This is a genomic window from Amycolatopsis sp. NPDC059021 (assembly GCF_042739895.1).
In the GTDB taxonomy this organism is placed as follows: Bacteria; Actinomycetota; Actinomycetes; order Mycobacteriales; family Pseudonocardiaceae; genus Amycolatopsis.
Window position 1 is genome coordinate 10741 of the sequence record NZ_JBHYIQ010000026.1, and the last position, 51514, is coordinate 62254.

53 protein-coding genes, 2 tRNA genes and 2 pseudogenes are annotated in these 51514 nt (G+C 68.4%); 30 read left to right on the forward strand and 27 right to left on the reverse strand.

The genetic code is table 11. The features are described from left to right. Nucleotides 1–82 precede the first annotated feature (82 nt). From ACFWX1_RS17545 to ACFWX1_RS17555, 3 genes are all read left to right on the forward strand, one after another. Nucleotides 83–589, forward strand: a complete 507-nt coding sequence (locus ACFWX1_RS17545) for a DinB family protein (RefSeq protein ID WP_378388429.1) — start codon at nt 83–85, stop codon at nt 587–589. 78 nt (nt 590–667) lie between these two features. Beyond that, complete coding sequence (gene pcaB / locus ACFWX1_RS17550) at nt 668–2065, forward strand: 3-carboxy-cis,cis-muconate cycloisomerase (protein ID WP_378388431.1); 1398 nt, start codon at nt 668–670, stop codon at nt 2063–2065. A 164-nt stretch (nt 2066–2229) separates the two neighbouring features. Continuing rightward, complete coding sequence (locus ACFWX1_RS17555; protein WP_378388432.1) at nt 2230–3240, forward strand: hypothetical protein; 1011 nt, start codon at nt 2230–2232, stop codon at nt 3238–3240. A 105-nt stretch (nt 3241–3345) separates the two neighbouring features. On the opposite strand, the gene ACFWX1_RS17560 is transcribed toward ACFWX1_RS17555, so the two are convergent. Further along, nucleotides 3346–4554, reverse strand: a complete 1209-nt coding sequence (locus ACFWX1_RS17560) for an alpha/beta hydrolase (RefSeq protein WP_378388434.1) — start codon at nt 4552–4554, stop codon at nt 3346–3348. 194 nt (nt 4555–4748) lie between these two features. Between ACFWX1_RS17560 and ACFWX1_RS17565 the strand changes: the two genes are divergently transcribed. Together ACFWX1_RS17565 and ACFWX1_RS17570 are read left to right on the forward strand one after the other, a co-directional pair. Beyond that, entirely contained in the window at nt 4749–5597 is an 849-nt protein-coding gene (locus tag ACFWX1_RS17565; protein WP_378388436.1) for an SAM-dependent methyltransferase, read from the forward strand. Nucleotides 5598–5705: 108 nt separating this feature from the next. Continuing rightward, nucleotides 5706–6179, forward strand: a complete 474-nt coding sequence (locus tag ACFWX1_RS17570; protein ID WP_378388438.1) for a hypothetical protein — start codon at nt 5706–5708, stop codon at nt 6177–6179. Nucleotides 6180–6182: 3 nt separating this feature from the next. Here ACFWX1_RS17570 and ACFWX1_RS17575 read toward each other — a convergent pair whose 3' ends face one another. After that, nucleotides 6183–7112: a patatin family protein gene (locus tag ACFWX1_RS17575; protein WP_378388440.1), complete on the reverse strand. Its 930-nt coding sequence runs from the start codon at nt 7110–7112 to the stop codon at nt 6183–6185. Between the two features lie 126 nt (nt 7113–7238). Between ACFWX1_RS17575 and ACFWX1_RS17580 the strand changes: the two genes are divergently transcribed. The 3 genes from ACFWX1_RS17580 to ACFWX1_RS17590 all read left to right on the forward strand — a co-directional run bounded on the left by ACFWX1_RS17580 (nt 7239) and on the right by ACFWX1_RS17590 (nt 10855). Continuing rightward, nucleotides 7239–7799, forward strand: coding sequence for a PadR family transcriptional regulator (locus ACFWX1_RS17580; protein ID WP_378388442.1), 561 nt, complete (start codon nt 7239–7241; stop codon nt 7797–7799). Continuing rightward, nucleotides 7796–9814: an FAD-dependent oxidoreductase gene (locus tag ACFWX1_RS17585; protein ID WP_378388444.1), complete on the forward strand. Its 2019-nt coding sequence runs from the start codon at nt 7796–7798 to the stop codon at nt 9812–9814. Before ACFWX1_RS17580 ends, ACFWX1_RS17585 begins: the two co-directional genes overlap by 4 nt. Nucleotides 9815–9886: 72 nt before the next feature. Continuing rightward, nucleotides 9887–10855, forward strand: a complete 969-nt coding sequence (locus ACFWX1_RS17590) for a prephenate dehydrogenase (RefSeq protein ID WP_378388446.1) — start codon at nt 9887–9889, stop codon at nt 10853–10855. Between the two features lie 51 nt (nt 10856–10906). On the opposite strand, the gene ACFWX1_RS17595 is transcribed toward ACFWX1_RS17590, so the two are convergent. Both ACFWX1_RS17595 and ACFWX1_RS17600 read right to left on the reverse strand, forming a co-directional pair. Next, complete coding sequence (locus ACFWX1_RS17595; protein WP_378388447.1) at nt 10907–11143, reverse strand: antitoxin; 237 nt, start codon at nt 11141–11143, stop codon at nt 10907–10909. 70 nt (nt 11144–11213) lie between these two features. Then, a complete protein-coding gene (locus tag ACFWX1_RS17600) occupies nt 11214–13184 on the reverse strand; it encodes an FUSC family protein (protein ID WP_378388449.1) in 1971 nt (656 codons plus the stop codon). 76 nt (nt 13185–13260) lie between these two features. Between ACFWX1_RS17600 and ACFWX1_RS17605 the strand changes: the two genes are divergently transcribed. Together ACFWX1_RS17605 and ACFWX1_RS17610 are read left to right on the forward strand one after the other, a co-directional pair. After that, complete coding sequence (locus tag ACFWX1_RS17605; protein ID WP_378388451.1) at nt 13261–13713, forward strand: SRPBCC family protein; 453 nt, start codon at nt 13261–13263, stop codon at nt 13711–13713. Between the two features lie 119 nt (nt 13714–13832). Continuing rightward, a complete protein-coding gene (locus tag ACFWX1_RS17610) occupies nt 13833–14627 on the forward strand; it encodes a polysaccharide deacetylase family protein (protein WP_378388453.1) in 795 nt (264 codons plus the stop codon). Between the two features lie 9 nt (nt 14628–14636). On the opposite strand, the gene ACFWX1_RS17615 is transcribed toward ACFWX1_RS17610, so the two are convergent. From ACFWX1_RS17615 to ACFWX1_RS17640, 6 genes are all read right to left on the reverse strand, one after another. After that, a complete protein-coding gene (locus tag ACFWX1_RS17615) occupies nt 14637–17165 on the reverse strand; it encodes a CHAT domain-containing protein (RefSeq protein ID WP_378388455.1) in 2529 nt (842 codons plus the stop codon). Between the two features lie 116 nt (nt 17166–17281). Continuing rightward, entirely contained in the window at nt 17282–17761 is a 480-nt protein-coding gene (locus ACFWX1_RS17620; protein ID WP_378327415.1) for a carboxypeptidase regulatory-like domain-containing protein, read from the reverse strand. Beyond that, nucleotides 17758–18363 (reverse strand): RNA polymerase sigma factor, encoded by a 606-nt coding sequence (locus ACFWX1_RS17625; RefSeq protein ID WP_378327416.1) that lies wholly within the window; start codon nt 18361–18363, stop codon nt 17758–17760. Before ACFWX1_RS17625 ends, ACFWX1_RS17620 begins: the two co-directional genes overlap by 4 nt. Nucleotides 18364–18679: 316 nt before the next feature. Further along, nucleotides 18680–18820, reverse strand: a complete 141-nt coding sequence (locus tag ACFWX1_RS17630) for a hypothetical protein (protein ID WP_378327417.1) — start codon at nt 18818–18820, stop codon at nt 18680–18682. A gap of 112 nt (nt 18821–18932) precedes the next feature. Further along, entirely contained in the window at nt 18933–19670 is a 738-nt protein-coding gene (locus tag ACFWX1_RS17635) for an SGNH/GDSL hydrolase family protein (protein WP_378388457.1), read from the reverse strand. 80 nt (nt 19671–19750) lie between these two features. Continuing rightward, nucleotides 19751–20239: a GbsR/MarR family transcriptional regulator gene (locus tag ACFWX1_RS17640; protein WP_378388459.1), complete on the reverse strand. Its 489-nt coding sequence runs from the start codon at nt 20237–20239 to the stop codon at nt 19751–19753. A 93-nt stretch (nt 20240–20332) separates the two neighbouring features. Between ACFWX1_RS17640 and ACFWX1_RS17645 the strand changes: the two genes are divergently transcribed. From ACFWX1_RS17645 to ACFWX1_RS17655, 3 genes are all read left to right on the forward strand, one after another. Then, nucleotides 20333–21229, forward strand: a complete 897-nt coding sequence (locus tag ACFWX1_RS17645; protein ID WP_378388461.1) for an ATP-binding cassette domain-containing protein — start codon at nt 20333–20335, stop codon at nt 21227–21229. After that, on the forward strand, nt 21226–22866 hold the full coding sequence (locus ACFWX1_RS17650; protein WP_378388463.1) for an ABC transporter permease: 1641 nt from the start codon (nt 21226–21228) through the stop codon (nt 22864–22866). The genes ACFWX1_RS17645 and ACFWX1_RS17650 overlap by 4 nt, the downstream gene beginning before the upstream one ends. 244 nt (nt 22867–23110) lie before the next feature. Next, entirely contained in the window at nt 23111–24325 is a 1215-nt protein-coding gene (locus ACFWX1_RS17655; protein WP_378388465.1) for a DUF222 domain-containing protein, read from the forward strand. An 851-nt stretch (nt 24326–25176) separates the two neighbouring features. Here ACFWX1_RS17655 and ACFWX1_RS17660 read toward each other — a convergent pair. Both ACFWX1_RS17660 and ACFWX1_RS17665 read right to left on the reverse strand, forming a co-directional pair. After that, nucleotides 25177–25383 (reverse strand): annotated as a pseudogene (locus tag ACFWX1_RS17660) (TetR/AcrR family transcriptional regulator); the annotation flags it as partial. A gap of 203 nt (nt 25384–25586) precedes the next feature. Next, nucleotides 25587–25919: pseudogene (locus ACFWX1_RS17665) on the reverse strand (TetR/AcrR family transcriptional regulator); the annotation flags it as partial. A 147-nt stretch (nt 25920–26066) separates the two neighbouring features. Here ACFWX1_RS17665 and ACFWX1_RS17670 point away from each other — a divergent pair. Beyond that, nucleotides 26067–26867 (forward strand): nuclear transport factor 2 family protein, encoded by an 801-nt coding sequence (locus ACFWX1_RS17670; RefSeq protein WP_378388590.1) that lies wholly within the window; start codon nt 26067–26069, stop codon nt 26865–26867. On the opposite strand, the gene ACFWX1_RS17675 is transcribed toward ACFWX1_RS17670, so the two are convergent. From ACFWX1_RS17675 to ACFWX1_RS17685, 3 genes are all read right to left on the reverse strand, one after another. After that, nucleotides 26833–27618 (reverse strand): metal-dependent hydrolase, encoded by a 786-nt coding sequence (locus ACFWX1_RS17675; protein ID WP_378388592.1) that lies wholly within the window; start codon nt 27616–27618, stop codon nt 26833–26835. The genes ACFWX1_RS17670 and ACFWX1_RS17675 overlap by 35 nt on opposite strands. Nucleotides 27619–27676: 58 nt before the next feature. Further along, a complete protein-coding gene (locus ACFWX1_RS17680) occupies nt 27677–28030 on the reverse strand; it encodes an STAS domain-containing protein (RefSeq protein ID WP_378327425.1) in 354 nt (117 codons plus the stop codon). A 190-nt stretch (nt 28031–28220) separates the two neighbouring features. Then, nucleotides 28221–28529, reverse strand: a complete 309-nt coding sequence (locus tag ACFWX1_RS17685; RefSeq protein WP_378388467.1) for a WhiB family transcriptional regulator — start codon at nt 28527–28529, stop codon at nt 28221–28223. 160 nt (nt 28530–28689) lie between these two features. Here ACFWX1_RS17685 and ACFWX1_RS17690 point away from each other — a divergent pair, with 160 nt between their 5' ends. The 3 genes from ACFWX1_RS17690 to ACFWX1_RS17700 all read left to right on the forward strand — a co-directional run bounded on the left by ACFWX1_RS17690 (nt 28690) and on the right by ACFWX1_RS17700 (nt 30370). Then, nucleotides 28690–29109: an anti-sigma factor gene (locus tag ACFWX1_RS17690; protein ID WP_378388469.1), complete on the forward strand. Its 420-nt coding sequence runs from the start codon at nt 28690–28692 to the stop codon at nt 29107–29109. Then, nucleotides 29106–29879: a SigB/SigF/SigG family RNA polymerase sigma factor gene (locus ACFWX1_RS17695; RefSeq protein WP_378388471.1), complete on the forward strand. Its 774-nt coding sequence runs from the start codon at nt 29106–29108 to the stop codon at nt 29877–29879. The genes ACFWX1_RS17690 and ACFWX1_RS17695 overlap by 4 nt, the downstream gene beginning before the upstream one ends. 65 nt (nt 29880–29944) lie before the next feature. Then, nucleotides 29945–30370 (forward strand): ATP-binding protein, encoded by a 426-nt coding sequence (locus ACFWX1_RS17700; protein ID WP_378388473.1) that lies wholly within the window; start codon nt 29945–29947, stop codon nt 30368–30370. On the opposite strand, the gene ACFWX1_RS17705 is transcribed toward ACFWX1_RS17700, so the two are convergent. Continuing rightward, a complete protein-coding gene (locus tag ACFWX1_RS17705; protein ID WP_378388476.1) occupies nt 30358–30876 on the reverse strand; it encodes a MarR family winged helix-turn-helix transcriptional regulator in 519 nt (172 codons plus the stop codon). The genes ACFWX1_RS17700 and ACFWX1_RS17705 overlap by 13 nt on opposite strands. A 101-nt stretch (nt 30877–30977) precedes the next feature. On the opposite strand from ACFWX1_RS17705, the gene ACFWX1_RS17710 reads away from it, so the two are divergent. Beyond that, entirely contained in the window at nt 30978–31613 is a 636-nt protein-coding gene (locus ACFWX1_RS17710; RefSeq protein WP_378388478.1) for a nitroreductase family protein, read from the forward strand. Nucleotides 31614–31689: 76 nt separating this feature from the next. Here ACFWX1_RS17710 and ACFWX1_RS17715 read toward each other — a convergent pair whose 3' ends face one another. Together ACFWX1_RS17715 and ACFWX1_RS17720 are read right to left on the reverse strand one after the other, a co-directional pair. Further along, complete coding sequence (locus ACFWX1_RS17715; protein ID WP_378388480.1) at nt 31690–32334, reverse strand: alpha/beta fold hydrolase; 645 nt, start codon at nt 32332–32334, stop codon at nt 31690–31692. A gap of 55 nt (nt 32335–32389) precedes the next feature. Next, nucleotides 32390–33064 (reverse strand): HNH endonuclease family protein, encoded by a 675-nt coding sequence (locus ACFWX1_RS17720; RefSeq protein ID WP_378388482.1) that lies wholly within the window; start codon nt 33062–33064, stop codon nt 32390–32392. A gap of 170 nt (nt 33065–33234) precedes the next feature. Between ACFWX1_RS17720 and ACFWX1_RS17725 the strand changes: the two genes are divergently transcribed. The 5 genes from ACFWX1_RS17725 to ACFWX1_RS17745 all read left to right on the forward strand — a co-directional run bounded on the left by ACFWX1_RS17725 (nt 33235) and on the right by ACFWX1_RS17745 (nt 37030). Beyond that, a complete protein-coding gene (locus ACFWX1_RS17725) occupies nt 33235–34287 on the forward strand; it encodes a tetratricopeptide repeat protein (RefSeq protein ID WP_378388483.1) in 1053 nt (350 codons plus the stop codon). 113 nt (nt 34288–34400) lie between these two features. Next, complete coding sequence (locus ACFWX1_RS17730) at nt 34401–34904, forward strand: hydrogenase maturation protease (RefSeq protein ID WP_378388485.1); 504 nt, start codon at nt 34401–34403, stop codon at nt 34902–34904. A gap of 182 nt (nt 34905–35086) precedes the next feature. Continuing rightward, nucleotides 35087–35464 (forward strand): hypothetical protein, encoded by a 378-nt coding sequence (locus tag ACFWX1_RS17735; protein ID WP_378388487.1) that lies wholly within the window; start codon nt 35087–35089, stop codon nt 35462–35464. Nucleotides 35465–35475: 11 nt separating this feature from the next. Next, entirely contained in the window at nt 35476–36525 is a 1050-nt protein-coding gene (locus ACFWX1_RS17740) for a hypothetical protein (protein WP_378388489.1), read from the forward strand. Beyond that, nucleotides 36518–37030: a YbaB/EbfC family nucleoid-associated protein gene (locus ACFWX1_RS17745; protein ID WP_378388491.1), complete on the forward strand. Its 513-nt coding sequence runs from the start codon at nt 36518–36520 to the stop codon at nt 37028–37030. Before ACFWX1_RS17740 ends, ACFWX1_RS17745 begins: the two co-directional genes overlap by 8 nt. 196 nt (nt 37031–37226) lie before the next feature. Here the strand turns inward: ACFWX1_RS17745 and ACFWX1_RS17750 are convergent. From ACFWX1_RS17750 to ACFWX1_RS17770, 5 genes are all read right to left on the reverse strand, one after another. Continuing rightward, nucleotides 37227–37300 (reverse strand) — tRNA-Arg (locus ACFWX1_RS17750). 43 nt (nt 37301–37343) lie between these two features. Then, a tRNA-Ser gene (locus tag ACFWX1_RS17755) sits at nt 37344–37433 on the reverse strand. 65 nt (nt 37434–37498) lie between these two features. Continuing rightward, complete coding sequence (locus ACFWX1_RS17760; protein ID WP_378388493.1) at nt 37499–39214, reverse strand: phosphatidylglycerol lysyltransferase domain-containing protein; 1716 nt, start codon at nt 39212–39214, stop codon at nt 37499–37501. Between the two features lie 37 nt (nt 39215–39251). Then, entirely contained in the window at nt 39252–41231 is a 1980-nt protein-coding gene (locus tag ACFWX1_RS17765) for an acetoacetate--CoA ligase (protein ID WP_378388495.1), read from the reverse strand. 80 nt (nt 41232–41311) lie between these two features. Continuing rightward, a complete protein-coding gene (locus ACFWX1_RS17770) occupies nt 41312–41941 on the reverse strand; it encodes a dienelactone hydrolase family protein (RefSeq protein WP_378388497.1) in 630 nt (209 codons plus the stop codon). A gap of 146 nt (nt 41942–42087) precedes the next feature. Between ACFWX1_RS17770 and hisC the strand changes: the two genes are divergently transcribed. Further along, the gene (hisC, locus tag ACFWX1_RS17775) at nt 42088–43143 is read left to right on the forward strand and encodes a histidinol-phosphate transaminase (RefSeq protein WP_378388499.1); all 1056 of its coding nucleotides are present in this window, start codon (nt 42088–42090) and stop codon (nt 43141–43143) included. Nucleotides 43144–43191: 48 nt separating this feature from the next. Here hisC and ACFWX1_RS17780 read toward each other — a convergent pair whose 3' ends face one another. Beyond that, complete coding sequence (locus ACFWX1_RS17780) at nt 43192–43953, reverse strand: sulfite exporter TauE/SafE family protein (RefSeq protein WP_378388501.1); 762 nt, start codon at nt 43951–43953, stop codon at nt 43192–43194. A 70-nt stretch (nt 43954–44023) separates the two neighbouring features. Then, nucleotides 44024–44386 carry a VOC family protein gene (locus ACFWX1_RS17785; RefSeq protein WP_378388503.1) on the reverse strand — a complete coding sequence of 121 codons (363 nt, stop codon included), beginning with the start codon at nt 44384–44386 and terminating at the stop codon, nt 44024–44026. A gap of 111 nt (nt 44387–44497) precedes the next feature. On the opposite strand from ACFWX1_RS17785, the gene ACFWX1_RS17790 reads away from it, so the two are divergent. After that, nucleotides 44498–45262, forward strand: coding sequence for a FadR/GntR family transcriptional regulator (locus ACFWX1_RS17790; protein WP_378388505.1), 765 nt, complete (start codon nt 44498–44500; stop codon nt 45260–45262). Here ACFWX1_RS17790 and ACFWX1_RS17795 read toward each other — a convergent pair. Then, on the reverse strand, nt 45259–46020 hold the full coding sequence (locus ACFWX1_RS17795; protein WP_378388507.1) for an SDR family NAD(P)-dependent oxidoreductase: 762 nt from the start codon (nt 46018–46020) through the stop codon (nt 45259–45261). The two genes, ACFWX1_RS17790 and ACFWX1_RS17795, sit on opposite strands and share 4 nt — an antisense overlap. Nucleotides 46021–46095: 75 nt before the next feature. Between ACFWX1_RS17795 and ACFWX1_RS17800 the strand changes: the two genes are divergently transcribed. From ACFWX1_RS17800 to ACFWX1_RS17810, 3 genes are all read left to right on the forward strand, one after another. Beyond that, the gene (locus ACFWX1_RS17800) at nt 46096–46644 is read left to right on the forward strand and encodes a CGNR zinc finger domain-containing protein (protein WP_378388509.1); all 549 of its coding nucleotides are present in this window, start codon (nt 46096–46098) and stop codon (nt 46642–46644) included. Nucleotides 46645–46675: 31 nt separating this feature from the next. Then, complete coding sequence (locus ACFWX1_RS17805) at nt 46676–47488, forward strand: class I SAM-dependent methyltransferase (protein ID WP_378388511.1); 813 nt, start codon at nt 46676–46678, stop codon at nt 47486–47488. A gap of 130 nt (nt 47489–47618) precedes the next feature. After that, complete coding sequence (locus ACFWX1_RS17810; RefSeq protein ID WP_378388513.1) at nt 47619–49100, forward strand: adenylate/guanylate cyclase domain-containing protein; 1482 nt, start codon at nt 47619–47621, stop codon at nt 49098–49100. Between the two features lie 63 nt (nt 49101–49163). Here the strand turns inward: ACFWX1_RS17810 and ACFWX1_RS17815 are convergent, their stop codons facing one another. Beyond that, nucleotides 49164–50180 carry a beta-ketoacyl-ACP synthase III gene (locus ACFWX1_RS17815; protein WP_378388515.1) on the reverse strand — a complete coding sequence of 339 codons (1017 nt, stop codon included), beginning with the start codon at nt 50178–50180 and terminating at the stop codon, nt 49164–49166. Nucleotides 50181–50366: 186 nt separating this feature from the next. Between ACFWX1_RS17815 and ACFWX1_RS17820 the strand changes: the two genes are divergently transcribed. Further along, nucleotides 50367–50846, forward strand: coding sequence for an Lrp/AsnC family transcriptional regulator (locus ACFWX1_RS17820; protein ID WP_378388517.1), 480 nt, complete (start codon nt 50367–50369; stop codon nt 50844–50846). A gap of 195 nt (nt 50847–51041) precedes the next feature. Then, entirely contained in the window at nt 51042–51446 is a 405-nt protein-coding gene (locus ACFWX1_RS17825; RefSeq protein ID WP_378388519.1) for an SsgA family sporulation/cell division regulator, read from the forward strand. Nucleotides 51447–51514: the final 68 nt, after the last annotated feature.

Sequence of the window (51514 nt, forward strand, 5' to 3'; positions counted from 1 at the left end):
CGCGCCGTATTTGGTGGGGGGTGTTTGTGCCCCACCGGGATACCCCCCGGGCCGTTTCCCCGGGCCAAAACGACCCGCTCGGGTGGGGGGCGAGGGGGTCGATCCGTCCTGCGTGGCGGACGAACGGAGGTCATTGACGGAATATCTGGAATGGCACCGCCGGACCTTCGAGCTGAAATGCGCGGGGCTCGGCCAGGCACAGCTCTCCGAGCTGTCGGTGCCACCGTCGGGGATGTCGCTGCACGGGCTCCTGCGTCATCTCACCAGCGTCGAACGGTGGTGGTTCCAGCAGCAGTTCGCCGGTGAGGATCTGCCGATCCTCTACTACTCCGATGACGATCCGAACCAGGACTTCGAGAAGCTGGACGGCGATGTCGAGGAGGCTTTCGCGCTGTGGCGAGCGGAGTGTGAACGCTCGCGGGAGATCGTGAGGGCGGCGGAGTCCTTGGAGCAGAAGGGCACCCGGCTGGGCACCGGGGAACCGTTCACGCTGCGCTGGCTCATGCTGCGGATGATCGCGGAGTACGCACGGCACCTCGGGCACGCGGACCTGCTGCGCGAGCGGATCGACGGGGAGGTGGGCGAATGACCGTGTGACAACTTCATAGGCAAGCCGGCGGTGGGCGGAGGCGATCACGTCGTCCGGCGGGCGTGCGATGCTGGGCGCATGACCGCCGATCCCGATTCCGGGCTGCTTTCCCCGGTCCGCGCAGGCACCCCGGCCGAGTCGACGACAGGCGATCTGGCGTGGCTTCGCGCCATGCTCGACGCCGAAGCGGCACTCGCCAGGGCTCAAGCCAAGCTCGGCACGGTGCCGGCCGCGGCCGCCGAGGCGATCACCGAAGCCGCTAAGGCCGCGGAGATCGATGTTGTCGCGCTGGCCAGGGACGCGCGCGCGACGGCGAACCCGGTGGTCGGACTGGTGAAGGCATTGACCACGACGGTCACCGCGATCGCACCGGACGCGGCCGACTACGTGCACCGCGGCTCGACCAGCCAGGACATCTTCGACACGGCGATGATGCTGGTCGCCGAGCGCACGCTGCGGCCCCTCGCGACGGATCTCGACGCCACCGCCGAAGCACTCGGCGAGCTCGCCCGCACCCATCGGGACACCCCGATGGCGGGCCGGACGCTGACGGCACACGCCGTGCCCACGACCTTCGGGCTCAAGGCCGCGGGCTGGCGGCAGCTGATCCTGGACGCGGCGCGCCGGGTCCGCCTGGCCCTCGACGGCGGACTCCCGGTCTCGCTCGGCGGCGCGGCGGGCACGTTGGCGGCGTATCTGGAATACGCCCGTACCGACGGCGTCGACCTCGACGACTACGCCGAGCGGCTGACAGCGGCGTTCGCCGAGGAAACCGGCCTCGCGGCACCCGTCCTCCCCTGGCACGGACTGCGGACACCGGTCGCCGACATCGCCGGCGCGCTGGCGTTCACCGCGGCGGCACTGGGCAAGCTCGCGGTCGACGTCGAAACGTTGACCAGGACCGAGATCGGCGAGGTGACCGAGCCCGCCGCCACCGGCCGGGGTGGTTCGTCGGCGATGCCGCACAAGCGCAATCCGGTGCTGGCCACGCTGATCCGGTCGGCCGCGCTGCAGGTTCCGGTGCTGGCCGCCGGGGTGACGCAGTCGATGCCCGCCGAAGACGAGCGGTCCGCCGGGGTATGGCATGCCGAATGGCAGCTGCTGCGCGAATGCCTGCGGCTGACCGGGGGTGCCGCGCACACCGCGGCCGAACTGGCCAAGGGCCTGAGCGTGCACGCCGACCGGATGCGCGAGAACCTGGGCGCGACCCATGGACTGATCGTGTCCGAGCGGCTTTCGACGACGCTCGCCCCGCTGCTCGGCAAGGCAAGGGCCAAGGAGGTCCTCGGCGAAGCTTCCCGGCGAGCGGTGCTCGAGAACCGGCCGCTGGGTGACGTGCTCGCCGGGTTCCCGGAGATCACCTCGATTCTCGACTCCGCCACGATCGACGGCCTGCTCGATCCTGCCCGCTACACCGGCGCGGCCGGATCGCTGGTCGACCGCGCTCTTCGCGAGGACAGCGGCGAAAACACTTGAGACCGGCCTCGGCCCCGACGGTGAACGGGTCCTCGGCACGTTGTCACGCGCGGTTGGCGGCTCACCCGAAAATTCTTTGAACCGTCCCCGCGAAGCGTCCGTGTATCGGGTTACATGCAGCCGCGCCGAGCTGCGGAACCCCAACGGACACAAGGAGAATCTCCATGCTTCGCACGCGCATCGCCGTCGCCGCCGCTTCCGTGGCCGCGGGAATGGCCGTGCTCACCGCCTGTTCCGGCGCGACCGCACAGCCGGTCATCGCTCCGGCCGCCGGCACCGGTGGCGGCCAGGTGGGCAACGCCGCCGCCGGTTCGGGCCAGACCCAGCTGGTCGTCGCCACCGTGGCCAACCTCGGCCAGGTCATCACCGACAAAGACGGTTTCACCCTCTACCGCTATGAAAAAGACACCGCCAAGCCACCGAAGTCCAATTGCGACGGTGACTGTGCCAAGGCCTGGCCACCGGTGATGGCGCAGGGCGACGTGCAGGTCCAGGGCGTCGACAAGAGCATGGTAGGCACCGTGAAACGCAGTGACGGCACCGAGCAGATCACCGTCGGCGGCTGGCCGCTCTACCGCTACGCCAAGGACGCGAAGGCAGGCGAAGCCAAGGGCCAGGGCGTGGGCAACGTCTGGTTCGGGGTCAACCCGACCGGCGGCAAGGCAGGCCAGGCCACCGGCGCGGGCCAGCAGGGCACAGGCCAGCAACAGCAGGCCGCCGGCGTGAAGCTGAGCGCCGGCCAGGTTTCCGGGATCGGCCCGGCGATCGTGGACCAGGAAGGCTTCACCCTCTACCTGTTCACGAAGGACAGCAAGAAGCCCTCGAAGTCGAACTGCAACGGTGACTGCGCGAAGACCTGGCCTCCCGTGCTCTCCAACGGCGGCAAGGTGGAACTGCAGGGTATCGACGAGAAGCTGCTGGGTTCGGTGAAGCGCGCGGACGGCACCGAGCAGGTCACCGTCGGCGGCTGGCCGGTCTACCGGTTCGCGAAGGACGCGAAGGCGGGCGACGCGAACGGTCAGGGCGTGAACGGCAGCTGGTTCGTGATCGAGCCCAACGGCTGCAAGTCCGGTGGAACCGCCGCCAGCACCGGCGCCTCGGCCCCCAGCCAGCAGGCCCCCGCCAGTGAGCCGGCCCCTGCGAGCGGCAGCGGCTCCGGCAGCGTCGGCTACTGACCCACGCCCCTCACCCGAGGCCCGGTAGGCGCTTCCCGCAGCGCCTGCCGGGCCTCTTCTCCACGGCAGACACGACAGCGCCACGCGCCGAACCGATAACCAGCTCTACTCGGCCATGTCGACCAGCGCGCCTCGCGCGCCGGTGCGGGGTAGCGGCCACGGCTTGATTCCGCCGGAGCTGTCCGTATGACGCACCACCGCACTGGGTGCGACGGTCCGCGCACCGATCCACGCGAGCAGGTCGGGGATCTGCGATTTGAAGGTGTTCATGTTGTGCCCGGCGTCCGGGATCTTCCACCAGAAGAACCCGATGGGCGACTGTGCGGCGGCCTTGATCTGGTCGATGGCGAAGCTCTCGTAGCTCTCCTTCTCCCCCGCGATCGCCAGAAGCTCCACCGGCGAGGGATGCAGCCGGACATTGACCCGCACGTTGTTCGCGTCGTCGATGTCCTTGCGGCCCTTGAACAGGTTCTTCGTCTCGGCGTCCACCTGCGCCTTGTCGTAGCCGCTCACACTGGCCGCCTGCCCGTACCACTGCGGATGCCGCGTGACCAGGTTCATCGCGCAGTAACCACCGGAGGACCAGCCCGCGATCGACCACGCACGACGCTCGGGATTGAGCCCCAGCTTCTGAATCCCCCACTCCCGCAGATCCGCGGTGAGGAACGTGTCGTTCGCGGTCCCGTCGACCTCATCGACGCACTCGGTGTCCCGTCCGACCCTCGGCGTTCCCGAGGGATCCGGGATGATCACCACCGTCGGCGGCAACGCACGCTTCGCGATCGCGGCGTCGAGCTGATCAGGCAGCTGATACGGGCCCACCACTACTTCGGGCCCGGACGGGTAATTCGGGATCCACTCGATCGCGGGGAACTTCAACCCCTTGTAGTTCCCGTCGAAATACTGCGGCGGCAGATACACCGTCACATCGCGGGTGACCCCGGTACGCCGGCCGGTGACCTTCATGTGCACGACTGTGCCCTTGCCTTCGCGTGCACGCGTCGCGCCGGTGTCCCTCAGCTTCTCCAGGTCTTCACCGTTGTGCGCCGCCTCGGCGTTGGTCCCCTGCGCGGAGTAAGCGCCCGTGCCAGTCAGCGCACCGACCGTCGGGAAGAACCCGCCGATCATGTTTCCGCCCATGGCGGTACTCAGCACGACGAGGACCACCGCGAGCAGGATGGTCGCACTCCGGCCGAGCCGCTTGCGACGCCACCGGTCCCAGAACCACGGAACCGCGATGATCGCGAGCACCGTCAGGACGACCACCACGATCAGATTGACCGGTGAGTCCAGCCTGATGCTGCTCAAATGCATCGAACGCGTGTCCTTCCGGCGAGCCTCCTGCGCGCCTGGACGACACAGGCCACGCCTCTATATCACGCCCCAGTGACCATTTCCGTTGCGAAATCGTGTCCCGAGTCACACGGATGGCCTAGCGTGCGATCCGCCGACCCGTCGTATCGGTGGTCGCTAACATGGGTGAACACGCGGCGGCGAAGGGTTCATCCATGATCGATCACGACGACGCGCTCCGTGCCGTCGAGGGCAGTTTGGACCGGCCGTCCGCGGCCAGGGTGTACGACTACTTCATCGGCGGGGACACCCACTACGCGATCGACCGGGTCTTCGCCGAGAAGGTGCGGGAGCGCGTTCCCCTGATCGGTGACTATTGTCTCACCAGCCGCCAGTTCCTCGGCCGCGCGATCCGCGTCTGCGCCGAAGCGGGGATCCAGCAGTTCGTCGACATCGGCTCGGGCCTGCCGACGGCGGGCAACGTGCACGAAGTAGCCGACGAGGCTCGGCCCGAACGCGACACCCACGTGCTCTACATCGACAACGAGCCGATCGCGCTCGCCCACTCGACCCTGCTGCTGGCGGACACCGCCGACCCCGAGCGCCACCACGCGATCGCCGCGGACTTCTTCCAGCCGGAAGACCTGTGGGAGCGAGTCCACGCGTCCGACATCATCGATGTGCGCCGGCCGGTAGCGCTGGTGATCAACGCCGTCATGCACTTCGTCAAGGACGAGCAGGACCCCGATGCCCTGCTCGCGTTCTATCGCGACCAGCTGGCCCCCGGTTCGCTCCTGGTCCTCTCGCAGATGACCAACGAGAATCCGGCGAACGAAGACGAGCGGCAGGCGCTGATCGATCTGCTGGAGTACTACGAGACGACGACCAACCCCGGTTTCCTGCGCACGATGACCGAGTTCGAACGCTTCTTCGGCGGCTGGCCGATGCTGGATCCCGGCCTCGTCTACGCCCCGGCGTTCCACCCCGACAAGAAGACCGTGTTCGCGCACGCGCCGTCGGAGTCCCGGGTAATCGGCGGCATCGCGCGCAAACCCGCTCTCTGAGACCACCTCGCGGCCGGCACATCCACCCGGGCTCAATCCCGGGGTGGACGCCCTGGCCGCCGCGGACGGGCACCGTAGTGATCGACAGACGCTGCGAAGGGGAAGCCCGTGGACAACACGACCAACATCGTGATCGGCCTGGTCGTGCTGGCCTGGCTGCTGTCGCGCCAGGTGCAGAAGCGCCTGGTCCGCGAGGACCGCAAGCCGATCGTCCTGCTGATCCTGCTCGCGCTCGGCCTGGTCCAGCTGGGCGTGTTCCTCAAGGTCAGCGCGGCACCCTCGACCGGGATCGTGCTGCTGCTGGTGGTCAGCCTCCTGGTCGCGACGGCCTTCGGGGTGATCCGTGCCTACACCGTCCGGCTCTGGCGGAGCGAGGGCCAGCTGTGGCGGCAGGGCACCTGGCTGACGATGGGGCTCTGGCTCGCTGCGATCGGCGTCCACATCGGCCTGGACTTCCTCATCGACGGCGCGGCGACCGCGAAGGGCGTGGGCAGCGCGTCGCTGCTGCTGTACGTAGCGATGTCGCTCGGCGCGCAACGGCTGGTCGTGCAGTCACGTGCCAACCGCGTCGCCCACGCCTAAGCCTCACGACGCCTCGCGCAGCCCCTCCAACACCGTGTGCACCGCGTCCCGCCCCAACTCGACGGCGCGGCGCAGCACCGCCGGATCACGCTCCAGCGCGACCACGTCCGGAGCTCCGACCGGTGGCCGCACCGTGAGCAGGCGCTCGTCGGTAGCCAGCATCCGCTCGTCCTCCAGGTCCCGGCGGTACTGATCACGCCACGCGTCGATCGCTCCCGGCGCGTGGCGTCGCAAGAACCGCGGTACGACGACGTCCTGGACCCGTGGCGGCGGCAGCGGCGGCTCGTCGGCACGCCGTGTCCGCAGTACGAGGACGTCGGTCGCCCCCTGCGCGAGAGCTGTGCGAAAGGGCAGTGGCTCCGCCACGCCCGCATCGACGAACCTGCGCCCGCCCAGCGCGATGGGCGGGCCAGCCAGCACCGGCATCGCCGACGAAGCGGCCAGCGCGATTTTCACGGCGTCGACGTCGGTGAGGAACGGGTGCAGATCGGTGGACTCGCCGGTGTCCGCGTCGGTGGCGAGCGGGTGGAAGGTCACCGGGTTGGCCAGGATCGCCGGGAAGTCCATCGGCTCCAGCACCGAGTAGACCTGGTGCACCAGGTACTCGAGATCGATCACGGCCCGCCCGCGCAACGTGTGCAGCGGATTGATGATCCGGCGCATCACCTCGGGGTTCCACCAGGTCCGCACACCCGTCGCGGACCGGCCGCAGAGCAGCCAGGCCCCGTTGAGCGCGCCGGCCGAGGAGCCGTAGACGGCGTCGAACGCGGGCACCAGGCCCAGTTCGTCCAGTGCGAGCACCATCCCGCTCGAATAGGTACCCCGGCTGCTGCCGCCCTCGATCGCGACCGCGAGCCGCCGCGAATCCGCCCGTTTCCCCGGCACGCTACCCGTCGCCATCCGTTCGGCGATCAGCTCCAGTACAGGGTGCATCCCTCCATCCTGGCCGGTCGCCGCGTCCCGTCGACCCGTTTTGTCTTCGATCGCTCGACCAGGTCGACCGGGAACAGTGATGTGCGTCCCGTTGCACTGCACTCAGTTGCATATCATGCTGGGACAATGGCGCTGGAGCACGCGATCCTGGTCTCCCTGTCCGAGCGCTCGGGCTCGGGCTACGAGCTCGCGCGCCGCTTCGAGCGTTCGATCGGGTTGTTCTGGAGCGCCACCCACCAGCAGATCTACCGCGTGCTCAAACGCATGGAAGAAGCCGGCCGGGTCGCTGTCGACCTGGTCGAGCAATCCGGGCGGCCGGACAAGAAGGTGTACACGGTCAGCGCCGCCGGACACGCCGAACTGGCCCGCTGGCTGGCCGAGCCCGACCCGTCGGCCGGCACCCAGGAACTCGCGGTCAAGATCCGCGGCGCCTCGTTCGGCGACCTCGCCGCGGTCGCGGCCGAGCTGACCCGCCACCGCGACACCCACGCCGAGCGGCTCGACGTCTACCGCCAGATCGAGAAACGCGACTTCCCCGACCCCGCCGCGCTGCACGGCAGGTCCCTGCACCAGTACCTCGTACTGCGTGGCGGGATCCGTGTGGAAGAAGGCCAGGTCGAGTGGTTCACCGAGGTCCTCCAAGCCCTGCATCGCGACGCCGGCCACCACACGAAGGGCGCATCATGAGCCAGTACCCGAACCTGCTCGCCCCGCTCGATCTCGGCTTCACCACCCTGCGGAACCGGGTGATCATGGGGTCGATGCACACCGGCCTCGAAGACCGGGCCGCGCACTTCCCCCAGCTCGCCGAGTACTACGCCGAGCGGGCCCGCGGCGGCGTCGGCCTGATCGTGACCGGCGGCTTCGCGCCCAACCGCACCGGTTGGCTGCTGCCGTTCGCCTCGAAGCTGTCCACCCCGGCCGAAGCCAAGGCCCATCGGCAGCTGACCGCGCCGGTGCACGAGGCCGGCGGCAAGATCGCGCTGCAGATCCTGCACGCGGGTCGCTACTCCTACAACCCGTTGAGCGTGTCCGCGTCGAGCATCAAGGCACCGATCAACCCGTTCCGGCCCCGCGCCCTGACCGGGTACGGCGTGCTCCGCCAGATCCGCGCCTTCGCCGACTGCGCCGCCCTCGCCCGCGAAGCCGGGTACGACGGCGTCGAGATCATGGGCTCCGAGGGCTACCTGATCAACCAGTTCCTCGCCGAACGGACCAACAAGCGCACCGACAAGTGGGGCGGCAGCGCCGAGAACCGGCGTCGCTTCGCGGTCGAGATCGTGCGCCGCACCCGGGAAAAGGTCGGGCCGGACTTCGTCATCATCTACCGGCTCTCGATGCTCGACCTGGTCGAAGGCGGACAGCGCTGGGAAGACGTCGTCGCGCTCGCGAAGGAGGTCGAGGCCGCGGGCGCGACGATCATCAACACCGGCATCGGCTGGCACGAGGCCAGGGTGCCGACGATCGTGACCTCGGTGCCGCGCGCCGCGTTCACCTGGGTCAGCGGCAAACTGAAACCACACGTCGGCATCCCGGTCGTGACCTCGAACCGGATCAACATGCCCCAGGTCGCCGAGGAGGCGCTCGAGAACGGCGACGCCGACCTGGTGTCGATGGCCCGGCCGTTCCTCGCCGATCCCGAATGGATCCGCAAGGCCGAGAGCGGCCGCGAGGACGAGATCAACACCTGCATCGCCTGCAACCAGGCCTGTCTCGACCACGCCTTCAAGCGCAAGCTCGTGTCCTGCATGGTCAACCCACGTGCCGGACACGAAACGACGCTGAAGCTGCTGCCCGCCCGCACGACCAAGCACGTCGCGGTCGTCGGCGCCGGTCCCGCCGGGCTCGCCGCCGCGACCGCACTGGGCGAACGGGGACACGCGGTCGAGCTGTTCGAGGCCGACGACGCCATCGGCGGCCAGTTCGCGATCGCGCGGAAGATCCCCGGCAAGGAGGAGTTCGCCGAGACGATCCGGTACTACGCGCGGCGCCTGGAGGTCACCGGGGTGAAAGTGCACCTCGGCACCCGGGCCACCGCGGCGGACCTGCGGGACAGCGGATTCGACGAGGTGGTCCTGGCCACCGGCGTAGTTCCCCGGGTGCCGTCGCTCCCCGGCATCGATCACCCGAAAGTGTTGTCCTATGTGGACGTCGTCAAACACGGCAAGCCGGTCGGCGACCGGGTCGCCGTGATCGGGGCAGGCGGGATCGGCGTGGACGTCAGCGAGTTCCTCACCCACACGGACTCCCCGGCACTCGACCTCGACGCCTGGATGGCCGAATGGGGCGTCACGGATCCGGAACGCGCCGCGGGTGGCCTGGCCAAACCCCGGCCGGAGCCCGCACCGCGCCAGGTCTACCTACTGCAACGAAAACAGTCCGCGATCGGCGCGGGTCTCGGCAAGACGTCGGGCTGGGTGCACCGGGCCGCTTTGCGCGCGAAGCGCGTCGAGCAGGTCTCGGGAGTCACCTACGAGCGCATCGACGACGCCGGCCTGCACATCACGGTCGACGGGAAACCACGCACGCTGGAGGTCGACACCGTCGTGGTGTGCGCGGGCCAGGAGCCGGTGCGGGATCTGGCCGACGACCTCCGCGCGGCCGGCCTGGCGGTCCACCTGATCGGTGGCGCCGACGTCGCGGCGGAACTCGACGCGAAACGCGCGATCGACCAGGGCACCCGCCTCGCCGCGAAGCTCTAGTCGTGTACCACCGTCGTGACGTTGCGTTCATGTGCTGTCACGTGTGTTGCGTGCACTGGCAGGATTGAACGCGTGCGAGACGTATGCGTGATCGGACTCGGGCTGATCGGTGGGTCGCTGCTCCGCGCGGCGGCCAGGACCGGACGGACTTCGTGGGGAGCGGCGGTGTCCGAAGTGGACGCCGACGCCGCCAGCAGAGCCGGTTACGACGTCACGACCGACATCGAGGCAGCACTGCACCGAGCAGCGGAGCGAGACGCGCTGGTCGTGCTCGCCGTTCCGCTGACCGCGATCGAGGACACGCTCCGCCAGGTCGCCCAGCACGCCGCGCACTGCCTGCTCACCGACGTGGTCAGCGTCAAGGCGCCGGTCCTCGACGCCGTGCGTCGCCGGACGCCCTACACCCGCTACGTCGGGGGGCATCCGATGGCGGGCACGGCGGAGTCCGGCTGGCTGGCAGGCAACGCCACGCTGTTCGACGGCGCGGCGTGGGTGGTCGGTGTCGAAGAGGACACCGACCTGGACGCCTGGGCCGAGGTGGCGCAGCTGGTCCTGGACCTCGGCGCGCACGTGGTGCCACTGCACGCCGAGTCGCACGACGAGGCGGTCGCCCGGATCTCCCACCTGCCGCATCTGTTCGCCGCGATCCTGGCCACCATCGGCGCCCAGGGCGGCCCCTTGGCGATGTCGCTGGCCGCGGGTTCCTACACCGACGGCACCCGCGTCGCCGGGTCGAGCCCGGCCCTGGTCAAGGCGATGACCGAAGGGAACCGCGAAGCACTGCTCCCGATCGTCGACGAGGCGCTCGGCAGGCTCGGCGCCGCCCGTGGCTCGCTGGCCTCGACCGGCGGTCTCGCGGTCACGATCAATGCCGGGTACGAGGGGGCGCAAGCGCTTGCGGCCAGCCGCGAAGTCGAACGAGCCGGTGTCCGGATCAGCCTCACCGCCCCCGACGCCCGTGACGGCCTGGTGGCGCTCGGCGAGCGCGGCGGGCGCATCACCGGCATCGAAGACGGCGTCGCACTCGGCGAAGTGAGCTAGCGAGCGCTTCGCCGCCGAGCCTCTCCGGCGCGGAGGCGAAGCGCGAGAAAACTACTGGCCGGCAGGCGGCTGCTGCTGCCCGCCGGGCGGCTGCTCGTCGGGTTTGTCACCACCGAACTTGCCGAGGAAGTCCTTGGCTTTCTCGACCCCGCCGTCGATCTTGTCAGCCTGCCCGGAGAACTTGGACTTCGCGAACTCGCCCGCCTTGTCCAAGCCCTGTTCGATCTTGTCGCCGTGCTCCTTGAGCGCGTCCTGCGCCTTGTTCTTCAGTTCGTCGAAGTTGACCATCGAGGGCTCCCTTCCGATCCGTCTGTGACGGTCCGGGATTTCCAGGCACTTCCATCCAACAACACTTCGCTCAGGTCCGCCTGTGGTAAGGCAGGAACCTGCGGACCAGGCGCAGCGGCGTCCGCTCCACGAGATCCGGCCCGCGCACCGCGTCGAACGCCGAGCCGAGCTGATCCACGACCCCGGAGAGCTGGGTGCCCTCAGGCAGCGGCACCGACTCCGGCTCACGCTGTTCCCGCACCGCCGCCGCCAGCTCAGCGAGCGCGGCCGTGATCAGGTCGACATCGCTCTGATCAGGCTCCGGCGCGCCCCTCCCGATGGTCACCCCGACCTCGGTGACCGCGTCGGCGACCCGCTCGAGCGCCGCGATCACCGGCCACCACGCCAGCGCCTGCCGCCCGTTCGCCGACGGCTCCACGATGGTTTGCTGGAACGCCGTGCGCACGTCCGCCAGCGCCCGGTAGGCGCTGCGCCGGGCACGCGAACGAGCCAGCCGCGCTTCACCCGATGGGGTGAGCATCAACGCGGGCCCGACGTAGGTGGCCACCGTGTCGAGCGCGGCGGCGAGCCGTCCGCCGACCTGAGGCCGCCGGCTGCCCGGCCAGAGCAAGTAGCCGAAAACCAGCACGATGACGCATCCGAGCACGGTGTCCACGAGCCGGGTCAACGCCACCGACCAGTCGCCTTTGTTCGCCAAGTCCATCTGCAGAATGATCAGCGGGGTGACGAAGGCGCTCTGGATCCCGTAGTTGCGGACCTTGCCGACCGCGACCCCGCCCGCGAACACCGCGATCAGCGCCACCAGCACCCAGCCGTGCGCCCCCAGCGCCAGTACCACGGCTCCGATGCCGACACCGGCCACCGTGCCGATGCCACGCAGCACGGCACGGCCGAAGACAGAACCGAAGTCGGGCTTGAGCACGATCCCCACGGTCAGCGGGATCCAGTACGACCGCTCGAACGGGACGAGCAGCGCGACGACCTCGGCGATCGCGACGCACATGGTCAGCCGTAACGCCGCGATCCAGGTCAACGGCCCCGCCGTGAGCGAACCCACCCACTCCCGCACCCGCCGGTGCCATGGCACGGGTTCGCGCCGCGCCCGGTCGTCCCCCTTGCCGATGCGCTCCAGCCCGGCGTACAAGGCCCCGAGCACCGCGTCGACGTCCTCGGCTTCCGGTGGCACCGGCGGCGCGGGCAGCGGCTGCACAGTCAGCACGGAAGCCGCCGCGACGGTGAAATAGTCGATGACCTCCCTCGGCGCACGCTGCCCGGCGTTGACCATGGCGACCGATGCTTCTACCGCGGGTGTGCTCGCCGAGAGCAGATTGAGCAGTTTCCGGTAGGTGGCATCGCGACCGGACAACCAGGACCGCGCCGTGAGCAGCCGGTCGTAGGCGGTGCTCATCGCCGTGGTGAGCTGGTGCCGCGCCATCCTCGACGTCGCTTCGTCGGCAGCCGACAACATCGCGGCCAGTTCGATGTAGACCTGCGCGACGCCATTGCGTTCCGAGCTGGTCGCACGGAACGTCCAGCTGGCCAGCGCGACGACGAGGCTCCACGCCGCACCCGCGCAGAAGTAACCGAGGTCCAAGCCGATCTGCGCTCCGGTCGCCTGCTGGCCGGTGCCGAGCACGCAGAACACGAACATCATCAGGCCGGCGACGGAAGCGTTGCTCCCGGCCGCGCTGATCAGCGCGGAGAACGCCGCGACCAGCACCACCGCGGGAATCGCCAGCGCGGGGTTCGCGCCGGTCACCAGCCCGACCAGGTGCCCCGCGATCGCCGCCAGCGTCGCACCGCCGAGACGTCGCGCGCGGTACCGGTACGGACCGGCCGATTCGGACAACACCGCGGGCAACGCGCCGGACGAAAGGTAGGCACCGACGGCGATGTCACCCACCGCGTAGCCCACGCCGATCGGCACGGCCAGCGCGATCACGGCGCGGGCCACCATGTTCCACGGCACCGGGACACTCGAGCTGCGCAGAAGCTGAACCAGCCAGTGCGGTGCGGCGAAATCCCGGCGCGGTGTGGTCACGACCTCATCTTGACCTACTGGGCATCGGCCGGATCCCGTGTTGTGATGTCCGCGAAACCCACCGCGGGAGGTCGCCATGGCAGCTCGGACGTTTTCCTTCGAGGTCAACCGGACGAGCACCGCTCCGCCGTCCACATTGTTCAAGCTGGAAACCGACGGATCCCTGTGGTCGGAGTGGGCGCGGCCGCTCGTCCCCCAGTCCCGCTGGGCTCGTCGCGGGGATCCCGAGCCGGACGGGGTCGGCGCGGTCCGCGAACTCGGCTTGTGGCCGGTGCTGCTCCGGGAAGAGACGCTCGAGTACGAACCCGACCGCCGGCACGTCTACACCTTCGCCGGCATGGCGCCGGTCAAGGACTACCGCGCCGAGGTCTTCTTCACCCCGAGCGAAGACGGCGGCACGCATCTGCGCTGGACGGGCTCCTTCACCGAGCCACTCCCCGGCACGGGTCCGGCGCTGTTGACCGCGGTACGCGGCGCGATCCGGTTCCTTTCCGCCCAACTGGTCAAGGCGGCCGAAAACCGTCCCTGACCTGGGTGCCGCCCGACACACTCGCTGACCAACTGCAACGTTTGCCCCCTCAGTGGCGTCCTCCTTCCGGGGGACGGATCGCAGATCCGGGAGATGTACCGGAAGAATGGGGACAGACAGTGAGTTTTGGGGCACGTTTGGGGGCGCACTGGCGAGTGGCGGCCGCGCTGGCCACCGTCGTGCTGGCTCTGACCGCTTGTTCGACCCCACCGCCAGCTCCGGCGCCCACGCCTCAACCGAGCGAGCACAACCAGGCTCCCGCCGCCGCACCCGCTCCCGCGTTCACCGCGCCTTACCCGTTCGGCACCGTTCAGCAGAAGGCCCCGCCGGTGACCAACGGCGCCGTCCCGGTAGTTCGCCGGATCACCACCGACAAGCCCTACGTGTTCATCACCATGGACGACGGTGCGGTCAAGGATCCCGACGCGCAGCGGCTGATCCAGAGTTCGGGCACCCACCCGGTGCTGTTCCTGAACCAGAAGTACGTCAAGGGACATGAGGCGTATTTCAAGGGCATCCTCGACGCCTCGGGCGCGAATCTCGGCGATCACACGGTCGACCACCCGAACCTGCGTGGCAAGCCGTTCGAGTTCCAGCGCAAGGAGATCTGCGACAACGCCGACGACTTCCAGAAGGGCCTCGGCGTTCGGCCGTCGCTGTTCCGGCCGCCGTTCGGGAACTATGACGACAACACGTTGCGCGCGGCGGCGACCTGCGGCATGCGGGTCGCGGTCCTGTGGTCGGCGTCGGTCAACGACGGACACGTCCAGTTCCAGGCGGGCACCCAGCTCAAGCCCGGCGACATCGTGCTGATGCACTTCCGCAAAACGTTCAAAGAGGACTACAACGCCTTCCTCGAACAGGCCAAAAAGGACGGTCTCACGCCCGTCCCGCTCGCCGACTTCCTCGGCTGAGCTCTTCGCTCAGCCCGCGCCGAGGCACAGGAACGGGCGGCGCAGCGGGTCCACCGCCGTGGCCTCGGCGAGCGCCAGGGCGGGAGAGGTGCCGGAGGCCAGCCGCCGGTGCAGGTCGGCCATCGCGTCGGCGGCCGCGCGGTCACCGACCCTCGCGACCGCGCCGATCACCGTACGGCTGCCGCTGGCCAAGAGCGTCCCCGCGAACCCCAGCGCCTCCTCACCAGGCCGGATATGGCTCATCGCGAGTTCACACGCCGCGAGCACGACGCGTTCCGGCGGGCGCGCCAGCCGGGTCGTCTCGTGGGCGAAGAGCGGACCGTCGACGAGTTCGAGCCTGGAGAACAACGCGTTCGCCGGCTCGTGGGCGCCATGCGCGACCAGATGAGCCATCCCTGTTCCCTCGAGCGCCGCGAGCACGGTCTCGCTGGTCGCGTTCGCCCCGTCGACCAACCGCGCGGCCGGATAGACGTCCCGGAGTTTGCGCACTTCACCCACCGAACCCGGCACCCCGGGACCGCCGGCCAGCAGCACGGGCCCCTGGGTCGACCGCTTGCTCGCGCTCACCCACGCCGTGGCCGAGGGAGCGATCGTGACGGGATGCCCGCGCAGCGACGGCAAAGCGCCCCACGGCAATGCGTACAGCTGTCCGATCGGGACGATCACCAGCTCACGATCACCCAGCGTCTTCGCGAGTGACGCGGAGATCAAGCCATCCAGCTTGTCAGCGCGGCGCCGTGCTGACGCCGCGACGGTCTCCGCCAACGGTGTGGGCAGGTGATCCGGCGCCAGCGCGTCCAGGTCGGCGTGCAGCTGCTTCGCCGTCTCGATGATCTCGGCAAGCGGGCCGAGCTTCAGCAGGCGGAAGGTGCCGCGGTCGACGACCAGCGAATACAGCTGGCCGTTGTAGCCGACAAGACTGACCAGTACTCGCTCGCCCAGCTGCTCGACCACCTCGTCCGGCGTGCACACCGGCCGGGGTTTACCCCACTGGCTCGTGTACCAGCCGAGCCTGCTCGCTTCCTGCTGCAACGTCGCGTACCGCTGTTCGAGTGCCTTGACCGGCTCGCCCTCCAGCCGGTTGCGCTGAATCGTGCGCTGCACATGCCGCATCTCGGTGATGTGCTTGGCCAGCACCGGGTCCTCGATCACCGGCAGCGGCTCGTAGCGATAGACCTGGGCGCGCGTGCGCTCCAACCAGGCGAACATCCGCTTGGCGCCCGGAGCGTTGCGACGCGCCCGTCGCAGCACGAGCTGCAGGGCGAGCTTGCCCAGCTCCTGACCGTGGACGGCGGTGCCACAGACCAGATCGAGTCCGCCCATCCGATCCCTGATCGCCCCCAGCTCACGCAGCCCGGCCCGTGCCTGCGCGAGTGCCGAGAGAGGGCGCTCGGTCGCCACCGCCAGCTCGGCACGGCACAACCGCAACAGCATCCGGTGATCGATCGGCGTGGTCTGCCGGGGTTTCGGGACCTGCGCCAGCAGCCGTTCGGCGACGTCGACCTGTTGACGCCTCAAGTAGAGCCTGACAGCGAACAACCTCGCCGCTGCCGCCTCGTCGCGCATGCCCAGCTCGTTCAGCCGCTCCGCGAGCCCGGCGAACTCGGCCGGTAGCCGCGTCCCTGGCTTCGACCGTTCCGCCGCCAGAATCTCCGAAGCGTCCGCACGCAGCCGGGTCAGCGCGGCGATCTCGGCCCACCGCGCGTTGCCACGGCGCAGAAACCTCCGCCGCGCGGCTGACGCGAACTTCCGGGCCAGCGAGTAGTCGTGCTCCAGAATCGCCGCGGCCGCCCGGGCAACCTCGGCCTCAGCGACCTGCTGGATCGACCCCGCGCTACGCAACTGAGGCAGTGCTTCGTCGAGGTGACGGGCAGCCTCTTCGCTCAACCCAGCACTCAGCAATGCCCGAGCCTGATCGAGTCGGATGAACGGAAGTGACCCCGGCCCGGCCGCGGCAAAGATCCGCGCCGCCTGCTCGTAGTGATGCAGGGCCTGTGGCACGTCGCCTGCCAGCTGCGCGGAGTCGCCCAGCCCCTGTCTCACCTTGGCTTCCAACAGGGTGTGGCGGTTTTCGACAGCAAGCTTGAGCGCACGTCGGAGGTCGGCGAAAGCGGCCTCGGGATTATTCATCTGGACGTGGACCATGGACCTGTTGAGCAGATTGCGCGTCAGCAGGAACCCATTGTCATCGACTTCGGCTTCCAGCGCGGGGAAGATCGCCGCGAAAAGAGCGAGCGACTCTTCCCACCGTCCGGCGCGCATGAGGACGAGCGCACGTTGCAGCTTCACCGTCAGTCGTAAGACACTGCGCGGTTGTCCCGGCGGCAACCGCGACCGCACCTGCTCGGCTGTCTCCAGATGAGCTAGCCCGGCCTCGGTCGAAATGACCTCGGCATCGGCAGATGCCAGGCTGATCAGGATCCGAGCCTGGAGCTCGAGGTGCTCGGGACCAGCCTGGTCGACTCGCACCAACCGGGACAATGCCTTGTTCAGAAGCCGTGCCGCTGGTCCAGGACGCATGTCGGAGGCGACCGCCATCGCGCGACGATGGAGATCAGCCGCTGCTACGACGGCCTTTTCGGCGGAAAGAAGCGACACTGACACGCGCCCAATGGGAGCACACCCCAATCAGGGGCGTAACGCCCGTCCGGGTTTTAGAGAACTACCGTCGGCGTTACGACCGTTCGGCGGCATGACACGTCGCCCAAATGCACCAGGATCTGTGTCGTGCCTTGTGGTACGTCTTCCAGGACGAACCGGCCACCCTCGTCCGCGGTCGTCGACGTGGTTCCGTGTTCGGCGACTCTGACCTCGACCGCGTATTGCCCGGCCGGGACCAGCCACCCGTCGATTCGGTGTCGCTTGCCGATCTTGGTGAGATTGATCATCACGGTCAGGTCGCTGACGGTGAACGTGATCGTCCCGGTACCGCTGCCGCGCACTCCGGCATGGGCGTCCATCCGCTCCCAGCGGGCAACCTCGACATCGAGATCTTCCAGGGCGAGCGCGAACTGGACCCGCTGCACCAGATCGTCCGGTGGCGGGTCCAGTTCATCCAGGAAACGGTCGATGTCGGCGAGCAACATCTCGTCATCCGGAAAGGCCTTCCCCTCCGCCGCACCGATGTCGTTCATCGGCTTCCCCCTTCACTGGCGAGCAGATCGCGCATCGAGTCGAGGCAACGTCCCCTGGTCGGTCCAACACTGCCGCGTGGCATTCGCATCGCCTCCGCGACCAGCTGGTACTCGGCTCGCCCGGCCAGCACCGTCAGCCGGAGCAGCTCCTGGCAACGGTGTGGCAACCGGACGAAGGCGCGCCAAACCCGCCGATCGCGGTCGGCTCGAACAGCTTCGTCCTCGGGTGCCGGCTGAGTACTGGGCATGGATTCGGCCAGTTCGTCGCTCAGCGGCACAGGCTGAGCACGGCGGCCGTACGGATGGGTCGCCTCACGCCGGGTCGTGGTGATCAGCCACGCCGCCAGCGCCCTCGGATCGCGCAGCTTGTCCAATTGGCTGAACAACGCGAGCCACACCGTCTGGACGACATCTTCGGCGACCACACGGTCCAGCCCATTCGCCCGGGCAACGTGCCAAACGAGCGGGGTCAGCTCTTCGACCAGCTTGTTCATCGCCTGGCGGTCCCCAGCGCGCGCCGCGTGCATACACGCCGCGTGCAGCTCAGCGCCGGTCAAACCTTCCCATGGCGGGTCTACTTCTGCTGTTCGCACGTCCGTCACCGTAGCTGCCCCACTTCGGAAGTGTCTTCGGGTCGGCGCTGGCCGTATGTCGTGTCCTTCTGGGGGAAGGAGCGTGCTGCTGGCTCTGGGATACATCGATCGCTTACTTATCCGTCTTTCGGCCCAACGCCGGTTGCTGCGAGGCACCGGCCGGCGCGGGTGGTGTGGTCCCGCACCGGCCGGTACTTCCTCCTCGGATCCACTCCCCCGCAGATCCCGCCGGGCGTCCCCTCCCCCGAAGGCACACCCGACCAGGCGTGTCCGGCAGCCCCCTCGGCTACCGGACGACGCCGGTCTTGTTCAGTTCAGTGGTACCTCAGTTGCTCGGCGGCGTGTGCGGGTCGTACGTGCCGTTGGTCTGCGATCCGCCTCCGCCTCCGCCGGTCTTCGGGTCGGTCGAGACGGGCGGCACGGTCACCGGGACCGGGTTCTCCTCGGAGTTCTTGTCGGTGGGCATTGGGCCCCTCCTTCCCTCACGCCCATTAGGACGCAACGAAGGGCCCGCTAGATACACGCAGCGGAGACTTTTTTGAAGAAAACCCGAAATCTGCGTCAGGTGGGTGACACGGTCAGCCTCGTACCGCCCAGCCCGTCACCTCAAGAACACGCACTGTCACCTCACCGAGGTGTTCTGCCCACCGGCGATAGCCAGCTGGGCCAGGGTGAAACCGGTCGTCAGCGAAGGCCGTGGGGTCGAGAAGATCCGACAACATCGGCGCGTACTCGACCGCGGGTAAGGCAGCCAGCTCGGCGGCAGCGGCGTCCAAGGCGCCGGACCGTTTCGCGAGGACATTCCTCAACGGCACGGGCAACGCGGGAAAGCTCCCCATCGGCGGCACCCCGGCCAGCACAATGGGGATGGCTCCGAGCCTCCGACGCAGCGCGACGACCACCCCCAGCAGGTCTCGCCGGTAGCGAGCAGCCGAGTGCAGCTCGATCGTGTCGTTGACCCCGAGCGCGACCACCACCACGTCGGCAGGCCGGACCAACGGCACCAGCTCGTCGCGGGCGACGCGAGCGTTCGCCCCCGTCCGGCCCACTGCCTGCCAGGCCACGGCACGGCCACTGCCGGCGAGCACACGAGCAAGCTGCCCCGTCAACGCTTCTTCGTGACTGCCCGCGCCCACGCCATCGACGGTCGATTCCCCGACTACAGCAAGCCTGAGGGGAGCGCCCGAACCTCGCACAAGCCCGCGAACCGGTCCCACCGCTCCGGGAAGCCGGGGTGTCGAGCGTCGAACCCGGACAGCTTGCGCAACCAGCACCGGCGCAAGCGAGATCGTGGCAAGAGTTCGGACAGCCGACATGAGCAGACCCTAGACGCCGACCACGAACAGGCCGGCGACCTGGGCCGCTCCCCGGCCTTCGGCCCGCACGTCCGGTTCGGCTAGCTCGGCTCGGCACCTCGTTCGCGGTGCCAGCGGTCGAACATCTCGGTGAGCTCCCGGGTGATGAACGTCAGGAAGTCGCGCATCTCGACCAGTCGTTTCCCTGCCGGAGTGTCCGCGCCGAGTGCGTCGATCCCCTCCTCCGCGGCGTCTCGCCACATCAGGATCAACCGGTCTCGTTTGAGAAAGGTGGCGTACCAGAGGTCGTCGTAGAGGCGGTAGTGGTCGCGGCGCTCGCCCGGCTCCCGCTCCTTCCCCACGAGGCCGACCTGCTCCAGATAGCGGACCGCACCCGAGATGGCGGCTGGGCTCACGGACAACCGCTCAGCGAGGTCGGCTGCGGTCAGCCTGCCCTCGTCAGTCGTCATCAGGGCGGCGAAGACCCGAGCCGGCATGCGCTGCATACCGATCTGCGCGAGCGTCAGGCCCATCTTCTCGACGTAGCGGCGGACGGCGTCTTCGTCTCGCTTGGTGTCAGGCGTCGTCATCGCCCCATCCTCTCGTACCCTCCCCCACAGATCACCTGATCCAGACATTTTCTTAACTTCACAACTTCGTGAATCAAGTGTAGCTTCTTGACCATGGGAAACGCCATATCGATCTCCGGCCTGCACAAGTCGTTCGGCCGGACGAAGGCCCTCGACGGCCTCGATCTGCAGGTACCCGCCGGGGAGGTGCACGGCTTCCTCGGCCCGAACGGCGCAGGGAAGTCGACCACTGTCCGGGTCCTGCTCGGTCTGCTCCACGCAGACTCCGGCGACGTCCGGCTGCTTGACGGCGACCCGTGGAAGGACGCCGCCGCCCTGCACCGCCGGCTCGCCTACGTCCCTGGAGACGTCAACCTCTGGCCCAACCTCTCCGGGGGCGAGGTCATCGACCTCCTGGGCCGACTCCGCGGCGGCCTCGACCAGAAACGTCGCGAGGAACTCATCGAACGCTTCGACCTGGATCCCAAGAAGAAGGGGCGTACCTATTCGAAGGGCAACCGGCAGAAGGTCGCGATCGTGGCCGCCTTGGCGTCACGAGTCGACCTGCTGATTCTCGACGAGCCGACCTCGGGCCTCGATCCGCTGATGGAAGCCACCTTCCAGTACGCGATCCAGGAGGAACGCGAGCAAGGACGAACGGTCCTGCTGTCCAGTCACATCCTCGCCGAGGTCGAGGCGCTTTGCGACAAGGTGAGCATCATCCGCAACGGCCGCACCGTCGAGTCCGGCACACTCGCCGACCTCCGGCATCTGACTCGCACGTCCATCACCGCGGAGCTCGCCGGGCCACCGAATGGCCTGGCGAACCTGGAGAACGTGCACGACCTCAGGGTGGAGGGCAATCGCGTCCGCTTCGACGTGGAGACCCGCTCTCTCGATGACGCGCTGCGGCACCTCACGCAGGTCGGCGTTCGCAGTCTCGTGAGCCAGCCGCCCACGCTCGAAGAGTTGTTCCTGCGTCACTACACGGCGGAAACGAGCGCGAAATGACCGCCACTTTGGATCGCCCCGCCCGCGCGACCGCCACACCGGCCCGCGCGCTGGTCGGCACCTGGCAGCTCACTCGCCTCGCACTGCGACGAGATCGCATCATCCTGCCGATCTGGATCGTTCTCCTGAGCATCGTGCCCGCCAGCACTGTCAGTACCTACGAGCAGTTCTATCCGACGGCGGCATCGCGAGCCGCTCTGTCAGCGAGCGCCAGCACCAATCCCTCGTTCGCCCTCCTCTACGGGCCGGCCTTCGACCTGTCGACCGCGGGTGGATTCATCACCTGGCGCATGGCAGGTTTTCTGTCCGTCCTTATCGGGCTCATGGCCGTTTTCACAGTCACCCGGCACACCCGGGCGGAGGAAGACAGTGGCCGGGCGGAACTCCTCGCGTCGGCTGTCGTCGGCCGCTACGCGGCGCTCACGGCCGCTGCTCTCGTTTCAGGTGGCGCGAGCATCTTGATCGGACTTGTCCAGGCCATCAGCCTGGCAGGCGCGAAGCTCCCCGCAGGCGGTTCCATCGCGTTCGGTGCCGCGACCGCGTTAGCGGGCCTGGTATTCACGGCTGTGGCTTCGATTGCCGCACAATTGGCGGAGTACTCACGGACCGCGAACGGCATTGGTACGGCCGCGGTCGGAATCTCGTTCCTGCTGCGCGCCGCGGGCGACTCGACCACCGACGCCCGATGGCTGTCCTGGCTTTCGCCGATCGGCTGGACACAGCAGTTGCGCCCGTTTGCCGGCGAACGGTGGTGGGTACTGACGTTGCCTATCGCCACCACCTTGGTGGCGGGCGCTGCGGGATATTTGCTGTTGCCCCGGCGCGACCTCGGGGTCGGGATGCTGCCGCCACGTCCCGGGCCGGCGACAGCCGCGGCCTCCCTGCACACGCCTCTGGCTCTCGCCTGGCGACTGCATCGAGGCCCGTTGCTCGGCTGGGCGATCGGCATGGCGGTCGGCGGTGCTGTTTTCGGCTCGATCGCCAGCGGAATCGGTGATCTGGTCGGTCAAACCGAACAGACTCGCGCGATCTTCGAGCGGTTGGGTGGTTCCTCGGCTCTCGTGAACGCATTCCTCGCTGCTATGGCCGGCATCTTCGGGATGATCGTGTCGCTTTATGGGGTGCAGGCAGCCCTCAGGATGCGGAGCGAGGAGACCCTGAACCGCGTAGAACCGCTTCTCGCCACAAAGGTCAGCAGATTACGTTGGGCCGCAAGCCATCTGCTCTTCGCATTCTTGGGCACCGTGTTACTGCTCCTCGCCTCCGGCCTGATGATCGGTTTGTCGAACGGCTTCCGTAGTGGGAATGTCGGCGGATCGGTCAGCGACATGCTGCTCGCGGTTCTCGTGCAGGTTCCCGCCACGTGGGTCATCGCCGCACTTGCAGTGTCGCTCTTCGGTCTACTCCCGAAATTCTCCACCGCCGCATGGGCTGTCGGCGGCATAGCGCTGCTGATCAGCCTGCTGGGGCCGGTCGTGAACCTGCCCCAGGTGGTGCTTGACATCTCGCCCTTCCAACACCCACCGAAACTGCCTGGTCAGACCTTCACCGTCGCGCCGATGTTGTGGCTGCTGGCGATCGCCGCGGTCGCGCTCGGAGCCGGGCTCACAGGCTGGCGCCGCCGCGACGTCGGCTGACAGAAAGGTTGCCGCCGGAGAGGCATCCTGCCCTGCGGACGCGTCTCCGGCAACGACCTTGCCTCACCTTCAGAAGTAGCAGCTTTTCACCGATGACTACAAACTTGACAAATCGCGAGCGGAAGAAATTGGTCACCCTGTTCGCCGACATCCCCAGCTCAGCGCACATGGTCTTGACTTTTTCGCGCCACCTCACCCGATCGTGTAATCGCTCCCAGGGTTGGGGCCGCCGTACGTTCGGGACGTGTCCACTACCTCTTCCCTCTCCTTGAGCGAGCTCAGCAACGACGAGCTCGCAGCTGCGCTGACCGCCTCCGAATCCACTATGTCACGCGAGTTCGCGAACAATCTTGCCCTGGTTCGCGAAGCGGACAATCGAAAACTGGCCGCCGCCAAGGGCTATCGAAGTACCACCGCGCTGCTGACGACGGTCGCCCGCGTTTCGGTGGATGAAGCCAGAACACGTGTACGTCTTGCCAGAAGACCACAGGAATCGGTGGAGAATGCCCTTGCGCAGGGCCGAATATCGGCGGCTCATGTCCGGGCGATCCACTACGTCCTGTCGAAAGCGCCGGCGAGGATCGCCGACAGCGATCTGGCCGAAGCCGTATCAACCTTGGTAGAACTGGCGGAACAGTCGACGCCGACGATCGTCCGCAAAGCCGGGCATGACCTGGCTGGCTATTGGTCCGTCGACAGCCAACCCGCGGAAGATACCGAGACCGAACTCGCACGTCCGCGTCGAGCGTTTTGTTCACATCGGTTGCTGGACGGCCGCATGAAATTCAACGGCATGTTTGACCGCGAGACCGCCGCACGCCTCGAACTGCTCTTCCAGCAACTGGCCGAGCCAAAGCCACGAGATGAATTCGGACGCGCCGACGAACGCAGCCAGTCCGAACGGGAGGGCGATGCCATCGCTGAGGCTCTCGCACTCGCGGTACGCGTCACCGAGTCGGACCAGACACGGAGCGAGCACACCGTGTCGGTAACCATTCCGTTGGCGGAGCTGGAAAAACGAGCCGGCGCGACGTTCGCTCACGGCGTCGGACACGCAACCGCCACCCAGCTTCGCCGGATTTGCTGCGGTGACGTGAAGGTCGTACCCGCGGTGTTGGGTTCTGACGCCGAGGTACTCGATCTCGGCCGGAGCACACGACTGGTTACGACGGCTCAACGTGCGGCGTTAGCCTTACGTGACAAGGGATGTACTCGACCTGGATGTCGCCGCCCGGCTAAGTGGTGCCGCCCCCATTTCATCCTCCATTGGCTGGACGGCGGCTCCACCGACATGGTCAACCTCGCGCTCGTATGCGAGGAACACGAACGCGAACTGCACCACACGGACTGGGAGGTCCGCTTGATCGATGGCCGCGTCGCATTCATTCCGCCTCGTTGGCTGGATCCGAACCAGCGGCCTCTCTACAACACTGCACACGAGGTCCAAGTCGCAGCGTGACCTTCCGACGACTACCTCAGCGCGAATGCACTTTGTGATCCGCATCGACGGCTAGCTGTGCTTGCGGACCGACCGCGCCGCACGCGGGTCCTCCTGGGCGAAGTGCCACGGGCGTGACTTCAAGTATTTGAGGTTTGCCGTCGTCGAATGTCACAGTGACACGAACCTGCTGTGCGGGAAGCCCCGGCACATCAGCAAATCCGTGGCGGCCACCTACCGGCCCGACCTGAGCCGAGCAGACGCTGGCCGGGTCGTTGCCTCCGCAGGTCGACTGAACCGGCCCGGTCGAGTGAGCCAACTCGACCTGCCTCGTAACGCATTGTCCCGGCCAACAGGTTTCGACGGTAGCTCGCGCGATCCCAGGTGCCGCGCCTTCCGAGACGTCCAAGCTGATTCCGGCCGGGGCCCCTATATCCGGACACGCCGGCGCGGCGCCCGAACCGGCTGGGTGACCACAGCCGACGGCGATTGCCACGACAAAGACCGGTCCGACAAGCTTCCACATGCCGAGCAGACGGACCTGAAGTGCCCGCGGGTTGCATCCAGCCAAGCGGTTGGACGACTTGGTCCGAACGCGGTGGTCCTCGGTGCAGGATCGTCGTCGAGACGACCAACGAGCTGGGCAGCACGGTCGCGCGACAACCCGAGTGATTGTCCTCTGCGGAAGCTGAAACAAAACCAGCTGTCTCAAAGACCACAACAGATCCCGAGTAGGAGCCAACTGGACATCCGGCCCCTCGCCACGCCTAGCGTCGGTACGGCGTCGTCGACGTCTTGAGGGACAGGACTACCGGCGGAATTGCCGAGCTGCGACGGACCCGCCAGCGGTCCAAGACCGGCCGGGATCTCGATCAGGCTTCAGCTGCCGTGGTCCGCAGACCATCGATGACGACGCGCAGCAAGCGGCGGCTGTCCGGCGAATAGCGCTCCACGGCAAGGCATCCGACGATGAGCGCCCGCAGATCGTCACCGCCGATGTCGGTACGCACAGCCCCCGCTGTCTGCGCCCGCCCGAGCAAGGCGTCGAGAGCGGCGCGGAAGTCGTTGCCGGGCCCCGCGTTTTATCCCCGGCCCCCCCCCCCCGCCCCGGGCCCCCCAAATTGCCCGGTGAAACAAACCAGGCGGGTTTGGCCCGGGGAATTTTGTAAATAAAACCCCCCCGCTCCCCCCCCCCGCGCGGGCTGGCGCCCCCCCGCTCGTGGGGGGGGGCGGCGGGGGGTGTGGGGGCGGCGGCGTGTTTTTCCCCGCCCCCCCCCCCGCCCGACTCGGCCAGTGCCTCGCAAATGGCGCGGTTCAACGAAGCCTGGCGGATGACGCGCTGGAAGTAGTCGAAGAACACCTCGCCTGGATCATCCGCGGTCAGCAAGGCCTTGGCCTCCTGCGCGAACTGATCGATGCGCTCCAGGACAACAGCCTGGAAGAGAGCTTCCTTGCTGGGGAAATGCCGGTACACAGTGCCCGCTCCGACGCCAGCGAGACGCGCGATCTCGTCGAGTGGGACAGCGAGGCCTTCCGCGCCGAACGCCTCTTCCGCGGCCGCCAGGACGCGAGCACGGTTCCGCCGCGCGTCGGCACGCAGAACAGGTTTTTCCATCGAGGCCTCCTGGTCTCGTTGACAACCGGAACGGGCGTTCCGTATCGTCGGAAGCGGGTGCACCGTTCCGATTTAACACTCTGCTTCCCTGGAGAATTTCCGATGACCCGAACCGTGTCCGAAATCGCTCAGCTTGTCCGTCAGGGCATGGAATCGATCGATGCCTCCCCGATGGCCGAACTGTTCGCGGAAGATGCCGTCTACGAGTTCCCGTTCAACCCGGTCGGCATGCCACAGCGAATCGAAGGCCGAGACGCCATCATGACGACTCTGACCGCCGGCGGTGTCCGCGCTCGCCAGCTGGGCCTGGCAAAAGTACAGGTCACCACACACCTCACCGACTCCGGCTTTGTCGTCGAACTCATCGCCGAGGGACGTTCTGCGGATGATGGGACGCCGTATCGCTTCCCGTCGTCGGTCGGCGTCCTGACGGTGGCGGACGGCCAGATCACCCACTACCGCGACTACCCGAACTACGCCGGGGCGGCAGAGGTGATGGGGTCGGGAGCAAAGCCACGCAGCGACGCGCATCAGGTGTTCGACAAGTTTCTCACCGCTTCCGTGGAGAACCGCTGGGACGACGTGGCGGATCTCTACGCGGAGGACGTCGTGATCGAGCTGCCGTTCACCATCCCCGGGGTCCCGCGGGTGACCCGTGGCCGTGAAGAGCTGCGCGCCAGGTTCAAAGCCGTAGGCGAGGCGCGCCGGCTGACCAAGGCCGAGAACGTGGTGGTGCACGAAACCACCGATCCCACGGTCATCGTCGCGGAGTTCGACCTGCACAACGAAGTCCTGTCGGACGGTTCGACCTTCATTTCGTCTTACGTGATGGTCCTGACCACTCGCGACGGCCACATCGTGCATTCCCGGGACTACACCGACACCGCCGCCGCGATCGACCGGACCGCCGCGTTCAGGGCGTCGCTGTCTGGGTCGCCGACGGACTGAACAGCCGGTGCAAGGTGTCGCTCGCCTGGCCCCACACCCCCGGCACCAACAGCACCGCGAGGACCACGAACACCGGGAAGATCAGGCGTTTCTCGACCTTCTTGCCGGTCCGGAAACGCAACGGGCGTGGCGGCCGGATCTCGTACCAGGTCTCCCCTGCGATCGGGATCGGGAAGAGGAACGGACAACCCGACTCGGTGAGTGCGTCTCCCAGGCAATGGGTGATGCACCCTGCCGCCACCGCGAAGCCCAGCCAACCCGAGATCTCCTGCAGCTGTGCGGTGTGGTCGGGCGGAGCGGTCCAGACCCACCAGGCGACGGCCGCCCCGCTCACCGGCAGCAGCCAGTCTCCGAGCGCACCCTCCGCGAGCAGCAATCCCAGGACCACCACTCCGAAGACCGCCCAAGGCCCACCGGCGGAGGTTCCCGCCGCGGTCGCCGCCCCGAGCCCGGCCGCGAAGAGAACCGTGTGCGAAAGATGGCGATGCTTTCCTGTCACGTTCTCGTCCCGCGGGCCCTTCGTCAGGGCGTACGTCGCGGCCGAGACGCGGCGAAGCAGCCACGAGATCAGTCCCGTAAGCCATCCCAGCAGGCGCGACGCCTTCGCTCCGGGATGGTCGAGGTCGGGCAGCAGGGCGAAACCGGCTGTGGTGGCACCGAAAACCACGGCCTGGTGCAATGAACCGGCACCTACCGCGGGCGCGAGCGCCAGCCCCGCGCACCAACCGGTCAGGGCATGCGTGCGCCCCATCATCGTGCTGCCCCCAGGAATCCCGCGTGCCGATCGGTCGCCAGACCGTATCGGGGGATCAGGCGGGTGGTTCCTCCGACACGCTCAGATGGTCCGCGACACCGGTGAGTTCGATCACGCGGCTGACGGCGGGACTCGGCACGACTTCCAGCGCGACGTCCTGCTCACCAGCTTGGCGTTGTGCGTGCAGCACCACGTTCAGCGCGGAGGAATCGAAGAAGGTCACCCCGGTCAGATCGGCCACCACGCGTCGCGAGCGCTTCTCCGCGATCAGTCCCGCCAATGCCTCCTGCAGTTGCGGGCTGGTCAGCAGATCGAGTTCGCCGGTGACCACCACCCGAGGCTCGGACGCTCCGGTGTCCAGGGTGATACCGAACCCGGGCGGGGTGGCGTTCTGCTCGGCTGCGGGCATGCAGTTTCTCCTCGTCAGGCGCCGATACTGCGCCGGTACGCGCCTGTGGTCTCAAGCGGCAACCGTGTCACGGTCCCAGACAACTGGAGACCCAACCCTAACTCAGAAGGCGACCGCCCCGACGAGGCCCGCCATACTTTTCGGGCACAACGGCGCCACGGCGATCGGTTGAACGGTTGTTCAGCGGTCGTCAGCGAGCACTCAAAGCCTTCCGCTTTGCCCTGCGTTCACGCAGGAAGAGTTCCCGCCGTTCGATCTCGCCGAGACCGCCCCAGATCCCGTACGGCTCCTGCACGGTCATCGCGTGCTCCCGGCACTGCGCCAGCACGGGGCAGGTGTGACAGATCGCCTTGGCACGTGATTCCCGCCGTTCGCGTGCCGATCCGCGCTCGTTGTCGGTATGAAAGAAGAGGCTGCTGTCCGCCCCCCGGCAGGAACCGCGCAGCTGCCACTCCCACTCTTCCGCGACCACGTTGGGCAGCCGGCTCACGTCAGCCATGTCGTCCCCGCCTTTCCCAGGATCAACTCCTCGACCGGTACATGCCCGCCGGTGCTCCGAATCAAACGCGGGTTTGGTTTGCTCAGAGCACGGGCATTCGGTGTCCGGGGCATCCCCGGACATCTGCTGCCGCCAGCGCGAGCCGGAGAGAGGAAGACACGTGGAGGACGACTACGCCCCGCTCGACCACGAAAACGCCCAGGTCATCGAGGTGCGTACCGCCGCGATCCCGCACGTCGTCCCTACGCTGCGGACCGTGGTGGCCGACATCGCGATGCGCCAGGACTTCGACCTCGACGCGGTGGAGGACCTCCGGATGGCCGTCGACGAGGCCTGTTCGCTGCTGCTGCCCGCCGCCAACGACGGCCGGCTCACCTGTGTGTTCTCCTGGTCGGACGGGCGCATCGAAGTGACTGTCTCGGTATTGTCGGAATCACCCGAACAGGGCGAGGACAATGGCCTGTCCTGGCAGCTGCTCACCGCACTCGCGACCTCAGCGCACCGGTCTGTCACGCCTGCCGAAGGTGGATATCGTTCCAGCGTCAGGCTGGTCCGGGAGAGTGCGGCGGCCCGACCGTGACGGACCCGGTCGAGCAGAACGAACTCGACGTCACGCCACTGTTCGCCAAACTGGCCGAGTTGCCGGCGGAGGATCCGGAGCGTGAGGCGATCCGTGACCGCCTGGTCCGCGCCCACCTCGAACTCGCGCGGAACCTGGCCCGCAAGTTCCGCAATCGAGACGAGGCGATGGACGACCTCGTCCAGATCGCGACGATCGGGCTGATCCACGCCGTGGATCGCTTCGACCCGGCCCAGGGCACCGACTTCCTGGCGTTCGCGGTACCGACGATCTCCGGTGAGCTTCGTCACCACTTCCGCGACAACAGCTGGTCGGTCCGTGTCCCCCGGCGGCTGAAGGAGCTGAGCGCGAGCATCTCCGCTGCCCGGGAGGAACTCACGATCCAGTTGTCGCGAGCGCCGCGCCCCAGTGAGATCGCCACGCACCTCGGCGTGTCGATGGAGGACGTCTACGAGGGTTTGCGGGCAGGCCAGGGGCGGTATGGCGCTTCACTGGACAACCTGCTGGAAAACTCGGCCCACACCCGCTTCGGCGCCCCTGACGCCAACCTCGGCCAAGCGGAGCTCAGGGAGGCTTTACGCCCCCTGCTGGACGGCCTGGCCGAGCGGGAGCGCAAAATCGTCGCACTGCGCTTCGGGTCGGGAATGAGCCAATCGGATATCGCCCGCCGTGTCGGGGTGTCTCAGATGCAGGTTTCCCGGCTACTGGCGGCCACACTGAAGAAGCTCCGCTCACGGCTGAACGAAACGGATATCACCGACGACATCTGATTGAACGCCGCTCGCGATGGGTACTTGGCGGGCGAGCACGAGACCCGCTGGGAGGTGTGGGAACGATGACGACGTCTCGGCTGCCCTCTGCCGGGCCCGTCTCGACCGCCGCCGTGTCGCTTCGCCTCCCGGCAGATGTGACCGCCCCGGCCATCGCCCGGCACGCCGTCCGTGACGTGCTGACAGGCCTGGGTGTCCACGGCCAATCGATGGACGACGTCCTGCTCGCGACCTCCGAGCTGGTGACCAACGCCTTCGAGCACGGCGAGCAGCCGGATCGGCTCGAGCTGCAGTGCACCGGGGAGCGGCTGACGCTGCGGGTGTTCGACTCCGGCACCGAGGTACCGCGGTTGAAGGAGCCGTCTCCGAAGGTGGCACGCAGCCGGGGGCTCCAGCTGGTCCACGCTCTCGCCGAAGACTGGGGGTATGAGCGCTGCCCCGGCGGGAAGATCGTCTGGGCCGTGTTCCTGCTTCCGCTTCACGGTCCTTGACGACCCGAAGCCCGTACCTCCCGAAGCAGGGACTTCGCCTGTTCGGTTTCCCCGATCCTCTCGCGGAACGACTTGCGCTCCAGCGCGTCGACGATCGCGGTGATCATCTCCCCCAGTGAGAAAGGCAGTTCGGCGTCGAGCTGCGCAGCCGCTTCGCTGGTTGCCGCCCATTCGGCGTTCAGGATCGGCACCAGGTCCCTGGCCTTGTCGGTGAGCGACACGATGCGCTGGCGAGCGTCGGCACCGGAAGCGAGCGTGACCAGGCCGGCGCGGTTCATCTGTGCCACTGTCTGACTCGCCGCGGAGTGGGTGACCCCTGTTTCGCGAGCCAGGTCTCGGATGGGCAGTGCGCCGTGCGCGACCAACGCACGCACGACGGGGCTGTATCGCGGCCGGTAGTCGGTCAGCCCGAGGTCGACGAGAAACTTCGCGACGTCGCCGTCGAGCAGCTCCAGCACGTGCCGTAGCCGCGTTCCCAGCCCCATCGAGCTCAGGGTTTCGCCCATTCCCACGATCCTAGATCCGCGGTCCTGGCCTGCCGAGAACCGCGACCGCGCCTCGCCGTCCGCATCGCGGACAGCGGCCCGGTGATCGGCATGATGACGGCATGACCCCTGAAGAGCTTTTGACGACCACCCGCACCGTGCGGAAGCGGCTCGACCTCGAGCGCCCGGTCCCGCTCGAGCTGATCGAGCAGGCGCTGACCGCCGCGCTCCAGGCCCCGGCAGGCGGCAACATCCAGCGCTGGCACTGGCTGGTCGTGACCGACACGGCCCAGCGAGCCGCGCTGGGCGAGTTGTACCGGCGAGGCTTCGAGAAGTACCGGTCGTCCAAGCAGTTCGCCGGCAAGCAGTACGCGGACGACCCCGAACGCGCGAAGGTGCAGCAGCGGGTCGGCGACAGCGCCGAGTACCTCGCGGAGCGGATGGGCGAGGTCCCGGTGCTGCTGGTGCCCTGTATCGAGGCGAGCGAGGGTGAACTGCCGGCGGGGAACCAGGCGCCGCTGTGGGCGTCTCTGCTGCCCGCGGTGTGGAGCTACATGCTCGCCGCGCGCTCGCTCGGCCTCGGTACGGCTTGGACCACGCTGCACCTGACCTATGAGAAGGAGGCCGCGGAGATCCTCGATCTCCCGTCGAACGTCCACCAGGCCGCGCTCATCCCGACCGCGTTCTACACCGGCGACTCCTTCAAGCCTGCCGCACGGGAGCCGCTGTCGAAGTCACTGCACCTGGATCGCTGGTAACGCGAGGGCTACGGGGCGTTCGCGGTTCGACCCAGGGCATCAACCGCTGGACGCCCCAGCCGCCGCCCGCGCGGGATCAACCCGCGAGGTAGCTCTCCAACCGGTCCACGAGTTCCTTCGGACGACTGAGCAGCACCATGTGGGAACCGTCGATCTCATCGGGTTCGACCCCGAGCCGCTCACGGGTGACGCGGCGCAGGAACTCCGGCGGAAAGAACCGGTCGTCCCGGCACAGCAGCGCCTTGGCCGGCACGTCGGGCAACGCCTCGAGCGGCCACGGCTCGTTCCCCTCGGCGCTGACCTGCGAGCGGCCGTGGGCCAGGCACTCGGCGATGAGCGGCTCGGGCACATCACCGAAGTACGTCTCGGCCTGGCTCAGACCTTCGGGACCCACGAACCCCGTGTTGCCCCACCAGTCGCCGGGCTTCTCCCCGGGTGCCGGAATCATCGCCGCGACGAACACGAGCAGCCGCGCGGACACCTTGGAGCACACCAGCGGCGCCGTGATCCCGCCGTAGGAATGGCCGACGACCACCGGATCGACGCGGTCGCCGAGGGCTGTCAGCACGGCGTTCGTGAAGTCGATCAGCCCGGCCGACCGGTCTTCGATCGGCAGGTCCGGCGCCACGACCTCATGTCCGCGGCGGCGCAGCTCCGCCGCGACCAGATGCCAGTCCCAGCCGCTGCTGCCGCCACCGTGAATCAGCACGAACGTCGCCATGACGATCCCCTCTTTCCCCAGACCCGCGGCCCACCCTGCCGCACCGCGGGACCGGTCAGCAACGGCGCAGCATGTCCTCGAGCGCTGTCTTCTCGCCGGTCGTGACGGTCAGGCCGTAATAGTGCTTCACCACGATCCAGTCCGTCGCGTAGGTGCACCAGAAGGACACCAGCGGCGGTTTCCACTGGTCCGGGGCTTTGTCGCTCTTCTCCCGGTTGACGCTGTTGGTCACCGCGAACAGCTGGGGCCTGGTCAGGTCGTTCGCGAACTGCTCCCGCTTCTCGGTCGTCCACGACTTCGCGCCGCTGACCCACGCCTGGCCCAGCGGAACCATGTGGTCGATGTCGAGGTCGCCGGGTTTGGTCCAGGTCTCGCCGTCGTAGACGCTGGTCCAGGTGCCCGCGGTCGGGTTGCAGTCGGCGCCTGCCTTGACGTCCTTGCCTGCCCGCTTGAGCACCAGCTCACGGGTGTTGCAGCTATTGCCCTGGTTGTCCCAGTGCGGGAACTTCTTCCGGTCGTAACCATCCATCGTGCCGCGCTGCGCCACGATGAGTTCGGCCAGCTGCTTCCGCGCGTCGCCCGTACTGGCTGGCGGAGGCGCAGACGACGAGGGTTCGGCCCCGACGCCGCGGCCTGCCACCCAGAACGCCACCAGTGCGGCCACCAGCACCGCGGCGACCAGCAGGATCCGCTGGGTCATCGACGGCTTCCAGGTCCGAGACGCCACCATCGGGTCCTTTCACTCACGGTCCGCGACCGGCGAGTATGCCGCCGCGATTCGCGGAAACCGCGCCGACACGACGAGCTGGCGCGAACGTGACCGAGACCACCGAGCGCTCCGGTGTCACGTCCGGCTCCGAATCCCCGACTACCGAGCAGGTCCCGGAGGGAGCGATGCCGATGCCCGATCGGCCCCGGAAGTGGAACAAGCGCTTCGACACCTACCTGCACCGCAAAGCCGCGGAGCGGGGCAACGTGCTGGCCATGGCCGGCCTGGCCGCGATGCTGCGGGAGCAGGGTGAACTCGCCGAGGCGGAGGCCTGGTACCGGAAGGCGGCGGCGGGCGGCGACCGCGTCTCGATGACCGCGCTCGCCCACCTGCTGGCCGAGCGCGGAGCCCACGACGAGGCCGAGCGCTGGTACCACGAGGCCGCGGTCGCCGGCGACGCGCACGGAATGCTGCATCTGGGGCGCGCCCACGAGCGACGTCATGAGTTCGAGTCGGCTGAACGTTGGTGGCGCTCAGCAGCCGACGCCGGCGACGTCGACGCCATGGCCGCGCTGGGACATCTCCTCATCACGCGCGGTCGCCCCGCGGAAGCGGACGAGTGGTGCCGGCAGGCAGCCGAAGCCGGAAACACCGGCGCGATGGTGGACCTGGGCGTGCTCCTGCGTGAACAAGGCAGGGCAGCGCAGGCCATCCGCTGGTGGCACCGCGCGCTCGAGGGCGGGGAGCTGGCGGCGACGTGCCTGCTCGGCCACCAGGCGGAACGAGTCGGGCGGCCACAGGAGGCCGAGGACTGGTACCGCCGCGGCGCCGAAGGCCGCGACCGGCAGGCGATGGTCCGGCTGGGCCTGCTGCTGCACCGGCGTGGTGATCTCGGGGAAGCCGAGGTCTGGTACCTCGAGGCCGCCGAACAAGGTGACGCGGTGGCCTTCACGAACCTGGGCGTCCTCGCCCGTCATCGCGGTGACGATCAGCAGGCCGCCGCCTGGTACCGGCAGGCGGCCGAGCACGGCAGCGTGCCCGCACTGACTCACCTGGGGTATCTCGCCGAGGCGGCCGGTGATGCCGCGCGGGCCGAAAAGTGGTTCCAGTCGGCGGCCGAATCCGGTGACGTCCAGGGCATGCTCGGCCTGGCGCGCCTGCTGGAAGCACGCGGCGCCGACGCTGCGGCAAGGGCCTGGCTGACCAGGGCGGACAACGCGCGGACGGACAGTGACCGCCATTGATCGGCACAGCCCCGGTAGGACTATTGTGTGACGCAGTTCACAGACTTACCGTGATGCTGGATCCCACCGGCACGACATCGGTTCACCGGACAGACCCACCGGGAGGCGATGGGATGAGGCCACGCGTATTGGTCGCGGCTATCGGCAACATGTTCCTGGGCGACGACGGCTTCGGCATGGAAGTGCTCAGCGAACTGGCCAGAGCGGACCTGCCCAACTGGGTGCAGATCGCGGACTACGGAATCTGCGGCACGCACCTGGCCGACCTGCTCGGCGACTACGACACCACGATCCTGCTCGACGCCACCCCGCACGGGCGTCCGCCCGGATCACTGTCCCTGATCGAGGCCGCCTCCGAGGATCTCCCTTCGTCCGCCGCCGTCGACGCGCACGGGTTGCACCGCGACGCCGTGTTCCGGCTGCTGCGCCTGCTCGGCGGCGACGCCGGACGGGTCCTGATCATCGGTTGCGAACCGGCCCGTACAACCGGCGGCATCGGCCTGAGCCCCGAAGTAGCCGCGGCGATACCGGCGGCGGTCGCCGCCGTCACCGAACTCGCCTGGGGCGACGCGGCCGATGGAGCACAGGCACGTTTCGGCAAGCTGGCCTCGGCATAGCGTCACCCGCCCTACTAAGTCCACTGTGGACGCTTTGGGCGCACGACCCCAGCGCCACCAACGAAGTACGCCGGTGATCTGACCCACAGCGGTCCTGTCGATGTCCCCGAACCGCCCATCTCGCGCAGCCACCGACGCTTACGATGCCGGGACGCAAAACCGGCTGAACGACGAGGTGGCCCATGATCGGATTCGAGACGGACCTGCAGGATCTCAGGGACGCGAGCAAGGACCTGGGAGCGGCCGCCGACGCCGCGGCCGCGGCATCGGCGGGTGTGGCCGGTCTCGACGTCCCCACCTCGTCCGGCGCGGGCGGGATCTTCGACATCGCGGGCATGCTGCCCACCTACAACGCCTTCGGACGAACGCTGGGTATGCCGACGGTGGCGAAGGCCTACAACGATCATCTGCGTCTGATCGAGGACCTGATCAAGAGGCTCCACGAGACCACTCTGGACACCAGTCACGCGCTCATGACGGTCGCCGACCTGTACGAAAAGGCCGACCAGGACGCGAAAACACGGGTGCAGCGGGCTGCCGCGCAGCTGGACGAAAGCTGAGGGTGACGGACGTGGACAGCTATTTCGGCGCGCTCGACGCAGAGACGACGTCGGGCGAGGACGGCAACCGGGCGGCGCTGCTCGAAGGCATCTCGGACGACCTGCTCGACGGTGCGAACGACGCCCTCGACGCCATCGAGTACCTGCGCTACTCGGACTTCATGGCGATGAAGATGTACGACTGGGACAAGATGCGGAACGAGGTCGCCGGCGCCTACCGCGAGTTCTCCGACGCGGACATCGACCGGGAGTCGGCCAAAGGCCTGCAGGAGATGATCAACCAGTTCGACAAGATCTGGAAGACGCTCCAGGAGGACTCCAAGACGAAGCTGGATCAGGCCGAGAAGCGGATGGAGTACTGGCGGGGCGAAGCGGCCAACGCCGTCAAGTCCTACATCAACGACCTGTCGGAAACCTACGCGCGCGTGGAAACCAAGATCACCGTGCTGGAGAGCGACGTGGTGGCGGCGCGCGAAGCCATCGCGACCGCCCGGCAGGACCTGTCCAACCTCGGCTCGGCCTTCAAGGAAACGGCGAAGAAGTTCCAGAAGGACAAGGCGCAGCAGAGCGACGCAGCGGCGTCCAAGGTGCTGGCCGCCGCCTTCGCCGGCGCGGTCACCGGCCTGCTCGCCGTCGCCACCGGCGGCGCCGGAGCCGCGGCGGGCGGGGCCATCTTCACGGCGGCGAACGGCGCCTTGGTCGCCGGGAACGTCGCGGGGGCAGCACTCGGCCAGGTCGTCGCCAACAGCGCCGAAGTCAGCGGCGACAACGTGCTGGACATCTACGCGAGCTTCATGGACAACGTCGACAAGATCCGCTCCGGAATGGGCGACACGGCCGACGACCTCGCCAAGCACATCGGGATCGAATCGCGGGACCTGCCGCAGATCCCGCCGCCACCGGACGTCAGCCCCGGCGACCACTTCGACCCGGGCAACTTCGAAACCGGCCACACGTCACGGCAGACCGAGAAGCGGGTCCGGGACTCCGGCGTCGACATCGCGCCCGACGGAACGATCAGCAATGGTGGCAGCGGCACCGCGGGATCCGTGCGTGAGTGAGGCCGGCCGGGAGGCTGCTCGTCACCTGGAGGAAGCGCGCGAGGCCATGGTGACCGCGTTGAACACGTTGTCGGCGGACGTGACGTCGCCTGGCGGTGTGGTCTCCCTGTCGGTCAACACGGACGGGGTCATGACGCGGCTCCGGCTGTCGGACGCGGTGACCGGGATGTCGGAGGCCGAGATCGCCGACCTCGTGATGCGCACCTACGCCAAGGCACAACGGCAGTCGGCCGAACGCAGTGCCGAGTTGCTGCGCCCCTTGGGCAACGCGGGTTATCTGACCGACCGGCTGCGGTGGCGGTTGCAGTTCGAGCCCACGATGCAGGCGGCCGAAGAGCCGCCCCGCACCGACCGGCCGCAGCGGGTCAAGCAGGAAGGCCACTACGAGTACCTGAAGGATCGCTCGGACAACGTGGGCCGCCCGGCCGCGGAGAAGGCCGAAGCCCGGCCGGTGAGCGATGACGAGTGGTACGACAAGGGCATGCGGTTCGATCCGGCCTGGTGACCGGAGCGAACGCGAGGACGGCGAGTTCGTGACTTCACGGGCTCGCCGTCCGCTTTCCGGGCGAGGCGAGGCGAGCCGACGCGGTCTGTCCAAACGGGACCGGCTGTGGCGAGCACCACGGCCCGCACCAAGGGGCGGAAATAGAGAAACCCGCCTGTTACCAGGCGGGTTTCCCGTTTACTGTCTCAACCAGACGTGCGCCCGAAGGGATTCGAACCCCTGACCTTCTGATCCGTAGTCAGATGCTCTATCCAGCTGAGCTACGGGCGCGTGTTCAGTTGTGCAATCTAGCATCCGGCGAACCGGATACCAGCGGAGGCTCCGGGATTTGAACCCGGGAGGGGGGGTTACCCCCAACCGCATTAGCAGTGCGGCGCCATAGACCAGACTAGGCGAAGCCTCCCAGGCCCGGTGACCACTGCTCAGATAGGTTACACACCCCTCCGAGGGCCTCCAACAGCACCCCCCTCACGCCCGGCGCAACAGCCTGAGCAGGCGCGGAGATCGCCCGCCGAGCCCTTCCGCCTCGAACGCGGCGATGCCGACCCTGGGCAGTTCCCGGACGGCGGGGTAGACGAGATACCGGGGCACCCAGTGCGGCTGGAACTTGGCGTTGAACCGGTAAAGGCTTTCGATCTGGATCCACCGCGAGAAGAAGTGGATGACCTTCGCGGACAGCCGGGCGACGGGACCGGCCCCGATGCGCTGTCCCTGCTCCATCAATGCCCGGAACGCGGCGAAGTTCAGCGAGACGCTCCGGATGCCGCTGCCGCGGACGGCGAGCAGCAGTTCGGAGATCATCAGCTCGTTGACGCCGTTGTCAGCGGTCCGGTCGCGACGCATGACGTCCAGCGAAAGCCCGTGCTTGCCCCACGGGACGAACTGCAGCACGCCACGGACGCGGCCGTCCTGTTCGGCCGTCACCAGCACCGAACCGCGGTCGCCCATCCGTCCCAGCGCCATCGAGAACCCGCGCTCGGTGTCCGTGCCCCGCCAGTTCGCGGCGAGCACCTCCAGTTCGGCCAGCTCGCCTTCGCGCAGGTCCTCAGCGCGCCGGACCAGCACCTTGTACCCGGCCCGTTTGGTCCGCGACGCCGCCTGCCGCACGCCACGCATGATCCGGCCGTCGAGGGTGAAGGTCTCGACGTCGACCACGGCCTCGTCGCCGATCTCGAGCACCTCGAGGCCGAACCGGGCCCATACCGTGGCTCCCAGCTCGGACGCGCCCATCGCGGCGGGCACCCAGGCGTGCCTGCGGCACACCTCCAGGTACTCCTCGATCGCGCCCGGCCATGCCTCGTGATCGCCCAGCGGGTCGGCCGAGCAGAGTGCGACCCCGGCGATCACGCGGTAGGTGACGGCCGCCTTGCCGGACTTCGAGAACACCACGAACTTGTCCCGCCGCAGCGCGAAGTAGCCCAGCGAATCACGCTCGCCGTGGGCCTCGAGCAGGTCCGCCAGCCGCCGCACCTCGTCGTCGGTCAGCCGGGGCGCCGGTTCGGCGGAACGCAACAGGAAGTAGGCCGCGAGAAGAAGAGCGCCGATCCCGAACAGCAGGCCGATGGCCGCGGACAGGTCCTCCAGCCACATCGCGTGGAACTCCGCCGACCCGCTCGCGCCGAACAGCGCCAGCAGCGACTGCTCGACCCGGTCGCCGAAGGACAGCGGCTCCAGCACAGTGCGCGAGGCGACCGACAGCAGCACCAGGTTGATGACGAACCCGGCGATGTTCAGCTGCAGGAAGACCCGCACGGCACGCCATCGGCCGACGACCGGGTCCGGCTTCGCGATGAAGTAGCGGCGGGTCGCGAGCAGCCCGGTGAGCAGGATCACCGACACGATCCCGGCGCCGATGACGTGCCTGAGCCCCAGGTGCGCCGCGGTCAGCAGCACCGACCCCGCGACCGCGAGCTGCCACGCGCGACGCTTCCGGCGGCGCAGCCCGGCCGCCAGCATCACCAGCAGCACCCCGGACACCAGCGCGACCGTGGCCGCGCCGACCGTCGCCTCCTGCGGCAGTTCCAGCCATTCGGCCAGGTGGCCGCGCAGATTGCGCCGTCCGGCCGGGATCACCACCGACACGATCGCCAGCAACCCGACGATGCGCGTCACCCAGGTGATCACCGCTACCGACGTGGTCCCCGCCAGCTGCCAGGTGTTGTGTGCGCGAGTCCCCGTCACCACGCCTGCAACACCGCGCGCACCGCCATACTTCCCCCGTCTACCCCTTGGCCAGCTCCACGAACGGCGCCAATGCCGCCGGATTCGCCAGCGCGTCCTTGCTCACGGCCCGCTCCGGGGCCACGCCGGAGAGGATTTTCTTCACCGGCACCTCACACTTTTTACCGTTCAGCGTGCGCGGGACTTCAGCCACCACGACGAACCGATCGGGTACATGCCGCGGGGAGAGCGCGCCGCGCAGCTCCTTCCGCAACGCCGGCTCGACGTCGGACAGCTCGGCACCCGGGGCGAGCACGAGGAAGCAGAGCAGCTGCCCGTCGTCGTTCCCGGCGGCCGAAGTGTCGACGACCAGCGAATCGGCGACCTGGTCGAACCCCTCCACCACACGATAGAACTCCGCGGTGCCCATGCGGACCCCGCCACGGTTGAGTGTCGAATCACTCCGGCCGTAGATCACCGCCGAACCGCGGCCGGTGATCCGGATCCAGTCGCCGTGCCGCCACAAGCCGGGGTACATGCCGAAGTACGCTTCGCGCAGCCGCGAGCCGTCCGGGTCGTTCCAGAAGAACACCGGCATCGACGGCATCGGCTCGCTGATCACCAGCTCGCCGACCTCCTCGACGACGGCGTTGCCCGCCTCGTCGAACGCCGACACCGCGGCGCCGAGTGCCCGGCACGACAGCTCACCAAGCCACACCGGGACGTCGGGCGCACCGGCTACGAACGCCGCGCACAGGTCCGTACCACCGGACACCGAGCAGATCTGCACGCTCTTGCCGACCTCGTCGACGATCCAGCGGAACCCCTCGGTGCTCAGCGGGGCGCCCGTGGAGCCCAGCACGCGCAGCGCGGTCAGGTCGTACCGGCTCGCCGGGTGGATCCCGGCCTTGAGACAGCTCTGGACGAACGGCGCGGAGGTGCCGAAGTAGGTCACACGATGCTGTTCGGCCAGGTGCCACAGCACGTTCAGGTCCGGATACCCGGGGCTGCCGTCGAACAGCACGATGGTGGAGCCCGCCAGCAGCCCGGAAATGAGGAAGTTCCACATCATCCAGCCGGTGGTGGTGAACCAGAAGAAGCGATCGCCCGGCCCGAGGTCGCTCTGCAGGACGATCGCCTTCAGATGCTCGACGATGATCCCGCCGTGGCCGTGCACGATGCCCTTGGGCAGGCCGGTCGTCCCGGAGGAATAGAGCACCCACAGGGGATGCGCGAATTCGACCGGCTCGAACTCCAGCTCCGCACCGGCGTGTTCGGCGAGCAGCGTGTCCCAGTCGAGCGCGCCGTCGAGCCTGCCCTCGCCGGCGTAGTCGATGAGCACGGTGGCGGCGAGTGCCGGGATCTGCTCGCGTAGCTGCGTCACCGTGGACCTGACGTCGAACGACCGTCCGTTGTAGACATAGCCGTTGACCGCGATCAGGACCTTGGGCTCGATCTGGGTGAACCGGTCCGCGATCGCCCGGACACCGAAGTCGGGGGAACAAGACGACCAGATCGCGCCCAGGCTCGCGGTGGCGAGGAACGCGATCAGCGTCTGCGGGCAGTTCGGCGCGAGCGCGACGACCCTGTCCCCCTTGCCGACCCCGAGTTCGCGCAGCGCCGCCCTGGCTGCGGCGACCTTCGCCCGCAGCGCGCCGTAGGTCAGCTGCCCGCTTACGCCGTCCTCGCGGTGGAAGATCACCGCGAGCTCGTCATCGCCTTTCGCCGCGCCCGCGACGCCAGGGCTGAGCGCGTGCTCGGCGTAGTTGAGCGTGCCGCCGTCGAACCACTTCGCCGACGGCATCGCCCCGGACAGGACCTCTCGGGGCCGCTCATGCCAGCGCACACCGAGGAACTCGGTGACGGCGGACCAGAACTCCGGTACCTGCCGCACCGAGAACTCCCACAGCGACGCGTAGTCGTCCACCTCGACGCCCCGTTCCCGGCGCAGCCACTGGCGGAAGGCCTCGATCTTGGTGTCGGACACGTGACTCCGGTCGGGTCGCCAGAGCACTTCAGGGGCGTCTGCGGTGTGTGTCACCCCGCGATGTTAACTCCCGCTAACCGCCCCAACCAGGTCTTCGGCCACGGCCCTAAACCGGACGCCGTGGTGCGTTCCGCTCAGCGCAAATGCGCGTCGAACCAGTCGAGCGTGCGCTGCCAGGCTTCCGCTGCGGCGGACGGATCGGCGTCGAAACGGTGGTTGGCACCGGGATAGTGGACGACGTTGGTGACGACACCGGCCGACGCGGCGGCCTCCCGCAGCTGTTCGACTTCGGCGCCGCCCGCCTCGTCACCCGCGTCGCCGTACATGCCGAGCCACGGGCTGGTGAGCCGTCCGGCGATTTCCATCAACGCGGGCAGCTCCGCGACGCGCTGGCCGCCGACGCTCACCGCCGCTCCCAGTCTGCGATGGGACGCGACGACGAGTGCCGCGGTCCCGCCGAGGTCGAAGCCGACGACACCGATGAGATCCGCTTGCACCCCGCGGTCACTGAGCCAGGCGAGCGTGGCGTCGGTGGCATCGAGCAGGTCCTGCTGGGTGAGGTTGTCGCCGTCGAGATGCGGGGTGACGGTGAGCCAGCCTTCGCCGGCAAGGCTCAGCACCAGGAGCCGGACACCGTCATCGACGCCGTCCGCCTCGTGCAGCACCACCAAGCCACCGCGTATCGCGCCGACGGGCTGGGCGAAGGTCAGGCGCAGGGCGCTTCCGTCCGAGCGCGGGTGTTCCACCGTGCTGATCGAGGTCATGTCGCCACTCAAGCACCTCCGGGTGAACAGGGAAACACACTGTGGCAGGCCACCCATGACCAAACCGGCGATAAGACTCTCGCGGGATCGGCGGCCGGAAAGATACGGTGACGGTGCTGTCCCGCCCGACCCGAGGAGCGCCGAAGATGTCGACCGTCTCACCGCGAGCCGATCTCGAATCGTTGCCGAAGTACGTCCCTGGCCGGACGATCCAAGGCGCGATCAAGCTGGCGAGCAACGAGGTACCCGGTGGCGCGCTGCCCAGCGTGGCCAAGGCGCTCGCCGAAGCGGCGACGGGCATCAACCGCTACCCGGACACCGGCTCGCAGGCGCTGCGCGACCGGCTGGCCGGGGAGCTGGCCGTGCCGGTCGAGCGGATCGCGGTCGGCTGTGGCTCGGTTTCACTGTGCCAGCAACTGGTCCAGGCGGTGTGCGAGCCCGGTGACGAGGTCATTTTCGGGTGGCGTTCGTTCGAGGCGTACCCGATCGTCACCCAGGTCGCGAACGCGGTCGGCGTGCGGGTGCCGGTGACGTCCGGGCACGCGCTGGACCTGGACGCGATGCTCGCCGCCATCACGCCCAGGACGCGGCTGATGTTCGTCTGCAATCCGAACAACCCGACCGGGACGGCGCTGCGGCGGGCGGAACTGGAGCGGTTCCTCGACGCGGTCCCCGAGCGCGTCCTCGTGGTGCTCGACGAGGCGTACCGCGAATTCGTCACCGACGCCGACGTGCCGGACGGGATCGAGTTCACACGAAACCGCGACAACGTCACGGTGCTTCGCACCTTCTCCAAGGCGTACGGCCTGGCGGGGCTGCGCATCGGCTACGCGGTGGCGCCGGAGCCGATCGCGGACGCGCTGCGGCAGGTGTACGTCGCGTTCTCGGTCAACATGCTCGCTCAAGTCGCCGCGCTCGCGTCGCTGGACGCCGCCGACGAGCTGATGGCGCGCTGCCGCGACATCATCGGCGAACGGGACCGGGTTCACGCGGCGCTGCTCGAAGCGGGCTACGAGGTGCCGGAAACGCAGGCGAACTTCGTCTGGCTGCCGCTGGGCGAGCGTGCAACGGCGTTCGCCGAGCACCTCCTGGACCGGAAGCTGGTCGTGCGCCCGTTCGCGGGTGACGGTGTCCGGGTCACCATCGGAACACCCGAGGAGAACGACCTCTTCCTCGACGCCGCCCGCGAATTCGCCCGGTAGCGCACGGCTGTATCCCGGCGGTGTTCCCACGCCGCCGGGAACCTTCCGCTACTTGACCAGGAGCTGGATCACCGCAGCGATCCCGACGACGACGATCACCCCGCGCAGGACCGTCGGCGACAGCTTGCGGCCGATCTTCGCGCCCAGCTGGCCGCCGATGGTCGACCCGACGGCCAGCAGCCCGACCACCGGCCAGCTGATCGGCGCGGTGAAGGCGTAGATCAAGCCGGCGACGATGTTCACGACGGCGGCGAGAGCGTTCTTGGTGCCGTTGAGCCGTTGCAACGGCTCGGACAGCAGCATGCCCATGACCGCCATCATCATCACGCCCTGCGCGGCGGTGAAGTAGCCGCCGTAGATGCCGATGAGGAACAGCAGGAACAGCAGCAGCGGCCCCGGCTTGTGCTCGGTGCCGTTGGCCTCACGCCGTTTGGCGACCCACCTCGACACCCGCGGCTGGATGATCACCAGCACCACGGCGAGCCCGACCAGGATGGGCACGACCGTCTCGAACGCGTCCTTCGGCAGCGACAACAGCAGGATCGTCCCGCCTATCGCGCCGAGGAATGACGCGACGCCGAACCGGACGACCTGCGGCCAGTAGCCGACGAGTTCGTGCCGATAACCGATCGCTCCGCTGACCGTGCCCGGTGCGAGGCCGATCGCGTTCGACGTCGTGGCCGTCACCGGCGGGTATCCCAGCGCGACCAGGACAGGGAACGTCACGAGCGTTCCGGACCCGACGACCGTGTTGATGGTGCCCGCCCAGACGCCCGCGACCAAGATGATCACCGCGTGCCACCACGTCATGAAACGCTCACGTCCGGCACCCTAAGCACGGTGATCGGCTGACGCGATGGAGATGTGTCTGGTCAGACACTCATGAGTGGCGCGTCCGCTCGAACACGCAGAACTCGTTTCCCTCCGGATCGGCGACCACGTCCCAGGCGATTTCACCGTCCCGCGCCCTGATCAGCGTCGCACCGGCGGCGACCAGCTCCGCGGTGTCGCCGAAGACGTCCAGATGCATGCGGTTCTTCACGGTCTTGCGTTCGGGTACCGGGTTGATCCAGATGAGCGGCCCCTTCCCGGCCGGGTCGACGATCGGCACGGGCCAGTCCGGCGGGCGCGTGTCACCGGTGAGCGAGTCCCGCCGGACGTAGCCCAGGGCGGCACACCACCAGTCCGCGAGCCGCTGGTGGTCGTTGGCGTCGAGCGCGAGGTCCTTGAAGGTCGCGGGCATGTCCGGATTCAACCAGGACCGCGTGGTCCCGGTTCCGGCTTCGGGCGGACCGATCCGGGGGCAGGGGCCGGTCCGATCCCGTGCGCGCCCGCGACCTGACAGGATGGTGCGGTGGTCGATCCCGGTGAGCCCGGCGTGCACGAGGCGCGCTCGGAACAGGTCTGGAGCGCGACCGTCGATCATCTGCGCACCATGATCGACTCCGGGCAGCTCGCTCCCGGCTCCCGGTTGCCCGCCGAGCGCGTGCTGTGCGAACAGCTCGGCATCAGCCGCGGCTCGCTCCGGCAGGCGCTGCGTGTCCTCGACTCCATCGGCTACGTCCAGATCCGCGCCGGATCGGGCACCTACGTCCGGGAGCAGGAGAGTTCGGGCGACCGGCCGCTGCGCAGCTGGTTCTCCGAGCACGAGCAGCTCGTCGAGAAGCTGTTCGACCTGCGCGCCACGGTCGAACCGACCCTCGCCGAGCGGCTCGCCCATCAGCACACCCCGCGCGTCGTGAGCAAGCTGGAGCACAACGTCGCCGAGATGGAACAGGCCGCCGCCGACGGTGACATGCTCCGCGTGATCGCCACCGACGCCGAATTCCACCGCGTCATCGCCGGGAACGCGGGCAATGACGACGTCGCCGATCTGCTCCGCTCCGTCCTCTCCCTGGTCGGCGAGGAACGCCGCACGGCACTCCGGCTGCCCGGCCAGATCCGCAAGGCCGTCGAGGAGCACCGCGCGATCCTCGACGCCATTCGCCGTTCCGACGCCGCGGCGGCACGCGAACTCACCCTGAAGCACCTGCTGGACGCCAAGACCTACGCCCATGACTACGCGTCCACGACTTCCCCCTCCCCACCGGCTACGGATTCGTCCACAAAGGATTCCTAGACCGTTTTCACCATCCCTCCGTCGATCACGAGATCGGAGCCGCTGATGTTCGGCGCCTTCCCGGAGGCGAGGAACACCACCAGCGCGCCGATCTCCTCGGGCTCGGTGAACCGGCCGGTGGACGAGCCCATCAGCTCCGGCATCCGTTCGACGAGCTCGTCGATCGGTACCCCGGCCTGGACGGCGAGGTGATCACCGACCGAACCCGGTGCCGTCCAGACCTCGGTGCGCACCGGCCCCGGCGAGATCGTGTTGATCCGGACCCCGCGCGGGCCGAACTCCTCGGCCAGTGACTTGCCGAGATTGACCAGGGCGGCCTTCGCCGCCGAGTAGTCGAGCACGGCGACACCGGGCAGGCGCGCGTTCACCGAGCCGATGTTCACCACCTGCCCGCGCCGCTCGAGCATGCCCGGCAGCGCGGCCCTGGTGGCCCGGATGGTGCTGAACAGCGTCAGATCCAGCGTTCGCTGCCACTCTTCGTCACTGACGCTGAGGAACCCGCCCGGCCGGGTGCCTCCGCCACCGACGTTGTTGACCAGCAGGTCGATCCCGCCCAGCTCGGCCAGCGCGTGCCGGATGAGCCGATCGGGCCCGTCCGGGGACGTGAGATCGACGGAGAGCGTCAGCGGGGTCGCCGCCTTCAGCTCTTCGCTCACCGTGCGGGCACCCGCGACGACGCGGTACCCCGCCGCCACCAGCTGCCGCACCACCGCGAGCCCGATCCCCCTGCTCGCTCCGGTCACCACCGCGTTCTTCATCGTTCTCCCTGGTCGACACCATCAAAATGCTTTGCCGGTGTCGATGCTACAGTAAAACGGTTAGGTGGTGTTGCGATGGCATGGGACTGGCAGATCGAGGCCGCCGAGTTCCACCGCGTCCCGGAGCGGTTGGTGCCGGTGTACGACTTCATGAACACGGTCGACGAGCGGACGTTCGGCGGGCGCACGCCGGACGATCGGTTGCCGGACTGGCTCCACGAGCGGGGCGAGTTCACGGCGGCCGAACTCCGGCTCGCCGAGTTGCTGCGAAAGGCGCTGCGCGGGATGGCGACGGTCAACCGCACCGGCGAACCGAACGAAGAGACCGCGCACGACCTCGCACGCGCGGGCGAGGACCTGCCCCTGCACGCCGACGGCCGCTTGCTGTTGCGGCCCTACCAGGAAGGAGTCACCGGAAGCCTCGCCGAACTGCTCGCGACCGTGGTGCTGACCTCGGCCGACGGCAGCTGGAGCCGGATGAAGACCTGCGCCGCCCCGGACTGCGGCTGGGTGTTCTACGACAGGAGCAAGCCACGCAACGGTCGCTGGTGCTCGACGGCCGGCTGCGGGAATCGCGTCAAAACGCGCTCGTACCGCGAGCGGAAGGGAGTACATTCTTCATGAAGTTCTGAAACTTATAACGGGGGTGACCGCAATGGAGAAGGTGCACTTCACCGAGGAAAAGGCGACCATGCTCGCCACGCTGTACGGCCGGGCGCTGGACAGCAGGCTCGACAATCCGATTCTGGGCGATCGGGCGGCCGACGATGCGGTGCGGCAGATCGACTACGACTTCCCGAAGCTGGGACTCACCGGCGAACGGGCCGCGTCCGTGGTGCTGCGGGCGAAGCCGATCGACGACTGGTCCGCCGAGTACCTGCGCGAGCATCCGGACGCGGTCGTGGTGCACCTGGGTTGCGGGATGGACACACGGGTCTACCGGCTCGACCCGCCGCCGACCGTGGAGTGGTTCGACGTCGACTACCCGGAGGTGGTCGAGCTGCGGCGGAAGATCTTCCCCGAGCGCGCGAACTACCACACCATCGGTTCCTCGGTCACCGACTTCGGCTGGCTCGACCTGGTGCCGTCGGACCGTCCGGCGCTGATCGTCGCCGAAGGGCTGACCATGTACCTGACGCCCGAGGGCGGTGAGGAGCTGCTGCGGCGCCTGGTCGCGAAGTTCCCGTCCGGCGAGCTGATCTGCGACATCTTCAGCAGGTGGGGAATCAAGCTGCAGAAGATCAACCCGGTGGTCCGCAAGGCGGGAGCGACGCTGTACTGGGGCGTCGACGACCCGCGGGAGTTCGAGCGGTTCGGCCTGGATCCGGTGTCCGCACTGGACGCTTCGGAGTGGGCGACACCGGAGGTGATGGCGAAGGTGTCCCCGGTCACGAGGATGCAGTTGCGGGCGACCAAGTACTTCCCGCTGATCCGCAAGATGGCCCGGATCGGCCGCTGGCGCTTCTGAGCTGGTCGCGCCCGCGCGGCCGCCGCGGGTGACCGACGCACGCGCGCCGGAACGTCGAACCGATCGGAAGCGGCATCGGTGGCTGTGCCTGTCCTCGCCGCGGCGAAGCCGACACCATACGATCAAGCTCGTGCGCAGGAACGCCGAGCTGGGGAGGTTCCGGGTGGTGCTGCGCACCAGCCTGGGCTTCGCGGCACTGGGCGTCGGTTCGAGCGTCTGCGGGTCGGGCGTGGTGGCGCTGCTGCTGCTCCTGCAGGGGCTGCCGAACGACGTCGGCGACCACGGCTGGGTCCTGGGGCTGACGGCGGCCGGGATCGTGACGCTGTTCCTGCTGGTCGGCACCCTGTGGACCGCGTGGCTCCAGCGGCGCACCGCGGTGTGGTTCGTGCTGGGCCGCCCGCCGACGGAGGCCGAGGCACGGCGCGCGTTGCGGTTGCCGGTCGACATGGCCGTGGTCAGCGGCACCCTGTGGCTGATCGGCACGGTGGTGCTCAGCGTGCTCGCGGGAGTGCTCGGCTCACTGGCCGACGTCGCCGGGATGGCGCTGACGATCGGGCTCGGCGGCCTGACGACGGTCGGACTCACCTACCTCGCGGCCGAGTGGGTCGCGCGGCCGGTGATGACGATCGCGCTGGAGGTGACCCCACCGCAGGGATCGCTGCCGGTCACCGTGCTGACCAGGCTGGTCGTGACCTGGGCACTGGCCAGCGGCGTGCCGTTCGTCGGCGTGCTGGTCGTGGCCACGCCGCCGGACCTCGGCAGCGGCGACCACACCGCGAGCCTGGTGATGCTGTCGGTGATCGGCCTGGTGGTCGGCGCGCTCGGCACCGCGTTGCTGGCGCGGGCGGTCGCGGCACCGCTGCACCGGCTGCGGATCGCGCTCGACCGGATCGCCAAGGGCAGCACGGACGTCGCGGTCGACGTGGACGATTCGAGCGAGATCGGGATGCTCCAGACGTCGGTCAACGAGCTCGCCGCCGGGTTGCGCGAGCAGGACCGCATGCGGGACCTGTTCGGCAGGCACGTCGGGACGGAGGTCGCCCGGCACGCGCTCGAGTACGGCGCTTCGCTGTCCGGCGACGTCCGTGAGGTGACGGCACTGTTCGTCGACGTCGTCGATTCGACCGCGCTGGCCTATCACACGCCACCGGAGGAACTGGTCGGCAAGCTGAACCGGCTCTTCGCCAGCGTCGTCGACGCGGTGAACGCGCGCGGTGGGCTGGTGAACAAGTTCCAGGGTGACGCGGCGCTGTGCGTCTTCGGCGCGCCCACGCGGCACGCGGACGCGCCGACGGCGGCGCTGGCGGCTGCGCGCGCCATCCGCGACGCCGTCCGGGACGCCGGGGAGCTCGACCTCGGAATCGGGGTGGCGAGCGGGCAGGTGTTCGCGGGGCAGCTCGGCACGAGCAGCCGGCTCGAGTACACGGTCATCGGCGACGCGGTGAACGAGGCCGCCCGGCTGACCGAGCACGCGAAGTCGGTGCCGTCGCGCATCCTGGCGAGCGACGCGGTGATCGGCGCGGCGCTGAACAGTGAGCGGGAGCGGTGGTCGAAGCACGGCGAGACCGTGCTCCGCGGACGTCAGGAACCCACCATCACCTGGACCTGCTGAGCCGCCGGCACCAGGACGGCCTGCCCCAGGTTTCGGGACAGCCGGCCTGATCCGCCGGGAGTCTCAGCCGGGGACGACGTCCGGCCAGCGCAGCAGCGTCGAGCCCCAGGTCAGCCCGGCACCGAACGCGCTGAGCAGCACGCGGTGCCCGGACTCGAGGGTGCCGTCCGCGCAGGCGTCGGCCAGCGCGAGCGGGATCGACGCCGCGCTGGTGTTCCCGACGCGCTGGATGTTGGCCACCACGGCGTCGACGGGCAGGCCGAGCTGTTTCGCCGTCGACTGCAGGATCCGGATGTTCGCCTGGTGCCCGACGAACCGGTCGACGTCCCCGACCATCCAGCCGGCCTGTTCCAGCACGGCGCGGGAGGACTCCGCCATGCGCGCGCACGCGTGCCGGAACACCGCGGTGCCCTGCATGACGAGGTAGTGGTCTCGCGGGTCGGCCGAGTTCCGGTGCTTCGAACCGCCCGCCTCGACCCACAGCAGCTCGGCCAGCTCGCCCTCGCTGTGCAGGTCGAACGGTCCGAACGCGCCGGGCTCGTCCGGCAGACCGGCGCGCAGCACCACGGCGCCCGCGCCGTCGCCGAAGATCGGCACGGTCGTCCGGTCCTCCGGATCCACCAGGGAGGTGAAGGTGTCCGCACCGATCACCAGCACTCGTCGCGCAACGCCACCAGCGATCAGTCCGCCACCGGTGGCCAGCGCGTAGACGAAGCCGCTGCAGACCGCATTGAGGTCGAAAGCCGCGACACCGTCGAGCCCCAGCCGGCTCGCGACCTGGGGTGCGCTCGCCGGGCACAGCTGGTCGGCCGTGGAAGTCGCGAGCACGACAGCGTCGACCGCTTCCGAGCCGGCGAGACCGGCCGAAGCCAGCGCCCGGCGACCGGCGGCGACCGCCAGGTCCACAGTGGACTCACCGGGCCCCGAGACCCGTCGCTCGGCAATTCCGGTACGGGTCCGAATCCATTCGTCGGAGGTATCCAGCCGACTGGTGATTTCGTGGTTGTCGAGAACCTTGACGGGCAGCGAGGCGCCGAGCCCGGCCAGTACGGCGGCCCGGCCAGGGGCTTGCGTCGACACTGGGAATCCTCCCGGACGGTGGACAACACGGCAGGCCACTTGTATGTCCTACCCCTCGGTAGACCGGTCAGTTGTGTTCCATGTCACCGGAAATGCCCTGAACGGGTGCATACGGGGCGGCTCACCCACCGGGTGAGCGGCACTAAACACGAGGCGCTTTCGCGGCCCGCCCGGTTAGCCTGAAGCGTGCACTCTCCTGACCTCGACCACCTCGATCTGGCCATCCTCGCCTGCCTTCAAGAAGACGCCCGGACCATCGCCGAAACGATCGGCGCCAAGGTCGGCCTGTCCGCCGCCGCGGTGCAGCGGCGGATCAAGCGGCTACGGGAGTCCGGGGTCATCGAACGCGAAGTGGCGGTGCTGTCGCCGCGAGCGCTCGGGCTGTCGATGACGTTCGTGGTGCTGGTCGAGATGGAGCGGGAGAACCTGGCGGTGCTCGACGCGTTCCGGCGGCAGGTACTCGCCGAGGAGCACGTACAGCAGTGCTACTACGTCACCGGCACGGCCGACTTCGTCCTGGTGGTGACCGCCGTGGACATGGCGGGGTTCGAGACGTTCACGCGCCGGATGTTCTTCGAGAACCCCAACGTGCGGCACTTCACCACCAGCGTCGCGATGGACCGCGTGAAGGTCGGGCTCACCCTGCCGCTGACCGGCGGCACCTGACCCGCCGGGTGTCCATTGTGGTCACCACGGGTATCCGCGCGGACGCAAGGGGTATGTGTCCGGTGTTACACCACTGTGGACGGATGCAACCGATCGCGTGAACGTGGCGGTTTCGCCGTCACGAGCGCCGGGCTCGTACATCTCCTTGCCGACAAGTTCGCGCCGCGCGAACCACGAGGAACACCAGGAGTGGCCGTGCACACCGATGCCGTACACCAGAGCCAGTTCGTGTTGCTGAACGAGAGCACCACGCCCGTGCTGTCCCGCCTGTCCTACCGCGCCGACGAGCCGTTCGCGGTAACCGTCTCGTTCCGGACCGAGCGTGGCCGGTGGATCGAGTGGACGTTCGCGCGTGACCTTCTCGTGACCGGACTGGTCAAGCCGGCGGGCATCGGCGACGTCCGGATCCGCCCCGACCTGTCCGAGGACGACGCGCTGCTGACGCTGGAAATCGAGTCACCGGACGGCTATGCGTCGTTCGAGCTGGAGCGCGAAGACGTCCAGACGTTCCTCGACTCGTCCTACGAACTCGTGCCGCTCGGGATGGAGAGCGAGCACTTCGACGTCGACGGGCTGATCGACGAGATCAGCAACGTCTGACCCGACCTCCCATTCCCGCGGCGAGGAAAACGAGGGGGCGGGTTTGAGTGCGCTGGAGGCACTCAAAC

Bases quoted from the DNA above. Each gene is read 5' to 3' on its own strand.
- ACFWX1_RS17685 (WP_378388467.1), bottom strand. From the start codon at position 28,529: ATGGCTGACGTGAGCCGGCTGCCCAACGTGGTCGCGGAAGAGTGGGAG.
- ACFWX1_RS17650 (WP_378388463.1), top strand. From the start codon at position 21,226: ATGACCGCCACTTTGGATCGCCCCGCCCGCGCGACCGCCACACCGGCC.
- ACFWX1_RS17670 (WP_378388590.1), top strand. From the start codon at position 26,067: ATGGAATCGATCGATGCCTCCCCGATGGCCGAACTGTTCGCGGAAGAT.
- ACFWX1_RS17560 (WP_378388434.1), bottom strand. From the start codon at position 4,554: ATGCATTTGAGCAGCATCAGGCTGGACTCACCGGTCAATCTGATCGTG.
- pcaB (WP_378388431.1), top strand. From the start codon at position 668: ATGACCGCCGATCCCGATTCCGGGCTGCTTTCCCCGGTCCGCGCAGGC.
- ACFWX1_RS17720 (WP_378388482.1), bottom strand. From the start codon at position 33,064: ATGGTGGCGTCTCGGACCTGGAAGCCGTCGATGACCCAGCGGATCCTG.
- ACFWX1_RS17715 (WP_378388480.1), bottom strand. From the start codon at position 32,334: ATGGCGACGTTCGTGCTGATTCACGGTGGCGGCAGCAGCGGCTGGGAC.
- ACFWX1_RS17630 (WP_378327417.1), bottom strand. From the start codon at position 18,820: ATGCCCACCGACAAGAACTCCGAGGAGAACCCGGTCCCGGTGACCGTG.
- ACFWX1_RS17780 (WP_378388501.1), bottom strand. From the start codon at position 43,953: ATGACGTGGTGGCACGCGGTGATCATCTTGGTCGCGGGCGTCTGGGCG.
- ACFWX1_RS17635 (WP_378388457.1), bottom strand. From the start codon at position 19,670: ATGTCGGCTGTCCGAACTCTTGCCACGATCTCGCTTGCGCCGGTGCTG.
- ACFWX1_RS17770 (WP_378388497.1), bottom strand. From the start codon at position 41,941: ATGACCTCGATCAGCACGGTGGAACACCCGCGCTCGGACGGAAGCGCC.
- ACFWX1_RS17565 (WP_378388436.1), top strand. From the start codon at position 4,749: ATGATCGATCACGACGACGCGCTCCGTGCCGTCGAGGGCAGTTTGGAC.
- ACFWX1_RS17805 (WP_378388511.1), top strand. From the start codon at position 46,676: ATGGAGAAGGTGCACTTCACCGAGGAAAAGGCGACCATGCTCGCCACG.
- hisC (WP_378388499.1), top strand. From the start codon at position 42,088: ATGTCGACCGTCTCACCGCGAGCCGATCTCGAATCGTTGCCGAAGTAC.
- ACFWX1_RS17605 (WP_378388451.1), top strand. From the start codon at position 13,261: ATGGCAGCTCGGACGTTTTCCTTCGAGGTCAACCGGACGAGCACCGCT.
- ACFWX1_RS17645 (WP_378388461.1), top strand. From the start codon at position 20,333: ATGGGAAACGCCATATCGATCTCCGGCCTGCACAAGTCGTTCGGCCGG.
- ACFWX1_RS17735 (WP_378388487.1), top strand. From the start codon at position 35,087: ATGATCGGATTCGAGACGGACCTGCAGGATCTCAGGGACGCGAGCAAG.
- ACFWX1_RS17785 (WP_378388503.1), bottom strand. From the start codon at position 44,386: ATGCCCGCGACCTTCAAGGACCTCGCGCTCGACGCCAACGACCACCAG.
- ACFWX1_RS17795 (WP_378388507.1), bottom strand. From the start codon at position 46,020: ATGAAGAACGCGGTGGTGACCGGAGCGAGCAGGGGGATCGGGCTCGCG.
- ACFWX1_RS17680 (WP_378327425.1), bottom strand. From the start codon at position 28,030: ATGCCCGCAGCCGAGCAGAACGCCACCCCGCCCGGGTTCGGTATCACC.
- ACFWX1_RS17710 (WP_378388478.1), top strand. From the start codon at position 30,978: ATGACCCCTGAAGAGCTTTTGACGACCACCCGCACCGTGCGGAAGCGG.
- ACFWX1_RS17725 (WP_378388483.1), top strand. From the start codon at position 33,235: ATGCCCGATCGGCCCCGGAAGTGGAACAAGCGCTTCGACACCTACCTG.
- ACFWX1_RS17575 (WP_378388440.1), bottom strand. From the start codon at position 7,112: ATGCACCCTGTACTGGAGCTGATCGCCGAACGGATGGCGACGGGTAGC.
- ACFWX1_RS17800 (WP_378388509.1), top strand. From the start codon at position 46,096: ATGGCATGGGACTGGCAGATCGAGGCCGCCGAGTTCCACCGCGTCCCG.
- ACFWX1_RS17615 (WP_378388455.1), bottom strand. From the start codon at position 17,165: ATGGCGGTCGCCTCCGACATGCGTCCTGGACCAGCGGCACGGCTTCTG.
- ACFWX1_RS17620 (WP_378327415.1), bottom strand. From the start codon at position 17,761: ATGAACGACATCGGTGCGGCGGAGGGGAAGGCCTTTCCGGATGACGAG.
- ACFWX1_RS17705 (WP_378388476.1), bottom strand. From the start codon at position 30,876: ATGGGCGAAACCCTGAGCTCGATGGGGCTGGGAACGCGGCTACGGCAC.
- ACFWX1_RS17700 (WP_378388473.1), top strand. From the start codon at position 29,945: ATGACGACGTCTCGGCTGCCCTCTGCCGGGCCCGTCTCGACCGCCGCC.
- ACFWX1_RS17580 (WP_378388442.1), top strand. From the start codon at position 7,239: ATGGCGCTGGAGCACGCGATCCTGGTCTCCCTGTCCGAGCGCTCGGGC.
- ACFWX1_RS17730 (WP_378388485.1), top strand. From the start codon at position 34,401: ATGAGGCCACGCGTATTGGTCGCGGCTATCGGCAACATGTTCCTGGGC.
- ACFWX1_RS17555 (WP_378388432.1), top strand. From the start codon at position 2,230: ATGCTTCGCACGCGCATCGCCGTCGCCGCCGCTTCCGTGGCCGCGGGA.
- ACFWX1_RS17585 (WP_378388444.1), top strand. From the start codon at position 7,796: ATGAGCCAGTACCCGAACCTGCTCGCCCCGCTCGATCTCGGCTTCACC.
- ACFWX1_RS17640 (WP_378388459.1), bottom strand. From the start codon at position 20,239: ATGACGACGCCTGACACCAAGCGAGACGAAGACGCCGTCCGCCGCTAC.
- ACFWX1_RS17595 (WP_378388447.1), bottom strand. From the start codon at position 11,143: ATGGTCAACTTCGACGAACTGAAGAACAAGGCGCAGGACGCGCTCAAG.
- ACFWX1_RS17675 (WP_378388592.1), bottom strand. From the start codon at position 27,618: ATGGGGCGCACGCATGCCCTGACCGGTTGGTGCGCGGGGCTGGCGCTC.